A 55,909-nucleotide genomic window follows, 5' to 3' on the forward strand; every position below is an offset into this window, starting at 1 on the left:
GACGTCAACGCCCGAGGATGCGAGTCCCGCGGCCACGGCGGCCGAGATGAAATGCCCGGAGACACGCGGGTCTCGGGCGATGACGGCGGTGAGCCGCTTGCCCTCGGCCTTGCGCGCCTCGGCAGTACGGCCCTGGCCCAGGACGACAGCAGTCGCCTGGGCCAGGGTGAGCGCGAGGTCGGCGGTGAGGATGCCATTGGCAAGCCCTCGCACACCGTCCGTGCCAAAGATCGGCATCGGAGCAGTGGACCTTAACGCTTCGAGTACTGAGGCGCCTTGCGGGCCTTCTTGAGTCCAGCCTTCTTGCGCTCCTTGACGCGAGCGTCGCGCGACAGGAAGCCGGCCTTCTTCAGGGTCGGACGGTTGTTCTCCTCGTCGACGCCGTTCAGCGAACGAGCGATGCCGAGACGCAGCGCGCCGGCCTGACCCGAGGGGCCACCACCGGAGATGCGGGCGATCACGTCGTACGCACCGGTGAGGTTCAGCACCGTGAACGGGTCGTTGATCAGCTGCTGGTGCAGCTTGTTCGGGAAGTAGTCCTCGATCGTGCGGCCGTTGACCGTGATCGTGCCCGAGCCGGGAACGATGCGCACGCGGGCGATGGCCTGCTTGCGACGGCCGACAGCGGCACCCGGAACGCTCAGCACGGGGCGGGGAGCCGCCTCGACTGCTTCGGTCTCGGGAGTCGACGTCGAGAAGTTCTGGGGGGTTTCGTTGGTGTCCTGAATGTCAGCCACGAGTATGTCCTTAAGTCTTTACGGCGCTTACTGGGCGACCTGGTCGAGGGTGTACGGCTGGGGCTGCTGCGCGGAGTGCGGGTGCTCGGCACCGACGTACACCTTGAGCTTCGTCAGCTGCTGACGGCCCAGGCTGTTCTTCGGGAGCATGCCACGGATGGCCTTCTCCACAGCGCGAACCGGGTTCTTCTCGAGGAGCTCGGCGTAGGTGACCGACTTCAGGCCGCCCGGGTAACCGGAGTGGCGGTAGGCCAGCTTCTTCTGGAGCTTCTGACCGGTGAGCGCGACCTTGTCTGCGTTCACGATGATGACGAAGTCACCCGAGTCGATGTGGTTGGCGAAGGTGGGCTTGTGCTTGCCACGCAGGAGCGTTGCGGCGTGCGAGGCGAGACGGCCGAGAACGACGTCAGTGGCGTCGATGACGACCCAGTCACGCTGGACCTCGCCGGCCTTCGGGGTGTAAGTGCGCGTCACGATAGTGCTGCTTTCTTGTTCGAACGGAGGAGTTCGTGAATCCCACTCCGGGGTGGTTCTTCCCGAGAGGGAGGAACACGCCAGTGGAGGGCTCACGTTCGGATGATGTCCCGATCCGGTTGCTCCGAAGAGCGCACCGAGAAGGGCACCAAAGAGTCAGCATACGCCATCCGGTGCCCCACTCTCAAACTGTGCGCGGCTCAGCCGATCGTGACGCGCTCCCCCGGCGGGAGCAGGCGCAGCCGATCGCCACGGTCGGCGAGCTCGAACATCAGCCGCAGACGGTCACGCGTCTCCGAGAAGTGGAACCAGCCTTCGGCGTGGATGGGCACGATCACCGCATCCGCCAGCACCTCGGCAGCCTCCAGCGCAGTGCGGGCGTTCAGGGTCAGGTCGGAATCGCCGAAGCGACCGACGTTCGCCGCTCCCGCGAACAGGACGGCGACGTCGATACGCGGGAATCGCTCAGCGATCTCGCGGACGACATCAACCGAAGCGTTGTCACCGGAGACGTACACGGTCGGCTCTCCGTCGCTCTGGAGGATGAAGCCGATGACGGGGCCGCTCAGCGCCTCGGCACCCTCCGGACCGTGCAGCGCCGGAACCGCCGTCACCGTGACATCGCCGACACGATGCTCCTGCCACGGCGCGAGACCGGTGACGTGCGGGATACGGGTTGCGGACCCCTCGGTGCCGAGCACGAGCGGCACCCCCGGGAGCAGAGCACGACCCGCGTCGTCGAGGTTGTCGGCGTGCTCATCGTGCGACAGCAGGACGACATCGATCGCACCGAGGGCGGATGCCGGAACGGCCGGCCCGGTGAGCTTGTGCAGCGTGATGCCGCCGGGGTAGGAACCGGGCTCGTCGAAGGTCGGGTCGGTGAGGAATCCGAGTCCGCCGTAGGTGAAGTGAAGGGTCGGGCCGCCGACGAGGAGAGCGTTGATCTTTGTCATGAGTCAAGTCTTCGGCATCCGGTCTCGGTAATCCAGTGGCCTGAATGCCATTGTTCGATAAGATCAGGCCATGCCTGATTCCCGCCCACGTCTGCGCGTCGCCGTCCTCGCCTTCGCGCACATCAGTCCGTTCCACCTCTCGGTGCCGACGTTGGTGTTCGGCGGCGCCGGACTCGACAGCGTGGAGGGGCTGTACGACGTCGTCGTCTGTGCGGAGACTCCGGGGTCGCTCCCCACCGGCGCCGGGTACAGCATCACGGTCGACACGGGGCTCGACGCGATGACGGATGCGGATCTCGTCGTCATCCCGAGCTGGCGGCCCGACACGGATCCGAGCGAAGAGCTGCTCGACGCCGTCCGTGCGGCGCACGCGCGCGGCGCACGGATCGTCGGCCTGTGCCTGGGCACGTTCGTCGTGGCGGCATCCGGAGTCGCCGACGGCCGCGAAGTGTCGACTCATTGGGCCGCGGCGCCTCGTCTGGCTGCACGCGAGGCGAATGTCCGCGTGCGGGAGGACGTGCTGTGGAGCGATCTCGGCGACGTCATCACCTCGGCCGGCGCCGCAGCCGCCCTGGACTGCTGCCTGCACATCGTCCGCTCCGACCACGGCAGCCTCGCGGCGGCAGCTCTCGCCCGGAGTCTGGTGCTCGCTCCGCACCGCACGGGATCCCAGGCCCAGTACATCCCCGCGCCCGTCGTCGCCGCGACCGCCGACGATCCGATCGGGCGGGCGATGCTCTGGGCCCGCGAGCGGCTCGCCACCACGATCGACGTCGACAGCTGGGCGGGATCCGTGCACCTGTCGCGCCGCACCTTCACCCGACGATTCCGGGATCGCACCGCCACGAGCCCTCAGCAGTGGCTGCTGGACCAGCGCATCGAATGCGCGCGGACCCTGCTCGAAGGCGGCGTCGATTCCGTCGACCGCGTCGCCGAGCTGGCCGGCTTCGGCAGCGCCGTGTCGCTGCGCCTGCATTTTCGCAAACGGCTCGGCGTGAGCCCGGCAGCGCACCGCACGGCGTTCCGCACGAGCGCTGCCTGAAGTCAGCCTCACTCACCCTCCCCTTCCCCCCTTCCCCTTCCTCCCTCACCCCCCCCCACCTCCCTCAGCAGGGGTCACAGATGGCCGCCTCAGGGCATCTGTTGCGGCAAACTGCGTCCCCTCGTCCTGGGCAGGGGGCGCAGTTTGTCGCCTCCGACGCCCGGACGCGACAATGTGCGTCCCCTCGTGCGGCTGCGACAGGTTGGAGACGACGACAGGAGCCGCGCACGACGGTTCCTGCACCACTGAGAACTTCGAGCGAGTCTCCACAGGTCGTGGATACCGGCAGCGGATGCTGCGCATCCATCGAAGAGAGTGGAGGAGTGCCGCACCCACCCTGCCCGCTCCCCGATGACCTCGGCCGCCAGTTCTCGGCCGCGCGTGCAGTCGGACAGGGGATCACCAGGCGACGACTGCGCGCGAAGGATCTCGCCTCGCCGTTCTACGGCGTGCGCCGCTGCGTCGACAACGAATCGGGCGAGGGCGACGACGCAGAGTACGGACCGCTGTCGATCGACCGGCAGCAGCGGGCGCGAGTCCTGCGTGACGCACATGCCTACGCCGAAGTCATGCCGGCGGGCAGCTTCTTCTGCGGCCGCACAGCGGCCGTGCTTCATGGCGCTGCGATCGACCACCCGGGCGACCTCGAGGTCGGAGTGGTCTCCCCTGGCCGAGCGCCGCGCGCCCGCGGTATCCGAGGGCGAAGGATCGCCGAGCATCTGGTTTCGGTACGCACTCACGAGGGACTGCGCGTGGCTAGTCCAGCTTCGACGTGGGCGATGCTCTGCACCGAACTGTCCGTGCGCGAACTCGTCACCCTTGGCGATGCGATGGCGCGAATCCCGCGCGATGACTTCGGTCGTCAGCATCCCGAGCTTGCTCTCGCCACGCTGACGCAACTGCACGCCGCCGCCGATGCTGGTCCCCGTCCACCAGGAACCGGTCGTCTGCGCGCGGCAATAGAGAAGGTGCGAGTCGGGAGCTCGTCGCCGCTGGAGACCGAATACCGGCTCGATGCCGCAACGGGCGGGCTACCGGAACCGGAGCTCGATGTCGAGATTCGCAGCTCGAATGGCCGCCTGCTCGGCATCTCCGAGGTCGTTTATCGAGAATCTCGATTGATCGTCGAGATCGAGGGCGACCACCACCGCACTTCCCGAGCGCAATGGAATCGCGATATCGAGAAGTACCAGGCCTACGCCGAAGCGGGTTGGGAGGTGGTGCGCTTGACGTCGACCCATATCCGAGGCTCTCGTCCGACGGGGATCTCGATCGTGCGCAAGGCGCTCCTCCGTCGCGGATGGGATGGCGCTCCCCGCTGACCAGGCTGCGCGCGCCAGGGCGCGGGGCAGGGGACGCACCTGGTCGCATCCCGCAGCCTCATGCGACCACCTTCGTCCTCTCTTCCTGGGCAGGAGACGCAGATTGTCGGGTCCCGGCGCTCCAGACGACCATCTGCGTCCTCTGCCGGTGGCATCACTCCGCGGGGGATGCCCGGGGAGGGAGAGACGTCAGTGCGGCTGCGCTGTCACCAGGATCGGCCGGTGATCACTCGATGCCTGCGGCAGCGTGGTGATGCGCTCGATGTCGAAGCCGACGGAGGTGGCGAAGTCGTAGTGCCCGCGGAAGACGCGGTAGCGCGTGTACGTGTGGTCGTCGCTGAGGCTCAACGTGTACCCGTGGTCGCGCACGGTCTGGCTGAGGTTCTCCTTGAACACGGGGTAGTTGTAGTCGCCGACCATCAGCACAGGCAACCCCTCGCCGAGGGTTGCCAGCTCGGTGAGTGCGGCACGGATCTGATGACGACGCAGCCTGTTCAATGCCGTCAGCGGCGCCGCGTGGAACGAGGCGACGATGATGTCACGCCCGTTGTCGATGTCGTGCAGGCGCACACCGAGCACTCTCTCGTGCGCGGGCTTCAGCAGCATGTCGTGCAGCGACTTCTTCAGCCCGATCGTGCGGATCTCCTGCACCTGAAAGGTGTTCGCCCGGTAGTAGACGGCGAGTCCCAGCCGGTTGTCCTGCGTGGCCTGCGCCATCACGAGATCGCCGACGCTCTCGGGCAGATCCTGCACATCGCACTCCTGCAGACACAGGATGTCGGGGGCGTGCGCCTCTTCGAGCGCGACGAGCTCGCTCGCGGCCCGATGCTTGCGGAGGTTGTAGGAGATGACCTTCATCGAACTCCACGCTACCCCGCCTCAGCCAGACGCGGGGTGACGACCTCGCGCGGTTCCCCGGTGTCAAGAGTCGGCGTCGAACCCCCAGCGGATGCCGACGATGCCAGGACCGAACCCGAACCGGGCGACGTGGATGGCACCACTCGCGATCGTACGCATCCGCACCGTCTCCTGCTCGTCCACCACGGTGTACTCCTCACACCAGTCCGGGACGGCATCAGGATGGAATCGCACCCAGAGCAGGATCTGCCGGTTCGGACGATCCACCCCGTGCCAGAGCGCGCGTCGATCCGGATAGGCGACCGGGAAGCTCTCGGTGAACTCGATGAGCCCCGTACCGCCGACCGGGATCGGATCATCGAAGGCGATGACGTCGCAGACGACCCGCCCGAGCGGATGCCGAAGACTGCGATCGACGCGTCCGCCGATCACTTCCGTGACGGACTTGGTCTCCGGGGCGTCGAATGGCGCCAGGTCGTAGAGCGGCACTTCCGCGATGGTTCCCTCCATCGACTGCACCAGCGCACGAGTGACGACCCGATCGAGATCCCCGTGGGCGTCCACGTACCCGACGAGCGACACGGAGAGATCGCGTATTCCGCTCTGTGCCACGGTCCCCAGCGCCTGCGCCGTCTCCTCGATCTCCTGGTCGATGTTCAGAGCGAACGTCTGTTTGAGCTCCGGTTCCGGCTTTCGACCGATCCGTGGCACCGGCCGGATCAGCCCGGTCAAGTGACCTCGGTGCAGCCCGAAGATGTCCTCGATGTCCTCGATCGCGCTCAACGACAGCACCCCTTCGGGCTGTCGGTCTCCGGAACGCCAATAGCTCAACGTCGCCATGGACACCGGGTTGCCCCGATCGGTGAGTCGACGTTGCAGGCTGGTGAGCGTGATGCCGCGCTCCTCGACCAGGGCGCGGAACTCGTCGGCGAAGCCCCCCGCCGAACTGTCCATCTCATTCATCACAGTTCCCCAATCCCTGTGAAGCATTGACCTGGAGTCAGCATACGGTTCCGCGCGGTGATCCCAGGAGAAACGGTCAGTGCCAGGCCGTTCACGGTGGATCCATCACACTTCCCCAGGTGTTCAGTGAACACGTCTGCCATAGCTTGACCGTAGGATCCGCGAAATCTCACTCTCCGGTGGCACCCGCGGATCCGCCACCATCGGGGTGTCGAGCCGACTCCCCGATGGTCCAGCTCTGTGGCCGCCGCTCTGGGGAGGAAGGCGGCCACAGAGCTTCCCGGATCAGAGAGTCCGACGATGCGTTCCCGACCTCGGGGCCGGTCAGTCGCTCGACGACTCGCCATCGCGGCGAGCGCGAGTCTGGGTGGCGCGGGTGGCGAGCAGTTCGTCTGCCGGGTAGCCGACCTCGGTGAGCGTGAGTCCGCGGGCGGCGAGCACCTTGAACTCGCTGGTGCGCTCCAGCGCATCGCGCAGCACCACGGGATCGGTGACGTCGAGCCGCCCCGCGCCGACAGCCGCGCACGCGCCGACCAGCGACCGCACCATGCTGTGGCAGAAGGCATCGGCTTTCACCTCGGCCACGAGCACCCCCTCGGCGTCGCGCTCCCAGCGGTAGTCGAGCAGCGTGCGGATGGTCGTGGCCCGTTCACGGGGGATGCAGTAGGCCGCGAAATCGTGCAGTCCGATGAGAGTTCGGGCGGCGGCATCCATCGCCCGTTCATCCAGATCCCCACGGATGTCGGTGGTGTCGTGCCGACGCAGCGGATCGTATCCGGCACCCTCGTCGGCGAGGCGATAGCGGTATCGGCGCCAGACGGCGGAGAAGCGGGCATCGAAGCCCTCCGGCGCGATCGTCGATCGCAGCACCGTCACGTCGGGATAGGCGCCGAGGACGCCGCGCATGCGCCCCGCGATCGACCCCGCCGGGTCGTGCGCTGCTTTGCCGTGGCGTCGCTCGATGCGCGCCCACTGCTCGTCGTCGAGATCGACATGGACGACCTGCCCCGCGGCGTGGACTCCGGCATCCGTGCGTCCGGCGACGACGAACTGCACGTCCGAGCCCACGATTCTGGCCAGCGCCGCCTCGAGAGTGCCCTGCACCGTGCGCAGCGTCGGCTGCTTCGCCCAGCCGCGGAAGTGGGTACCGTCGTAGGCGATGTCGAGCCGGATGCGCACGGATCCAGCCTAAGTCACGGTCCCCGGGTTCACCGCTCGACGAGGATGCCGTCCTCGTCGCTGTACAGACGCGCACCGACCCGGAAGACGACGCCTCCGAATTCGAGGGCGATATCGACCTCGCCCGCGCCGTCCTTGGCGCTCTTGCGCGGGTTCGTGCCCAGCGCCTTCACGCCGAGGTCGAGTGAGCCGATCGCCACGCTGTCGCGGATCGCGCCGTGGATGACAACACCGGCCCAGCCGTTGGCGACGGCGGATGCCGCGATCAGGTCGCCCATCAGCGCCGTGTTCAGGGAACCGCCGCCGTCGACGACCAGCACTGAGCCTGCACCGGGCGACGCGAGGATCGCCTTTACCAGGGCGTTGTCCTCGAAGCAGCGCACCGTGCGGATCGGTCCGTCGAACGCGGACCGTCCGCCGAACGACCGCAGCTGCGTCGGCAGCGACTGGACACTCTCGCCGAGCTCGTCGTAGAGGTCTGCCGTGGCAGTCGGCATCGTCAGATGCCTCCGTCGATGGACCGAGTGAACTCTCCCGGCTCGTCCGGAACCATGACCTGGGTGTCGCGGTTCAGGCTCTCACCGCGGAAGAACCGCTTCGACCGCGGGAAGAGGAACCAGACGAACATCAGCACGATGCCGACGGCGAGCGACCCGATGCCCACGACGAACGTGCCGCCGATGCCGAACAGCACGGTGTAGCCGTAGTCGACGTCCCACATGTCGATCGCCGACTGCACGAACGCCCCCGTGAGCATGAGTGCGCCGAGCAGCGGGAACAGTCCCTTGAAGAAGAACGCGTGCGCCGAGCGGAACAGGTCCGCGCGGAAGTACCAGACGCAGGCGAAGCCGGTGATGGCGTAGTAGAACGCGATTGCGAGCCCCAGCGAGAGGATCGAGTCCTGCAGGATGTTGTCGCTGATGAGCGTCATGCCCACGTAGTACGCGATGGCGACAACGCCCATCACCAGAGTCGAGAACGACGGTGTCTTGTACTCGGGGTGGACGTCCTTGAACTTCGCGGGCAGAGCGCGGTACACACCCATCGCGAGCGTGCCGCGGGCCGTCGGCAGGATCGTCGTCTGCGTCGACGAGATCGCGGAGAGGATGACGGCGACCACGAGCGCCCAGCCGAACGGGCCGAGCAGCCCGTCTTTGATCGCGAGGAAGAAGTCGTCAGCGTTCGCCTCGTTGCCGAGCCCGGTGGCGTCATCGCCGAGTCCGGCGTACATCATCGCCGCGATCGTGACCGAGACGTACGTGACGAGGAGGATGACGGTGGTCAGGAGCGCGGCTCGACCGGGGATGCGCTTCGGATCCTTGGTCTCTTCGTTGAGGGCGAGGCAGGTGTCCCAGCCCCAGTAGATGAAGAGCGCGAGCAGGATGGCTTCGGTGAAGCCGGACCAGTCGGTGAACGCGAACGGGTTCATCCACTCCCAGTCGAAGGGGGTGGGGTTCGGCGCGGTACCCGCGGCGAACTGCCAGAAGGCGGCGACGACGAACACTGCCAGCGCCAGGTACTGGATGCCCAGCAGCACGTTCTGGATGCGCTCGCCGATCTCGACACCGCGCCAGCTGACCCAGGTCATCGCGGCGATGAACACCACCGCGACGATCACGACCCGCAGGTCGTTGTTCTCGAGGTCCTGGCCGATCAGCGCCCAGAAATACACCGACGCGATCTGCGCGAGGTTGGCGAGGACGACCATGCCCGCCACGGCAACACCCCAGCCGCCCATCCAGCCCACCCAGGGGCCGAAGGCCTTGGTCCCCCATGTGAACGTGGTGCCGCAATCGGGCACGGCGTTGTTGAGCTCGCGATACGCGAAGGCGATGAGCAGCATCGGGATGAACGCGATGATGAACGCGATGGGCGCTTGCGCGCCGACGGCGAGCACCACCCAGCCGAGAGTCGCGACCAATGAGTACACGGGCGCGGTGGAGGCCAGACCGATGACGGTGGATCCCCAGAGCCCCAGTGTGCCGGCCGCCAGTCCCTTGCCCTCAGGGTGTTCCAGATGAATGGGCGTCGTTGCAACCATGCTGTGAACAGTACGACCACTGCTGTTCTCGGGTCAAGTCAGCAATATTGACAACGAAATTCATACATCTAGTAGGGGTCGAACAACGGAATCCGCGTTTGATCATCATGACGAGCGATCGAGCATCCCGTCGGAGTTGTCCGCCACCCATTCGACGAGCGGCAGCATCCGCGCCATGAGATCGCGTCCGAGCGGGGTCAGGCTGTACTCGACGTGCGGGGGCACCGACGGGAACGACTCCCGATGCACGAGGCCGTCGTCGGCAAGAGTGCGCAACGTCGACGCGAGCATCTTCTCGCTGATGCCGCCGACCTCTCGTCGAAGCTCGCCCCAGCGCCGCGTGCCATCCGACAGCGACGAGAGGATGAGCACGCCCCACTTGCTCATGATGTGGTCGAGGATGACGCGCGTGCTGCATCCCGGATCGAACACCATCGGGGACGATTCCTTTATCTGCGCGAAACTAACGGCCATGTAGGTACCTTACTTCAAAGTGGGTACCCACAGACTGGAAGGTTTGTAGCGAGATGCCGGTTGTCATGGACGATCCACCCACGAAAGGACTTCCCCATGACCACTCTCATCACCGGCGCGACCGGTCAGCTCGGCCGCCTCGTCATCGACAGCCTCCTCGAGCGCGGCGCTGAGCCGCAGTCGATCGTCGCCGGAGCCCGAGACACGGCGAAAGCGGCGGACCTGGCCGCACGCGGCATCCGGGTCGTCGAACTCGACTACAACGCCCCCGCCACGGTGAAGGCCGCCGTCGATGGCGTCGACACCGTTCTCCTGGTCTCCGGCTCCGAGGTCGGCAGCCGGGTCGCCCAGCACCGGGCGGTCATCGACGCGGCCGCCGCGGCGGACGTCACGAAGCTGGTGTACACGAGCGCCCCGAAGGCCACCACGAGCGATCTCGTTCTCGCGCCAGAGCACAAGGCCACCGAAGAGCTCATCGCGGCCTCCGGAATCCCTGCGGTGATCCTGCGCAACAACTGGTACACCGAGAACTACGCTGGCGCCCTCGCTCAGGCGACCGAGTCCGGCGTCCTCGCCGCGAGTGTCGGCGAGGGGCGCGTGGCATCGGCGAGCCGCCGCGACTTCGCCGACGCCGCAGCGGTGGTCCTCCTCGAAGACGGTCACGTCGGCGAGGTGTACGAGCTCGGCGGCGACGTCGCCTGGAACTACGACGAGCTCGCCGGCGCGATCGCCGAGGTCTCCGGTCGGCCGGTCGACTACCAGGCGCTGTCGACGGAGGAACACGCCGCCGTCCTGACAGGGGCGGGGCTGGATGCGGGAACGGTCGGGTTCGTGACGGCGCTGGACGCGGGGATCCGCGACGGTGCGCTCGCCGACACCGACGGCACACTCGCCCGTCTCATCGGGCGCCCCACGACGCCGCTCGTCGAGGGACTCCGCACGGTCGCCTGATCCGAATGACGTCTCCCCGGCCATGCAGCCTGCGTGGCCGGGGACGGCCTGTGTTCTCCGACGCTGTCGAGAGAGTCAGAGAGCGCCGTCGATCGGAAACGTGCTCTCGTGGACGTGCACGACGGTGATGCGAACGCCTGCCCGCTGTGCTCCAGCCGCCTCGAGCTCAGCGTCAACGACCTGGTGCACGGCCCGCACGGTGTCGACGGCGTTCATCGACGCGTCGACACCGACAGACATCTCGACGGTGATGCCGTCTTCGCCGCCCGTGACCGACACGAGCGGCACCTCGGCGGCTCGCAGGCCCAGCGCCTCTATTGCCGTATCGACGAGGTTGGACACCAGAGACCCCGAGCGGTAGAGATTCTTCACTCCCGGAGTGGCCCGGACCGCCGCCTCGATCGACGATGCCAGCTCAGCGTCTTCATGCTCGGTCATCGCCGGCTCCTTCTGCCCAGAGTGAGATGTCGTGGATCGTGATGTCGATCGCGGTGACGTTCAGCTCGGTGTTCGCATTCAGCCGGTCAGCGACTTCAGCGCGCAGCCGATCGGCCAAGCGCGGGATCACCTGCCCGTAGGGCACGCTCACGTCGATGTCGATGCGGATCGGAGCGCCGATCTGGGTCACGTCGCCGTCGAGTCTGCACCGACCGACGAGGACTCCGGGAACAGCGTTCTCGGCTGCCCTGATCAACCCGCGCACAGCCCCCTCGGTCACGCCGAAGTCGACCGAGGGATCCGGTGAGGCGAGCGGGATCCGACGACCGGAGCGAGCATCCAAAGCGATGCCGCTGAGGATTCGGTCGACCCAGCGCGCATCGGCCGCCGGCTCCGCCGCGGTATCCGCAGCGACCAACGCAGGGGTGAGCCCGCGAAGCCGTTCGAGTGCATCGAGCGCCAGTTGGCACCCCGGAGATCCGTCGATCGATGGATCAGCGGGCGCCCGTCCGGCATCGAGATAGTCAGTGAGGTCCTCGATGGCGTGGCCGTCGAGATCATCCGGCTCGAAACCGAGCAAACGCTGCTCGGGGGCGTTGTCTTCGTCGTTCATCGCCACTCCTCCATCCGCACGATGATGTACTTCCGTGCACGGGCGATCAGCCCGCGCACTGTCGTGACGGGAATGCCCAGCTGCTCGGCGATCTCGTCGTAGCTGTGCCCGCCGATCTCACGCAGCACCCAGCATTCGCGCTGGCCATCCGGCAGCTCCCGCAGTGCGTTGCTGAGCGCCTCGACCTCCGCCCGCGCCTCCGCCACCTGCGGTGGGCCTGCATGCTGCGGCGCTGGATGGTCGACCTCGTCGATGTCGATCTGCGGGCGCAGGGCGCGGATCCGGTCCACGGTCTTGCGACTGACGACTCTCATCAGCCAGCTCTTCACCTTCGCCGGGTCTTCGAGCTCCGGCAGTCGCTGCCATGCCGTCACGAATGCCTCCTGCACGATGTCATCGACGTCGGCTGACGCGTTCAGCATCCGCTGCGCGTACGCGCGCATCATCGGCGTGTAGCGCCGCACCAGCACGGCGAAGGCGGCGACGTCACCGTCGATGGCCCGCCCTGCGACGATGCGGTCGTCAGCGAGCTCGAGCGAGCCCGATGGTCTCGTGCTGTCCATGTTCTCCCTCCGCTCCTTCGATCGTTCTCGCACCGACGGGGTCGGAGCAGCCCCCGCTGCTCCGACCCCAGCTTGCACCGGCACCGAGCGATCGGTGCCGGGTTCTATCCGCTTCCTCACGCCTTGGAGCGGCGTCCGGCGATCAGTCCGTAGATCAGCAACACGATGAGGGAGCCGCCGACGGCGAGCACCCAGGTCGAGAGCGAGAAGAACGAGTCGAGACTCGCGTTGAACAGGAGGCCTCCGAGCCAGCCGCCGAGCATCGCTCCGACGACTCCCAGGAGCAGAGTGACGAACCAGCCACCACGTTGCTTGCCGGGAAGGATGAGTTTCGCGATAGCGCCCGCGATCAGGCCGAGAATCAGAAATGCGAAGAAGCCCATGAGCTCTTTCCTTTCGATGAGAGGTGGAGGGTGAGGTCGACCCATGCGACCCCACCCGAGCCGCTACTTCTTGAACGCGTCCTTCACGTTCTCTGCTGCGTCTCTGACGTTGCCCTTGACCTGCTCAGCCTTGCCCTCAGCAACGAGCTCGTCGTTGTGGGTGACGTGGCCAACGGCCTCCTTGGCCTTTCCTGCCACCTTTTCGGCAGCGGCCTTGATCTTGTCCTCGGCGCTCATGGCGTCTCCTTTTCTCATTCAGGTCGCTGTTCGGCGACCGGTCATCGTGCAGGCACAGCCTGCGGTCAGTGTGTTCTCGGGGCTCAGGTTCGGGTGCTCGATGCCCCGATGCATTCAGCGCACCCTGGTTCGGGAGCGCAAGCCGTCGCGCCAGCTCCGATCGGCCAGGTGCAGCATGACGGGCACCGACGTACCGATCAGCGCGTCCCAGTCGTCGACCGCCGATTCGGCAGCATCCAGAACTCGACCGAGTGACGCGCCCCGCTGGACGGTCACGGTCAACTCGATCGCTCGTTCGCGCTTCACCAGGTAGACGCCTGTTCGCGCCGAAATTACATCCGGCCGATCAGCGATGCTTCCCCCGAGCACGGCCTCAGCCACATTCCGATCCACGGAGGTCCGGCCGCTCCCGGCGTCTACGCTCAGCACGGTGGGCGTCTTCCCCTTTCCTCTGGTGAAGACGAAAACCAACAGCACGACAGCCAGAACCAATGCGACTCCGATCAGCACGATTGCTGCGCCGGAGACGCTCCCCGCCCCCGGGACATCAACGACCCACGTTCCGACCTGCGCCAGGAGATCACTCGTCGCCTTCGTCGACCGTTCCACCCCGGGCTCGGCCCAGGCCGGGCGCACCCCCAGTACGACGGCCGCTGCCCCGCCGGCCAGCAGGATCAGCCCGCAGATCAACAACAGACCACGGTTGAGCACCCGGTTCGTCGAGTTCATGCCACCACTCCCCTCGGCGCCACGATGAGACGCGGAGTGGCCGCGAATCCGATCTCAGCGAGGGTTTCTGTCACGGCGGCTTCGGCTCCTGCCCGGTCAAGCGGCAAGCCGCTCGTCGGCGTGATCCGTACCGTGACGACACGTCTTCCGACCGTCACAGAGACCTGTCGCCGGCTGATACCCCCACGCACCGCCACGGCATCGGCGACCGCGTCGGCGAGAACGCCGTCATCCACCAGCAACGCCATCCTCTCCGTCGTGCGGGTTCGACGCGCGCGTCGCCCAGGACTCAGCGCGAGTACCAGGAGAAGCAGGGAGACGAGCACCGAGATCGCTCCAGTCGCAGTCAGCGTCGTCTGCCCCCCGCCGTTCTCGGACTGAGCCGAGATCCACGCTGTCGCCTGGTCCCTGAACCCGGCATCCATGAGCCACCACACCGCACCCGTGATTGCCGCGATCAGCACGATGAAGAGGAGCGACGCGACCATGACAGCCGACACGGTCCGCGGCGAGTGCGTCTCTCGGCGCAGCACGCGGCGATACACGGCTTGCTGGGTTGTCATGTCACCCTCCTCGCAGCGCTTCGACGTACTCCGGAATAGCGAACGTCAACCACGCTGACGGTTCGCCCTGACAGTTCTCGCATGCCATCGACCAGGCTTCGGCGGATGACCTCGCCCCGTTCGACGAGGGTCTCGCCTCGACCGGAAGCCAACGCCACCGGCACGGACACCGACACCCGGAGCGCTCCCTGCTCATCGGAGAGGTCGACGGAGACGTCGCGTGGGGAAACCCTCGCTGCGTCCCGCACCAGACCGACTGCGAGATGCTGCAGGGCGCGAGCGGTTACCGTCGTCCTCCCCGGTGCGGCGCCCTGTGCCGTCTCGGTTCGGCCGGGAATCATGAGGACGAGCGCCTGCCCCGGAAGGCATCCGCAAGAGCCCGCACATCGAGTCGCCCGTCGATGATGCGCCCCACAGCAGCACCGATGAACATCGCCACGGCGACCAGGACGAACGCCCAGAAACCGAGCGCGACCCATGTGAGCGCGAGCACGGTCCCCACCGCCGCGCCGGTCACCGAGGTGGTCACAGGACTCGTGCCTCCTGCTGACGCTCACCCTCGTCGTCGTCCGACGGAATGTGAACGTCGTTCACGGTGACGTTGACCTCGGCGACCTCCATGCCGACGAGCTCCACCATTGCGCGGTGGATCGCGGCCCGAACCTCGTCAGACACCTTCTGCAGCGAGACGGGGTACTCCGCGACGATCGTGACATCGACGGCCACCTGGGTCTCGCCGACCTCGACGCTGATCCCTTGGGACAGGTCAGTCGTGTTGAGCGCATCGCGGATGGCCCCCACCATGCGTGCGGCGCCGCCGCCGAGCGCATAGACGCCACTCACTTCACGTGCGGCGATACCGGCGATCTTCGCAACGACGCCGTCCTCGATCGTTGTCTTGCCTGCTGCAACCGCTCCCTGCGGTGCAACGACCTGAGCCTTGGGCTGGGTGCCACCAGTCACATTCGCCATCCTGAGCTCCTTCATCCATAGGTGTCCGCTGCCGGTGAAGACCGCGGGCCGCAATGCTGCGACACCACTAAGACGGATGGGAGGAGCAAAACGTCACAGATTCGTCAGAATTCTCCTCACTCCATCGGATGGCACACCGCTCGCCGCGTGAGAATCGCCCCCATCTCGTTCGCCGACGCGAGTATCGTCGGCACCGGAGGCATCATGCCCAGTGTTCGCGATCTCGTGGCCGTGGCAGAGGCCAGCGCCGAACTCGGGCCCGGCGCCGAGGAGCGAGTCTCGGGCTACGGATTGATGAGTCTTCCATTCACGTCGGGCTACGTCCTCGCCCTCCGTCGGTTTCCCCTCACGTCGCTCGGCCCGGGATACACATCCGTTTGGCTGCGCACCCCGACTGGAGCCTGGACGATCTACACGTCCATCGACGCGCTGCTCTCCTGCCCGCGCTACTTCGGGAGCGCCCTGGAATCGACGTCCGTCCATGAGATCACGGTCGACTGGATCGGCGAGCGCTCGTTCGTGGTGAGCATCGGCGACGAAGTCGGGCTGCGCTGGAAGGTCGTCCTCGCCGCCACACCGATCACTCGGATGATGTCCGGCGTCGCCAGCGCTCTGCCGGCCGGCTTCTGGCAGAACCAACGGTTCCTGTCGATGCTCGGCGCGGTCGCTGGACTCTCGCTGCGTGCCGGACGCATCGGAATGACCGGACGCACTCCGAATCGGCAGCTCTTCAAAGCCAGCCCGAAACGAATGTGGATCGTCGAGAGTTCCACGGCTTCGCTCCACGGCGAAGATCTCGGCGCCATCGGGCCGCTGCAGGAGCAGACGAAGCTCGGTGACTTCTGGATGCCGCAGCGCGGGATCTTCATGATAGGCGGTGCCGTTTTCGACCCCCTCGATGCTGGGGCTCATCCGCCGACGACAAAGGCTGGCGCGCGCGAAGGGTGAGCGGGATCGGGAGCTGCTCGCCCTCCACCGGACATCGATGAGGTCCCGATCGGCGGTTGTCCTCACAGAGTTGTATGGTGTGGGCGTGAAGTATCGGCCAGGGTTGAGGCTCGGAGACCTGACAGATCTCGGTTCCAGGAAGCGAATCAAGGCGATCAACCGATGGATCAGCGACGCCGAAGAGGTGGAGCAGGTCGACGTTGAATACGCGATAGCGGTGCTTGAGCTCGAATCTGGGATCGACCACTCAATGATGGCGATGACGATCTCACTGGCCGCCTTTGTGGCGGCGATCGGTGCTTTGCTCGTGGGAGATGGGATCGCGGTGGGGATTGTGATGGCGCTCGCTCTGTTCGCAGTGTTCGGTGTGCTCGTCATCCTCCTTCTCGGCGCCAAACGAAACGAAACACTGATCGCGTTGTACGGCCTGCGACGGCAGCGGCGCCGGTCGGCGTGGTGGCACGTTTGGGACCGTTGATCGCTGCGAGGCCCGTCCACCTTGCGCCGCCGCTGAGCACGACGTCGTGGCCGCGACGCCTCTGTCAGTCCGTACGCATCCGGTCGACCGAGTACTCCGCCGTGGCGTACACCCCACCTTGCGGGCCACTGGGGAAGGGCGGCTGATCGCTCCCGAGCTCGGCGGCATCGTCGATCGGCACGAATCCCGCTGCCCGCCCTGCCTCGAGACTCCACCAGCGTTCGGTGTTGTTCGAGACCGCGTAGAAGACTGCTTGCCTCTGGTCGGTGGTCATCGCGGCATCGAATGCGCGGAGGGCATCGCGGGGGCTGAGCCAGGTGTGCATCTCCCGCGCGGACCCGGGCATCGGCTCATAGCTGCCGATGCGGAGGGCGATGGTGCGGAGATGGAACTTGTCCGAATAGAGGCGGCACAGGGCTTCACCGGCGACCTTGGAGACGCCGTAGAACCCGTCGGGCCGCGGGGGCATCGCCTCCTCCACCGGAGTGTCAGCGTCGTAGAACCCGGTCACGCGGTTGCTGCTGGCGTAGACGACGCGGCCCACCTCGGCGCGGCGCGCCGCTTCGAGCACGTGGTAAGTGCCGACGATGTTGATCTCCGCAAGATCGTGGAAGTCCGCCTCATCGGCGATTCCGGCGAGGTGAATGACACCGACGCATCCCTCGAATGCCGCTTCCAGACCCGCAAGATCGCCGACGTCGCAGCGGAGGAGACGCTCTGAAGGGGTCACCCGCGTGATCTCCGCGACATCGATCGACACGAGTTCGACGGACGTGTCGGCGAGGTGCTCCCGGAGAGCGGTGCCGATGGTGCCGGCGGCTCCCGTGATGGCCCAGCGCTGTGCGCGTGTCTCGTTCATTCAGTCGACGCTAGCGGAAGGCGTGAGCGCCTCGGTTGCGCGCGCCCCCGTCGTCAGGGAACGGTTCAGAATCCTGCGCCGTGGGCTTGAAAAGGGGCCACGATCCCCGTCTCTTCGGCCGCGCGCGCAAGCGACTCGGCTGGCACCATGCCGGCGGCGAGCCGCTCGTGCATCGCGGCGAGCAGATCGCATGCGACGTCATCGGCGACCACAACGGGAGACGCGATGACGCAGCGCGTACCGGCGTGCAGCCATGCTCGAGTCATCCCGATGGCTTCTTCGCCCCATCGGACGGACGAACGGCCGAGCTCACATGCCGAGAGCACCACCGTGTCGGGGACCTTCGGAATGAGGTCGATGTCATAGCCGAAGAGCGCGCCGTCGGTGAGTTCGAGGCCGGAGAACAGCGGGTTCTCGGCCGAGTGCCTGCCGTGCGCCGCGATATGGAGGGTGCCGACCGTCGAAGCGAGCTTCTCGGTCTCGTCGACGGTCGCCGCCTCCGGAGGAAGAACGGTTGCCCCGTTCCAGGCTGACGCCGCTCGCGCGATCTCCTCCGGGCCACGCGAGATACGGGGGCCGACGACGAAGCCCACCCCCGGCGCGGCCCCTCCCCGCCGGTCGGCGACCCATTGGCTCGCCGATGTCGCGATCGTGAACGCTCTGCGGCGCATTCCCGGCAGCATCCCCCACGGGATCCCGCCCAGGACGCCGGGCACGGTGATCGCGACGCGCCTCTCGCCGATGGTTTCCACGATCGGCTCGACGAGCACCGACGACAGCGCTGCCAACCGCTGTTCGAGCGACTCCCGCACGACCGGCACCATCGGTCCCGAGCGAACCGATGCGCTGACGTCGAGGTCTGCGCGCAGCCCCGCATAGGCAGTACTGATGCGCGCCCAGGGACCGATCTCGATCACCCTGGCCAGATCGTCGGTCACAGCGAGCGCCGTGATGCTCGTGCCGTCGAAGACGTAGGTGACGAGCGCCGTGTCCACCGCGAGGGTCGAGCGAAGGTCTTCGAGTGCGATGCGATCCCGTGACCCCGCCGCACCGGTCGAAGACCACTGCCGACGGCGGACCCGCTCGCTCAGCTCGGCGGCACGAGGCGATGCGAGCCAGTCGCCCGCTCCGGACTCGGAGCGCAGCATCCGAAGCTCGGCGAGATCCGCGGCCAGCGCCTCATCCCGCGGCGGACGCACCGGAATCGTCTGTTGACTGAGGTGCCGAGCGCGCTCCGACCAGTCGAATACGACGTCGGGCCGCCGCGAACGCACGGCGGATCTGAGCCCGGCGAAGATCAACCCGCCGCCGTGCATCACGAGCGACGTCGCGAGGTCGAGGCTGCCGAACGACCGCTGCCATTCGGCGAGCGCGTCCAGGCCCGTGGCAGCATGCCGTCTCGCGCCGGACTCGTTTCCGCGCGCCGCAGCGCGAGCGGATCGCACTTCGTGTGCAAGCAGGCGCACCTGCAGCGGAGCATCGGCCGGCGTGCGGATGGCTGCCGGCGGTGCCGCCGGATGCGGGTGGTCCGCGAGCCGGAGCTCTCGAGTCAACCGCAGCGCCTCTGCGTCGGCACGCAGGTCTCTCGCCTGGAGCGCCGCGATGACGGCGTCCGCCTCGGCGACCGCGGCTGCCGGCACGCGCCGCCGCTCGCCGGAGTGCTCGGCCACGGGCGCGAGCTGCGCGCGCAGACGCAGGGCGTCGGCGCGCAGCGCCCACCACTCACTGCTGATCCCCCGGAACGTGCGGGCGGCGACGGTCGCGGTCGCCGCCGCTCGCACGGGCGTGTGCGTGAGAAGAGACCGCGCCAGGTGGAACTGCGCCTCACCCTTCGCCTGCCGCATGCGGTTCGCGGCGAAGACGCCGACCACCCGTTCGAGGCTCTGCTCCGCTTCGCGAGCGAGTCCGGCATCCCGGAGCACTTCTGCGCGGTCGAGGTCGCAGATGGCGGCGTTGACAGCGGAGGCCGCGGCGAGCGCACCCCTGGCCTCCCCCATCGTCTCGAGCGCCACGATGAGGTCGCCCTCGAGCAGCGCGATATAACCGGCATTGTGCATGGCCATCGCCCGCTCGACCTCACCCCCGACCGTCTGGTAGTCGCTGGCCGCCGCTTCGACGTCGGCACGCGCCGCCGCCAGATGTCCGGCCTGGCTGTGCGCGACACTGCGATTGACCAGCATCGGCGCCCGATACTCCACCTCGTCGCGGATCCCCGCGATCCCCCGGTCCAGGAGGGCGACCGCCTCATCGAGCGCGCCTCTCTCCAGCGCGAGGAGACCGAGCTGGCCGTAGACGATCGCCGCGGTGCCATCCGACACCCCGGGAAGCGCGAGCGCCTGCTGGCACAGCTGCGCAGCGGCATCCGGATCACCCTGGCGGATCGTCAGCGCGGCGAGCGAACCCGCAATGCGAGCACGCAGATCCGGGTCGTCGGTGCGCTGGCCCGCGAGGAGCAGCACCCGCCGCGCAGCAGCGTTCTGCCCCGCGTTCAGGTGGGCGCGACCCCGACGGTGCAGCTCTGCGGCGGATAGCCTCATGCATTCAGGATGGCGGGTGGTCAGTCCATCCGCGAGTGGTCCTGTGCGGTGAGTTCCTTCACCACGCTCTTCTTCGCCGCATCAGGACTCTCGCCGGCCACGATTCGCGCCGCGATCCGCCCGGCGACCACGGGAGCCGCGAACGACGTGCCGCTCCACACCCCGAACCCTCCCCGGAAGTCGTCGACGTCGAGCGTCTCCCGACGATGCCCGTGGCCGTCATCCCTCGTGCCCGCCTGGATGCCGCCCTCGAAGGTGATCGGCACCGTGGAGAGCAGCGAGACACCGGGGGCGTACACCTCGACCCAGTCCCCGATGTTGGAGAACAACGCGATGGAGCGGTCGGATGGGTTGAGCGCGCCGACCGACACATGACGGCCGGGATCGTTCGAGGGGATCGCGGCCGGGTACGTCGGCCTCGACGTTGCTTCATTCCCCGCGGAGCATACGACGACGCAGTCCCGCATGCGGATCTCGTCGAGGAGCCTCTTGAGCTCGGACACGGTGTCCGGGTCATCGGGTGTCTCGTGGTGAAAGCTGAACGACAGATTCAGCACCGCGACCTTCGAGCCACCTCGCTTCGATTCGAGGGCGCTGTCGTCCATGAACTCGACGAGCCGGCCCAGCGCTCCGATCAGGTCGCTCTCGAGGATGACCCCCTCGCCGTCGGCGACACGTACCGGAAGGATCAACGCGTCGGGGCATTCCTGGTGGATGATTCCGGCGATGAAGGTGCCATGCCCGGCGGCATCGTCGAAGATGCCGTCGAGCGGCTCGGCGAGCGACGGTGTGCGCTCCGGATTCGTCGGCGATTCCGGCTCGATGCCGATCGGTTCGCCGGCGCCGAGGCGCGGCTCGATGACGGCATCCTTCAGCCACGGGTGTTCTCCCCAGCCGGTGTCGAAGACCGCGACGATGGGACGGATCGCATCAGGATGGCGGCGGGTCGGCTTCGCCCCGAGGTAGGTCACCGGCTGCAGGCCGCCGGAGCCGAGCTCGCCGTAGCTCCCGATGCCGACTGTCCCCGCGTTCGCCTTGAACGGATTCGCTTTGAACGGATTCGCTTTGAACGGGTTGGCTTTGAACGGGTTCAGACCGATGGGGTCGGTCGTGAGGACGTGGTTCAGACTGATCCCGCGTTTCCCCCAGCCGGTGCGTCGCGCCTGCCGCAGCAGCGCCCACGCGTCGGGTGTCGCGACGACGTGCTCCGCCTCCTTGGCCATACCCAGGCGGAGACGCACGGACCTGCTCACGCCACGAGATCGCGGAATCGGCATGCCTCTCTGGGGGTCGATGCGGGGGTCTTCGATGTTTCCGCCGCTCTCGCCGGCGTCCACCGTCCATCCCGACTTCTCCGCAAGCGCCCGCAGCCTCTCGACCGCGCGGGCGTCCGCCTCGCCGGTATCGACCAGAAGCTCGTCGGAGACGTACAACGCCGGGAAGACGGTGCCCGGCACCTCACCAGAGGGGTCCAGCAGCGTGAACCGCCTGACCTTCCGCCAGTCATCGGGATTCCGCCTGGTCTCCACGCCCTGATCGCTCACGTCGGCTCCTCACTCACACTTCGAATTGGGGGGTCTGGAATTCGTGCAGCTCGCCGTCAGCGGCCCGCACCACGATGCGCATCCTGGAGACGCCTGCGGGTATCGAGTCGAACTCGAAGCGCCCGTTGTCGCCGGCGCCGGCCGACCAGTCGCGCTCCCCCTGCGTGAGGCGGATGGCGAGAGCCTCGGCGTCCACCCACCCGTCGATACGCCTTGAGCCGTCTTCGGTCGCTGTCACGTGCAGCAGCACGCTGGTCTTCCCGTCGCTGAACTGCAGCGTCGCGGTGTCGGCTTCACCGCGGATCACCGCGAGCGGTGATCCCTCGACGAGCGTCAGCAGTTCATACGCGCGAGACACGTCCTCGACAGCGACGGCCGCGACCATCCGGTCGACGAGGTCGTCCGGTTCGGGATCCGCCTCCCGCCACATCTCACGAAGCCGCGCGAACAGCGCGACCTCGGGGCCTTGGCCCTCTTCGTTCATGCTCATGATCTTCCTCCCCAGCCGTCGCCCTCGAGCAGGGCGCGGAGCTTACCCAGACAGCGCTGGCGCGTCGGTCCGATGGACCCGATCGGCATTCTGAGATCTGCAGCGATGTGGGCGTAGTCGGGTCGTTCCTCGAACGCGATGACCCGCAGCAGTCGCTGGCATCGTGCGTCGAGCGTTCCGACGCTGATCCACAGGCGACGACGGTCGTCCTGCACCTCAGCGCTCTGCTCGGCCGACTCCTGCGGAGGCAGGTGATACTCGAGCGTTTCCACTTCGGTCGCGTCATCGCGCCGGTGCCCTTTGCCCACTCGCCACGCCTCGCGGCGCGCGCACATCGTCAACCACCCCGAGATCGCCAGCGGCTCGATGATCGACTCGTGCCTGCGGACGAGCGTCAGCCACGTCGTCTGCACGACGTCCTGCGCGAGGGCGGCGTCGAGCCCGTAGGCGCGCACGACATGCCACAGCGAAGGAGTCATGAGCCGCACGAGCTCGTCCATCGCGCTGCCGTCGCCGTCACGCCAGCGTACGAAGAGGGAGCCCGCGCGTTCCCAGCGCGCGGGCTCGGTGGAATCGACCGCGTCAACGGTGCCCTCCTGCGTCATACGGTCAATTGTGTCCACAGCGAGGAGAGAGCGATAGGGCGGTGCCTGATACATGGCCAAACGTCCAATTCTCCGGTGACACCGATTCAGTTGGACGGCGCGGCTCCGACATCGATGGCGAGCCATCGCCGGATGACGTCGCCGTTCTCGTCATCCCAGTCGGGTTCGGTGAGCGCCCATCGATGCATGAAACGTGCCGCCACATCGCGGTGCAGCCCGGCCTCGAGAACTTCGGCGAGCGCCTCCGCCTCCGCGAACTGCAGACTGCAGATGACTTCCTGGGCTCCCTGGGATCCGCTGAGGAGTTCTCGGAAGGTGCGGGCCAGTCGGTTGACGGCCTGCTCGAGACTCTCCGCGGCGACGGTGGTGTTCATGATTCGACCTCCTGGACGTTGATGGGGTGGAGCATCCTGTGCGCCTCCACATAAGAGAAGAGGGCGCAGGGCGCCTCGCGATACAACATCGGGAGGCATCCCTGTTCAGATCACCCGGACGCTCCGCCTGACCACGCGCACGAAGGGCGAACCGCCGGGGAGGCGACCTTCGATGCGGATGCTCACGCTCGAGAAGCCCGGTGGTAGCACAGCGGCCGTCCCGCCCCAGGTCAGGTGGCGCGGCCGCAGACGGGCGTGCTTCGCGAGGATGCCCTGGAGCTTCTCGGACTCGCGGTCAGGGTCGAGATTCTCCGGAAGCAGGAGGCGCGGGTGCGCGACCGATGCGACGCTGACTCGGGGTGCGGTGAGCGGATGCTTCTCGAATCGCGCCCGCACCTCCAGTGTCGACGGCTGTCCCTCCTTGAGCACGTCCGGCAGCCGGAGCTTCAGACGCAGCGGCGACCGGACGAAGGCGGCGACCGCACTCGCCACGGGTCGCGCGAACCGCTGGCCGCGATCGCCGCGGTCACCCCGCGCGCCGCGCAGGAGCCGCCAGATTCCGACGGCGGGGCGGAGGACGGTGACGTTGACGTATCCGTCGCCTCCGCTCATCCGCACGCCCCAGTCGTCCACCCGAACTGCCCGTCCGGAGGGCGAGATCAGCACCACCCGCCCGAGCGTGCCCGACGGCGTCGAGACGCTCACCGTGAGCTCATCGGCATCCGGCTCGACCGGAATGTCGATCATCGGCGCACTGTCGATCCGGTTGACCACGAGACCCTGATCGGTGAGACCCGCGCGCATATCGTTGTAGGCGAGGTGCAGGTCGAGTGCAGTGGGACTGTTGAGGAACAGCCCGCCGGTGGACGTCGCGATCGACTGCAGGAGCGGGGCGTCTGCGGCGGGGCCGAGCGCGACGGTGTAGACGCGGAGGCCCGCGGGAAGCGCGGCGAGCGCCGTCGCGACCGTCGGGTCGACGTTCTGGAACCCGTCGGAGACGAGCAGCACCGCGCGCGGCGGCGCTGCCCCGGTCAGCTCGCCGGCCGAGGCGATCATTCCGGCGCCGATCGGGGTCCAGCCGCCGAAGGCGATGCCGTCGACCGCGGCCCTCATCGTCGCCGCGTCACCCGGATCGTCGAGCTGCGTGAGCGGCGCCTCCACCCGTGCGCGGTCGGCCGGCGGGGTCACCCCGGGAGCGGGGTCGGCGAAGCTGACCACGGCGGTCCTGTCGCCGAGGGACAGCAGATCGATGAACCGCTTGGCATTCTGCCGCGCCGCGGACTCGTAGCCGAAGGCGACCATGCTGCCGGTCCGGTCGATGCACTGGACGACGCTCAGCGGGGCGGGTGTCGTGACGGTGAGGGTCCTGGTCGCTTCGGCGAGCGCGCGCAGCCCGGTCGTCACCTCGGCGATGACGGGGGTCGCCTGCGCCCACGGCGGCTGAAAGTCGAGCCCGCACTCGGTGTTGAAGCCGAACACGCGATGCGCGAAGAACATGTACTCGTCCGACGGACCCGCATGGTTCGATGTCGTGCCGAGCGAGTAGGCGTTGCCGTTCACCGATTGGATCGCGGTGCGCAGCGTCGTCTCGAGCCCCGCATAGATCGCCTCATCGGCGGCTGACACCGGCTCGGATGCCACGAAACTGCCGCCGGCCGGGTTCGGACGCAGGATCTGCTCGCCGTACGAGTGCGCATCCACTCCCACGAGCACGTTCGGAAACTGCTCGAGCACCCACCGGATGTTGCGGTTCTCCGCTTCCGAGAAGGCGAATGCTCCGCGGAACGTGTCATTGCAGGAGGCGCCGGAGGAGCCTGCTCCCCCGAAGTAGACCTCATAGTTGCGGTTGTTGTCGACGCCGAAGCATCCGCCGCCGTTGTTCCGCCGGTTCTTGCGCCAGCCTGCGTCGTCATGCACCGAGAACGTCAGCCCATCCGGATTGAGCACCGGCACGATCAGGATGTCGAGGCCGTCGACGAGCGCGGTGATCGCCTGCACTTCCGGATCGACGCTCGCCGGGTCGTAGTTGTTCAGCAGCTGCGCCGCGAACTCGATCGCGATGAGCGGATTCATCCACTCGCGCGCGTGCGTGCCACCGATCAGCAGGATCCCCGGTTTGCTCTTGGATGCCGGGGTCGTCGTGATCCGCAGGAGCTGAACGGGTGCCGGCCCCGCAGCGGATGCGAGGGAACCGTCGTATCCGAGGGTGGCCTCGGGAAGCGTGGTGAGTGCGCACAGAGTCGGATGCGCCGCCGCGAGTGCGGTGATCGCCGCCGCCACGCCGGGACCGTCGAGATACCCCGAGACGAATCCGGTCGCGATATCGGCCAGACCACCGCCGACGTCGTCGCGGAGATCGCGGACCTGCAGTTCCGAGACCCGGGTGACCGGCAGCCCGAGCGTCTCGACGATGCCGATCTCGGCATCCGTCAGCACCAGGTGGAGCTCGCCGCCGACCACCATGCGGTGGTCGGCGGCGATGCTGCCATCGGTGTCGAGCTGGGCGACGACGAGCAGGTTCGCCGGCGTCGCCGGCACTGTGCACCGAAAAGCAGCCATGGCCGTCAGCGCTTGCCGACTCGGATGACGAAGCCCACAGAGCCGTCGACGTGTCCGCGGTCGTCGCGCTGGAGCACGACCACCTCGTACTCGCCTTCCGGTGTGTCCGGCTCGATGATGCCCCCGAGCACGAGCAGCGTCGGGTGGTCTCCGGGTGCCGGCACGGGAACGCGCACGCTCTTCACCGGGGAGAGGAGCACCACTTCGCGGCCGCCCTCGAATCCGAGCGACCACGTCGGTCGCGCCGGGAGCCGGATGCCGAGCAGCCGGGGCTCGAGAACGAGGGTTGCGAGGTTGCGCGTCGGCTTGATCCTGGTCGGCGTTTCAACGGGCTCCCTCTGCCCCTTGGGCGTCCGCTCCGCCAGCACCCGGATCCGGCGCCGCAGCACCGGGTCGATCAGGTCGAGGTAGAGCCGCACGGACTTGGGCAGCTCGCCGCGGAGGATCTCGAGCGACATCGACTTGCCACCGTTGAGGTCGTGGCCGATGACGAAGCCGGCGGCGAAGTCGCCCCCGCTGGAGTCGGCATCCACGATCGAGATGTTCTTCTGGGCGAGGTTGTTGTCGTCCCAGACGTGGTTGCCCGTCGGAAGCGGGCCGTCATGCGGGGTCACCTCGGCCAGCAGGCACGGATGCCATTTCACCGGGGTCCCGCCGATCATGATCGTGTCGGGCGGAATGAGCCCGGCCGGCCATTCGACGCTCACGATCTGCTCGGCGCCCGCTGCCAGCGGGCCGACCTTGGCTTCGCCGATGAAGTAGGTGCCGTGCGCCATCGGCGACGGGATCGGGTCTCCCGGTCCGTTCGTCGGGATGAAGGACGCAGGCCACGTGAACTCCGTCCCGGGCCAGTGGGTGATCGACAGCCGCACCCAGGCCTCGTTGGATGCGACCGCGCTGCGGTTGCGCACACGGGCGTGGATCCAGTTCGCCTGGCCGCGGATCGGCGGCTGATGGGGTCCCGCAGCGCTGTACGACGCGGGAACCGCGCCGGGGTCGGATGCCGGGTTCGTCGTGCGGCACCACAGGTCCGGCGTGTTCCAGAAGCCGCCGGCCGTCGGAACGTTCCCGGTGTCGCCGAGGTTGTCGCGCATCACGATGTCCGGGAGTGCGCCGAAACTGATCGCTCCCTGCACAGCCGCCTCGGCATCGACACGGCCGTAGCCGTACCAACCGCTGCGGACCGCCGGTTGGCCCGACGTCACGGACGGGTTTCCCGCGGCATCCAGCCATTGACCGACCGGGTCGGTGTTCGCGAGATCGAACCTCACGGCGGTGTCGCGAAGCACCTGCCGTGCCTGTACCCAGGTGAGCACCGGCTTCGCGGAGAGCACCAGGGCCGCAACCCCCGCAGCCAGCGGCGTCGCCGACGACGTGCCGCCGAACGCGTTGGTGTGGTTCGCGGGACCCTGCACGACGGCGGAACCGTTCGCGTGGGCGTTGAGCAGACCGCCGGACCAGCCGGGAGCCCAGCCGTTCAGCGTGATCGTCTTCGTCATCGCGTTGATCGACACGATCCGCGCCGGCTCGCTGCCGTTCACGCCGACCGCACCGAGGTGGAGCACCTGTCCTGCGGCGAGGCCCGCGACGCTCGCGACCGTGATGCTGGTCGCACCGGCGGCGCTGGCGGCCGTCATCGTCGTCGAGATCGCCGGGAAGCTGGGCAGGTTGCCGTCGCCGACGTGGGCGGCGCCCCATGTCTGGTAGTTGGCGGGCGGGTTGTGCAGCCCCGAGTAGTCCTCGGTCGGCGCCGAGAGGGCGATGCTCCCCCAGCCGGACATCGTGGCGCGCACTTCGGTGACTCCGTCGTTCGCGAGAGTCGTACCCGCGATCCCGAAGGCCTTCTCGTACGCTCCCCATGGCCGCGCCGTCACGTTGTTCTGGTTCGCGTTGCCGGTGGAGAAGAAGCAGAGCGTGCCCTTGCCGCCTCGCCCGAACGTGGTGAGGAAGTCGAGCGTCGCCCGTGCGGTGCCGGACAGCGGCGAACCCGCGCCGGGTGTGAGACTGCACGTGATGACGTCTGCGCCGCGGCTGAGCGGGGCGGGGAATCCCACGATCGGGCTCTGCGGGTTGAACCCCGCCATCCAGACGTACTGGTCGGACACCTCGATGTCGACGTATGGCGTACGACCCGCAACACTCATCATCTGCACGTTCGGCGCCGCACCGGCGACGCCGAATCCCCCGCCGCCGGGTGCGGGATTGTTCGCCATCGCAACCGAGACGCCCGCGACACCGGAGCCGTGATCACTCCACGGGCTGTTGTTGTTCGCGACCATGTTGTCGAAATCGAAGGACGCGAACACCTTGGGCTGACCGTTGGTGAGGGTGCCGTTGAAGTCGCCGTTGGTCGGCGTCCCGCCCGACTCCTGGACACCGGAGTCCCACACCGCGAGGAGGATGTTCGGGTCGCCGAATGTCTGCAGGCCGTTGTCCTGAAGGATCTGCCACGCATCGGGCGCACCGACCAGGATGCGGTCCCAGGCGCCGGGGAAGAGGAAGTCGTTCGGGGTGACGGTGTCGACCTGCGGCGAGACCGCAAGGCTCGGCTCTGCCCAGGCGACGTCGTCGCGGGCGGCGAGCTTCTCGATCACCTCGAGCGCGTCGAGGGAGGCGCCGCGGTGCAGCCGGAACACGAACGTGGTCGTCGCGTACGGCAGTTCGCGCGTCAGCTCGCAACCGAGCTCCTTCGCGATCGCGGCCGCCTCTTCGCGGCGCGGACCGCGGAACTGCACGACGATGTCACGGGTGAGGTGGCTGAAGCCCTCCTCGCCCTGGATCACGACGGCGCCGGCGTGCTCGACATCGTCGAGGGCATCGAGGCGCTTGAGGATCTCTTCGACGGATCCGCCGGCGCGGTACAGCCGCATGCCGGCCTGGTGAGCGAGGTCTGGGAGCTTCTGTTCTTCGAGACCGAGGTCGCCGGCGATCGCGTCCAGGTTGTTCTGACGCCGTGCCTGGCGCGCCAGGGTGACCCCGATGAGCCCAGGCTCGGCGTTGACCGGCACGCGCACGTTCTCGCGGAAGAAGGTCGGGGTGCCGGGCTTGGCGAGCAGCACGAGTTCGGTGTTCTGTGACTCTTGCAGCGTGATGCGGCGGGTCTGTTCTGCGAAATCCGGATGCCGGACGGTGAGCACGGCGGTGCCGGGAGGCAGCTTGTCACCGAGGTAGGCCACGACGTCTTCATGGAAGTCGAGGCGACGGGGCGAGCCGGGCTCGCGGGCCGATTCCACTTCGACGTGGGCATCGGGGGCGGGTTTCTCATCGAAGAGCACATCGACGCGAAGCATGGCAGTCATGGCAGAACCTCCTGGTCGAGACGGATTGTCAGCAGGGAAGAGTCATGCTCCTGGCTCGTTGATACGCCGCGCCGAGGATGCGGAGCGGCGGTCGCCATCGCGTATCAGCGCGGGGACGACCGTCCTCTTCATCTGCGACCCGTGTGGTGAAGGGTCGCCGAGGCCCGCCAGGGCCGTGAGGGTCCGCTGCGGCGGGCCGGAAGGAGGGAGCCGCCATGGCACCCAAGAAGTCACTGCGCGAGACAGCACTGTGGGCGATACTCGCGAATCGCCATCCCATCTTGTGGGAAGAGATCATCGGCCCACTCGGACCGCTCGGCAAGGTCGCGGTGAACAGGGCCGCACTGAACCCGCAGCCGCTGCCGCCCGTCGAGAGCGCGATCGGCGTCCGCTACGGTCTCAGGACCGCATTCGCCGTGGTTCAGGCGGCTGGCACCGCGCGACTGCTCGGCATCGCGTTCGACGATATCCCGGACATCTGCCCGCCGGAGCCGGAGCCCTTCCCGCCGCTTCCGGAGGGCCCGGATCCGATCCCGTGGCGGACGGCGCTCAAGACCGTGCCGAACTTCTACGAGGACTATGCGCTGGGGCTCGCGATCGGGCTGGAGACCACCGCCGGCGACTGGGAACACCTGCCGGTGGCCGGGGCGCTGGGAAAGCTGCGCGAACGCGCGATCGGCATCGCGCCCGTGCGGGACTGACGATTGCCGGTCTCAGTTCTGAAGCGCGCCGGAAGGGGCGCCTGCTTCACGCGCAGGCGCCCCTTTTCCGTGGGCTGCACCAGGCGTAGAGTGTGCGCACATGCGATAGCCACCGCCCGCTGATGCGTCTCCCGCCGTTCGGCGGACGAGGATACCGGCCACCGGTCGCGCGAGCAGCTCAGGTGAACGGTAGTCCCACCCGTTTCATCTCCCTTTCACGCGCTCCAAAGGAGGAGCCACAATGCTTAAGGAACTCCACACCGTCCTCCCTGCTGCAGACCTGCAACGCGCACGGACCTTCTATCACGACAAACTCGAACTCGACCCCGATGAGATCCGTGACGGCATGCTCATGTATCACGCATCCGAAGGATCAGCCTTTGAGATCTACGAGACGAGCAACGCCGGCACCGCGAAGAACACCCAGATGGTCTGGTTGACAGACGACCTCGACGCGGAGATGGCTCGCCTGCGCGAACGCGGCGTCGTCTTCGAGGACTATGACATCCCTGGCATGAAGACCGAGAACGGTGTCGCCACGATGGACGATTCCAAGGCGGCCTGGTTCCGGGACACGGAGGGCAACTTCCTCTGCATCGCGCAGCAGCTATAAGTTCAGCGGATCAACCACGGAGCGCAGTGGCGAGGTCGGCGATGTCGGCCGGGGTCGTGCGGCAGCAGCCGCCGATGAGACGTGCACCGCGTGCGCGCCAGTCCGGAGCCATGTCAGCCAGAGTCGCTGTGCTCTTCTCGCCGGGGCCCCACGTCTTCGTGATCGGGTCATAGGCCTCGCCCGAGTTCGGATACGCGACAAGAGGCGCGCTGGTGTGCGCCGCCAACTCGTCGAGCGCCGGCGAGACGAGATCGATCGGAACGCAGTTCACCCCGATTGCGATCACACCCGCCCGGCCTTCGAGCGCCCGGGCGGCATCGGCCAGCGGAGTGCCGTCGCTGATGTGCCGGGCGTCGCGCAATGAGAAGGCGTACCACGCGGGCGTGCCCAACTCATCGGAAAGCTCGGCGAGAGCGAGCGCCTCCGTGAGTTTGGGCAGGGTCTCGAAGGCCAGGATGTCGGCGCCGGCTGCCACGAGCGCAGCCACGCGAGGCCGGTGGAAGGCGAGGAGCTCCTCGCGCGACAGGTCGTATTCACCGGTGTACTCGGAACCGTCGGAGAGGAACGCCCCATACGGGCCGACAGCGCCGGCGATGACGTGCAGGGCGGATGCTGAATCGGAGGCGGATTCCGCGGCACGAGCGGATGCCGCGAGCCGGACGCTGCGGGCGACGAGGTCGAGCGCAGCATCCTCATCGATCCCGCGGGCGGAGAACCCTGCGGGAGTCGCCTGGTAGCTCGCCGTCGTGGCGATATGAGCGCCGGCAGCGAAATAGTCCCGGTGCACGGCCTCGATGATCTCGGGCTGTTCGAGGAGCGCCTTCGCTGACCAGAGCGAGTCGTTGAGATCGCACCCGCGACGCTCGAGTTCCGTCGCGAGGGCACCATCGAGCACGACCGGGCGATCGGCTTCGAGGTGCTGGACCAGTCGGCGGCTGGCGGTCATCGCGTTCCTTCGGGTGTGGCTATCCAGGGTGTTCGAGGAAGACCCGGATATGACGAAAACCCCCGGAATCCGCGGGGAGTCTTGAGCTGTAGCGGGAGCGCGGCTTGAACCGGCGACCTCACGATCATGAGTCAGGTGTTGCAGTCTAGCGGCCAACCTTTCTGCCAGTCGGTGCATCTATTGCACTGACGGTGCAATAGATGTATGGTCGTTCGATCGGGCATCAACGCTCGACCACGCATCGACACTGCGCCAAGGGAGTCTCATGTCGACCATCACGTCCACACCACCGACCGCTCTTCAGAGCGCCATCCGCAAAGCCCGCTGGCGGATCCTTCCGCTCATCTGCGTGCTGTACTTCATCGCATATCTCGACCGCAACAACGTCGGCTTCGCTCGCGAGTCGATGAGCGCCGAGCTCGACCTGACGGCTTCAGCGTTCGGCCTGGGCGCCGGGCTCTTCTTCATCGGGTACACCCTCTTCGAGATCCCGAGCAACGCCGGCATGCACCGCTTCGGCGCACGCCGTTGGATCGCCCGCATCCTCATCCCCTGGGGCCTGCTCGCCATGGGCACGGCATTCGTCGTCGACGACACGTCCTTCGCGGTGATCCGATTCCTGCTCGGCATCGCCGAGGCCGGGTTCTTCCCGGCCGTCGTCTTCTACTTCACGCTCTGGTTCCCGGTGCGCGAACGTGCGGCTGTGCTCGGCGTGTTCGTGCTCGCGCAGCCCATCGCCAACATGATCGGCGCGCCGCTGAGCGGTGCGCTGCTCGAACTCGATGGCGTGGCCGGACTGCATGGCTGGCAGTGGATGTACCTGATCGAGGGAGCACCCGCGGTGCTGTTCGGCCTCGTCGTGCCGTTCCTGCTCACCGACCGCCCCTCGGCCGCACGCTGGCTCGCCCCCGACGAGCGGGTCGCGCTCGAAACAGCGATCGCCGACGACAACACGAGGATCACATCGAAGAACCACAACTTCCTCGCCGCGTTGAAAGACGGCCGCGCCTGGGCCTATGCGTTCCTCAACCTGGGAATGGTCCTCGGTATCTACGGCCTCGCGTTCTGGTTGCCCTCGATCGTCGGCGAGATGGGCGACTTCGAGCCTTTCCAGCGCAGTCTCGTCGTCGCGATTCCCTACGCGGTAGGAGCATGTTTCGTACTGTGGTGGAGCCGCCGCGCTGACCGCACCGGCAAGCGCGCGTGGCACGTCGCTGTCAGCCTCAGCGTGGCAGCGATCGGTCTGCTCGGTGCAGGGTTCACCCTCACCGTCTCCCCAGTGATCGCGATGGCCTCGCTCTCGCTCGCCGCCATCGGCATCTATACGGCCATCGCTCCGATGCTCTCGATGTCGGCCAGCCTCTTCTCCGGCGCCGCGGCGGCCGCGGGCATCGGACTCGTGGGTGCGGTGGGGAACGTCGGCGGATTCATCTCGCCTGTCGCCGTCGGTTGGCTCACCGACCTGACCGGCTCCACCCAGGCAGGGATCCTGCTGCTGGCCAGCGCCCTGGCCATCACCGCTTTCGCCACATGGCGCTTCGCCGGCCGTCGCCCTGAGGGAGACACGAGCCTGGCACTGAACAAGACCGAAATCGATCCGATCCGCACTGACACGGAGGCATGACAATGACTGACGCCCTGACCCACAACGACGACCGAATGGATGCACTGGACCTGCGCGGCCGAACGGCACTGATCACCGGAGGGGGTGTCGGCATCGGTGCCGGCATCGCCGAGGAACTCGCCGGTCGCGGCGCCCAGGTCATCGTCACCTACCAGTCGCATGAGCCGGACGAGGCCGCGCTCGCACGGTTGCGTACGCCGGATGGCCAGGAAGCGACCGCCGTCCGCGTCGATCTGACCTCCGAGGACGAGGTCCAGCAGCTTGGCGACACGATCGCCGAGCTGGGCAGGCTCGACATCCTTGTCCACAATGCCGGCGGGCTCCTTCAGCGATCCACGATCGCGGAGATGTCTTACTCCCTCTTCCGCAGTGTGCAGGCGCTGAACGTCGACTCAGTCTTCCTCGTGACGCGCCGCATGCTCCCGCTCATGGGGCGAGGAGGCCGCATCGTGACGGTCGCCTCGTTGGCCGGTCGTACCGGGGGCCACGCAGGAGCGACGGCCTACGCGACGGCGAAAGCCGCGTTGTTCGGCTTCACTCGCGGACTCGCGGCCGAGATCGCCGCATCCGGGATCACGGTGAACGCCGTGGCCCCTGGATTCATCGAGGCGACCCCGTTTCACGACACGTTCACCGCTGCGGACTCGAAGGCCAAGACGATCAGCGGGATTCCTGTCGGCCGAGCCGGAAGACCTGCTGACATCGCGTCCGCGGTGGCGTGGCTCGTCTCTCCTGGCGCATCCTTCACCACAGGCGTGGTGCTCGATGTCAACGGCGGACAGTACTTCAGTTGATGCTGCGCGCACCGATCACGCACCCGGACGTACTGCACGCCCTCGCCCGCGCAGGGCACGGCTCGCTCGTGCTCGTCGCCGACGCGCACTTCGCGGCGTCGACGGCAGTGAGCCAGAAGGCGGTGGTCGTGCACCTGGCGCTTGCACCTGGCGCTCCGCTCGTACCCGATGTCGCGGCCCTGATCTCAGCGACGATTCAGCTCGAGGCGGTGACGACGATGACGGCGCCCGACGAGGAACTGGGCAGGGTCGCGCGCCAGGCAGCTGCCGCAGCCGGATCACCGGTTCACGATTCGGTCTCGCGCGAGGAGTTCAAAGCCCTCACCCGATCTGAAGACATGGCGCTCTGCATCGTCACCGGCGACACGCGGCGCTTCGCGAATGCGCTCCTGCGTGTCGGAGTGACAACGCCGGCTCATCTGCCGCACGGAAGCGGCATGATCGATACATGAGCTCCACCGTCTCGCGCGCGATCACCATTCTCGAGCTGTGCAGTGCCGAGCCCAGGAGCGCGAGCGAGATCGCTGACGTTCTGGGAGTGCATCGAACCACCGTGTTGCGCACGTTGCTCACTTTGCAGGATGCAGGTCTGGTACGACAGACCGTGCCGGGAGTCTTCGGTACCGGCTTCCGACTCGCCGCACTCGCGAAGTCAGCCATGATGCACTTCGATCTGCGCGGCATCGCGCATCCTCATCTGAAGGCGCTCAGCGACGAACTCCATCTCACCGTGCAGTTCGCCGTACTCGACGGCGACCGCATCCGCTATGTCGACAAGATCGAGCCGCGCGACTCGATCGTGCTGAACACCGAGATCGGCGGAGAGGTCGTGATCAGCACGGCCGGAGTGGCGAAGGCCATCCTGGCCCACCTGCCGAGCGAGCTCCGACGCACAGTACTCAACCGTGCGACCTTCCCCGCCTACACCGAGCGGTCGTTCACAGATCGAGAAAGCTATGAACGCGAGCTGACTCGGGTCCAGGAGCGCGGCTGGGCGTTCGACGACGGGGAATACGACGATCTGTCGAACTGCATCGCGTCTCCGGTGCGCGACCACGCCGGCGACGTGGCGGGGGCCGTGTCGGTGACCGCGTTCCGGAGCCGCACCAACCTCGATGAACTGCGCGAGCACCTGCCGACGCTGCTCACGACCACCGAGATGATCAGCCACCAGTTGGGTTTCCGCAACGAGGCCATGAACGACGACTGACCCAGCGCTTCGGATCGTCGCACAGCCGATCCGGTCGACAGTCAAGACGCCTGGAAACGACGAAAACCCCCGGAATCCCGGGGGTTTTGATCTGTAGCAGGAGCGGGGCTTGAACCCGCGACCTCACGATTATGAGTCGTGCGCTCTAACCAGCTGAGCTACCCTGCCGCGAGGCATCCATCACATGAGACGATGCTTTGCGAGCCCCGAGTCAGGATTGAACTGACGACCTCTTCCTTACCAAGGAAGTGCTCTACCACTGAGCTATCGGAGCGTGCTGCCCTCGCGGGGCAACCACACGAGACTACCATCACTGCGGCGTTCTCATGAAACCGAGGCGGTCAATACGAGGATCGACCCGCGTTCTCCTTCATCCATGGCATCGGGTCGATGGTGGACCCGTTGACGATGAGTTCGAAGTGCAAGTGCGCGCCGTAGGAGTTGCCGGTATCGCCGGTGAGACCGACGATGTCGCCGACCTTCACGGTGTCGCCGGCCTTCACGCGCAGCGAGCCGTACTGCATGTGCGCGTAGTGGCTGGTGATGACGGCGCCGTCGATGATGTGGTCGATGTAGACGGTGACTCCATAGCCGCCGCCCTGCTCGGTCGCGGTGCGCACCGTGCCGTCGGCGATCGCCTGGATCGGGGCACCGTTGCCGGGCACGAAGTCGATACCGGCGTGCAGTCGGCCGTCGCGCATGCCGTAGCCGTAGGTCATGCCGACGCCGACGAGGAAGGGCCACTGGATCGCGGCATCCGGATCGTTCGTGTAGACCTCACCGGAGTACCGGATGCCCTGCTCGGCAGCGATGTCGAGATACGACACCGTCGAGAAGTCCTCTGCGCGCTCGAGCGATTCGTTCTGCACGTCGGACGAAGCGACGTACGCCTGGATCTCCCCCTCGGGGGCGTCGTCCTTAGCCGTCTTGGAGGCGGTGACGAGCGACGTCACGGCTGCGGCCTGCGGAGCCTGAGCGGCGGCGACGGCCTCGGTCGGAAGTGTCATCGAGACGGCGAGGAGACCGGCGAGGCTCATCACGCCGACGGTCGCGCCGATCGTCACGAAACGGCGGACCGAGTACGAACGGCGGGGCGCGACGTGGGGGATCGCCGGCTCTGCGAGCTTGTCTTCGGTGGCACGAGGGCCGGATGCCGCGGCATCCGCCGTCTGCTCACCGATACGGAAAGCGCGAGTCGCCTGCTCGAAGACGTCGACGTCTTCGTCGGACATCGTCTCGGCGGATTCGGCGGTGGGCGACTCGGCTGTGGGCGTCTCGGCGGCGGGCGACTCGACCGGAGCAGCGGGTGCGAGAAGCGGGGTGCTGGACGCGTCGACGCTCGGAACGCTCACCTGCTGCCGCGCTGCGCGACGCGAGGTCAGAACGGGTGCCGACGGCGCTGTCATGGCGGGAAGACTGTTCGGCGCGGCGAAGGCGGCTGCCGTCGTTCCCACCGCGGGGGCCTCGACGGCCTCGTTGCGGAGTCGGCTGGAACGGCGCGTGGGCGCAGGGGCAGCCTGGGGAGTTTCGAAGGGCAAAGCGGATTCTCTCGGGTCGTGCATCAAGCTCGGGGGCGCTTACTCAACTCTCACCCGTTCGGGCGGATGAAAGTAACGATCGCATAAACACTATCCTGCTCCGCCTGAGAATGCCATGAGTTCGTCACCTTTTCGCCTGCGACGACGGGTCGCTGATCAGGGCCAGCAGGCGGTCGTGCACATCAACGCCGCCGGCGATCACCATCGGCCGCGACGAGTCGGCGTCGATCCGGGAGAACTTCCCGCCCGCCTCGGTGACGAGCAGGGCGCCTGCGGCGATGTCCCAGGGCGCCAGCCCTCGCTCGAAGTATCCGTCGAGTCGACCGGCGGCCACGTAGGCGAGATCGAGCGCGGCAGCCCCCATGCGCCGGAGGTCGCGCGCCATGGGCATGACGCCGCGTACCGTCGCCAGATCTCCTTCGTGCGTCGCCGGGTCGTAGCCGAACCCGGTGCCGAGCAGTGCGCCGGCTGCTGCCGAATCGGTCGTGACCGCGAGACGTGTCGAGCCCAACCAGGCGCCGTGTCCGCGCGCGGCGGTGAAGAGCTCATCGTGCACCGGCGCGAACACCGCGCCGGCGAGCGCCTCCCACGCGTCAGGATCCGCGCTGCCGCGGACGGCAGCGATACTCACGTTGTACGCGGGGATGCCGTACGCGTAGTTCACCGTTCCGTCGATCGGATCGACGACCCACGTGATGTCCGTGTCGCCGGCCTCGGCACCCGATTCTTCGCCGAGGAAGCCATCGCCCGGACGCTCGGCGCGCAGTCGGGCTCGGATCAGCGCTTCGACCTCACGATCGGCGTCGGTGACGATGTCGGCCAGCGTCGACTTCGTCGCCGCGAGATGCACGCCCTCCTGGCGACGGCGCCGCGCGAGACCGCCGGCCTCGCGGGCGATGTCGGCGGCGAGCTCGCCGAGGTCGCGTTCCAGGCTCACTGCGGAGCCTGGGGAACCTGCGGAGCCGAGGGCGGAGGAGGCGGAAACGCCATGTGATCGCCGGGAGCCGCCGGAGCCGGGGGCACTGGCGGAGTGGGAGGCACCGGCGGTACTGGCGGAACCTCGGGAGCTGCCGCCACCTCGGGGGCTGCCGGCACCTCGGGCACCGACGGGGCCGGGACACTCGGCGCCGCTGACGGCACGACGGGGAACTGCTCGGCCGACGCGAGGGCGAACGGCTGCTGCTGCTGCGGCTGCTGAGCGGTCGGGTAGCCGGTGTAGTACGCGTTCCAGTCGGGCTGGCCGTCAGCGAGAACGGGAAGCGGGGTGATGCCGTCTGCATAGGTCGGCCACGCCGGTGCCTGAGCAGGAGCGGCCGCAGCGAACGCCTGGCGCTTCTTCGGCGCGAACAGTGCATTGAGCAGCGGAATGAGCGTGGTGCCCACGGCCGCCAGGATCGTGAGCGCGACGACGATGCGCCAGTACAGCTCGACGTAGTCGAACGAGTGCGGGAAGGTGAGGAAGAAGACGAGCATGCCGACCAGAGCCGTGAGGAAGACGACCGTCAGGATGTAGATCACGCGGGTGAAAGTCGTCACGTGGCGCTGCGCGGCAGGCGTGAAGATGCGCACGTGCAGCAGTGCCAGCTGCAGGATGCCGACCACCAGCAGCAACTGGAAGAACCGCTCCGCTCCCCCGAAGTCGTCGCCGTCTTCGGGGAGCCAGATCTTCACGGCGCCGACGAGAAGCGCGACGATCCACGTGACCATGCTGGACAGCGCCAGCCAGTCCGGACGGTTCGGCGCGAGTCCTGCCTCGAGAATCGCGATCCCGGCGAAGCCGGCGAGCAGGAGGATCGTCAGGAATGCGCGGCCGATCAGACCGTCCTGATCTCCGATCAGCACCCAGATGACGCAGACGATGGCCGCAGCGATCAACGCGCCGATCGCGATCCAGATGGCGCCCCTGATGAGCAGGGACGTGTTCTTCTTCTCGGCCTTCGCGGTATCCGACTGGGACATGGCGATCCTCTCGTTGAGCGGCGGTGCCTTCATCCTCGCACGCACGGGCCGCGGAACCGAGGTCGCCGTCCCGCCTGTGGAAAGTTCTCCTGCGGCCGGATCAGCCCTGCCGGCTCAGCGGGCCTTGGCCGACGCTGCCGCGAAGGCGGTGATCCGCGCCTGCGCGTCGGCGGTCTCCATGAAGGCCCCGATCGATCGGGCTTCCTCGCTCAACTGCTCGGCGAAGGACCGCTGCGGCTGCGAGCGCACGAGCCACTTCGCCTGCCCGTAGGCGTCGGCCGCGCCGGCCAGCCAGAATCGGGCGATCTCCTCAGCGCGCGCACGCACCTGCTCGGCCTCTGCCGCGGCATCCATACCCGTGATGACCTCGGCGATCAGACCCCACTGCTGCGCCTCGTCGGCGGTGAGGAGCCGGTCCTGCAGCACGAGCTGGAGTGCACGGCGCTCGCCAACGGCCCTCGCGAGCTGCGCGGAGACCGAGAGGTCGGGCGTCAGGCCGATGTTCGCGTACAGACTGCCGAGGCGGGAGCGCGAGCCGACAACGGCGTAGTCGCTGCAGAGCAGGATCCCGAGTCCGCCACCCGCGGTCGTGCCGTGTGCCGCCGCGACGACCGGGATCGTCGATTCGGTGAGCGAACGGATTCCGGCGTTGATCACCTCCGCGAGCGCGGTGATGTCGGCGCCGGAGCCCATCGAGGTCGCCATGTCGATGACGTCGCCACCCGCGCAGAACGCGGGACCGGCGGCGTCGAGCAGGATCGCCTTGACGTCCGTTCTCGATGTCGCCTCGGCGGTGACGTCGCGCCAGGCATGTGCGAGATCCGCGTTGAACGCGTTGAGCCGGGACGGACGGTTCAGCGTCAGTCGCGCCATCCCATCGGTCACCGAGAACAGGATGGCATCGCTCATGGCGTCTCCTTCGAGCACAGGACGGATGCCTCCAGCGTAACCGCGCTCACTCCTGCTCCAGCACGCGGGAGATGAACGCCTCCATCCGGCGTCGGGTGCCGTCGAGGCGGATGTCGACCTGACCCGCCGCCCTGATCTCGTTCGGAGCGAGCGGATGCGCAAGCCGAACACTCTCGTGGCAGGACAGGTCGGCGCAGAGATAGGTGCCGACGGAGTCGCCGCGTGCGCCCGCATCGCCGGCGCGGCCGGCGGAGAACAGCGCCACCTGGTTGCCCGGCTGCATCGTGTGACAGATATTGCACATGCCGGAGCGCCCGCGCCCGGGATCGGAGGCGCGCAGCACCACACCGACGACACGCCCCTCGTGCTCGATCAGCACGTAGCCGCGGCGGCCGGCGGCCGGATCACGCCACGCGAAGAAGTCGAGATAGTCCCAGTCGACGAGCATGAAGTCGTGCGGCATCGCCATGACGCGCAATTCATCGGCATCCGCATTGACGAACGACGCACGGACGTCGGCTTCGGTGAGCGCTCGCATCGCTCCAGTCTAGGAACCCGGTCACCTCGACGTCGCCGCGGCGTCAACGGCGGCAGTCGAGCGATCGCGGATGAGGAAGCCGAACCCGAAGGCGATGAAGAACATGAGCACGCCGTAGACCGCGGCGGGAAGACTCAGCTCGACCGACCCGAGCACGGATTGGGCGATGACGATCGCGAGCGTGGCGTTGTGGATGCCGATCTCGAACGATGTGGCCACGGCCTGGCGTCTGCCGACCTTCAGCCAACGCGGGACGAAGAACCCGATCGACAGGCTGATCAGGCAGAAGAGCACCGTGATGAGCGCCAGCTGCGTGAAATTCGCGACGAGCAGCGCCCAGTTCGATGCCACGGCACCGGCGATCACGACGATGAGGATGACCACGGAGGCGATCCGCACCGGTTTGTCCATGCCGTCCGCGAAGGAGGGCCACAGGCGACGGATCAGCATTCCGACCGCAACCGGGAGCAGGACGATGGCGAAGACCTCGAGCGCCTTCGCCCACTGCAGCCCGAGCTGGTTGTCGAACGGCTGGAAGTACGCGATCGCGAAGTTCGTGATCAGCGGCAGGGTGATCACCGCGATCACCGAGTTCACCGCGGTCAGGGAGATGTTCAGCGCGATGTCACCGCGGAACAGGTGGCTGTAGAGGTTCGCCGTCGTGCCGCCAGGCGAGGCCGCGAGCATCATCATGCCCACCGCCAGAACCGGCGGCAGTTGGAACAGCAGCACGAGTCCGAAGCAGATGCCCGGCAGCAGGATGAGCTGGCAGATCAGCGCGACGATCACCGCTTTCGGCTGCTTCAGCACCCGCGCGAAGTCGGCGAGGGTGAGGCTGAGCCCGAGGCCCAGCATGATGATGCCCAGTGCCACAGGCAGTCCGATGGTGGTCAACGCTGATCCCATGGCACTCAGTGTGGCGGATGCAGGGTCTCGGTGTCACGCACCGTCGGTCGACACGCCGGATCGGAGCCGCCGCGGCGGCTACGCTCGATCCATGTCGATGGATCGCCGCACCGAGACGCGCCTGAGCAGCATGGGACGAGGCTTCGAGATCGTCCGCGCAGTGGGCGCGCTGTCGGACCGCGGCGACACCGCAACCGTGCAGAGCATCTCTCGAGAACTGGACCGCGACCGCTCACAGGTCTCCCGGACTCTGTCCGCCCTCTTGAACCTCGGATTCGTCGTCCGCGATGCCGACCTCGCGTACTCGCTGTCCTGGAACTGGTACGCGACCGCCCAGGAACTCACCGATCAGCGTCTGCAGACCGTCGGGATGACGACGCTGGATGCGCTCGCAGCCGACCTCGGTCAGGCGTGCTTCCTGAGTGTCCTGCAGGGCGACAGCACCGTGACGATTCTGGAGAGCATCCCGGCGGACTCCCGCATGATCGGTTCGTGGCGGGGGCGCGCCTACCCGGCGTTCTGCAGCGACGCCGGGCGCGCGGTCCTCTGGGATGCCACCGATCACGAGATCCGCGCCGTGTTCTCGGCCACAGAGTTCGTCAGCCCAGGACCGAACGCTCCCGGCTCCGTCGACGACTTCATCGACCGCCTGCGTCAGGACCAGGAGCGCGGATACACGATCGTCGATCAGGAAGCAGAGCCGGGACTGTACTCCGTGGCCGCGCCCGTCTGGGACTTCCGCGGCGAAGTCATCGCGGCGATTCAGGTCGTCGGCGAGCAGGAAGCACTGCGCGTGAGAACACCGGAATACGGTGCTTCCGTGCGGAGCGCAGCCGATGCCCTCTCGCAACGTCTCGGCGCAGCACTGCTGTGACGCGCGCGGCCGTCAGCGGCCGTCGGCCGCGGCGCTCAGCTGCTGCGCGGCTTCGCCGAGGCGCGCTCGCACCTCACGGGACGCGCCTTTGTCTCGATGCGCACCGGCAAGGGCGAGTGAGGCGATGACCGCCCCGCCCCGCCGAATGGGGAGAGCGAACTCGTCCACCCCATCGACGTACTCCTGGCTCGCGGCGATGAATCCGTTGGCGCGGTCGCGTTCGAGTCGCGATTGCACCTCGGCGACCGAGCGGGCGGATGCCGGCCCGCCGACGCCGACGAACTGCATATCGTCGAGCAGCTCCTGCAGGCCTCCTCGAGAGTGATCCCACAGCAGCGCCCGGCCGGCACCCGTGCACCAGATGGGTGCGACGAGTCCGGGCCGGAGCGAGCGGTCGGCCGCTGCGATCGCCTGCTCATACCGAAGAAGCACCGCTCGGGGACCGTCGGCGACCGCGATCACGGCCGTCATCCGCAGGTGCGACGCAAGAAACCTCAGAACCTCGCGGGAGCCCTTCAGCCACGTGGCGTTCAGCGTCGCTGCCGTGCGGAAGTACTCCGGCCCCGCGGCGAGCAACGCGGATTCACTGCGTTCCAGGTACTCCAGTTCCCGCAGCTCTTGGGTCAGTCGCGAGACGCGACTCCGCTCGATGCCCGTCGCATCCGCGAGCCGGGATGCATTGTGCCCCAGGCGGCGCAATCGTTCCTGCCTGATGGCGGCATCCAGCAACGCCAGACCTTGCGTGAGAGAGGATGCACTCATCTGCTGCGCACTCCCCTCTCCCCTACGAGCTCGTCCGGTCGGCTCATCCTATCCAGCGGCCGGCGCGGGACTCTCGGCAGGAGTCGCCCCCAGGCCGTGTAGAGGTCGGCGGCGATCTGACCAGTGAACCGCTCGATGTCGGCAGCCGTGATGGTGTCACGACCCTGCGCACCGTAGGCGACGACCTCGTCGCCGACACGCACCTCGGGGATGTGCGACACGTCGGCGAGAAATGTGTTCATCGCGAGCTGGTCGACCACCGGTGCTCGCCGCCCGTGCACGAGGACCTCGGCCCGGCCGCCGAGACTCCGGTGGTATCCGTCGGCGTATCCCAGGGGCACGACGGCGAGTGTCGCCTCCTCATGCAGGCGGTGGCGGCGTTCGTATCCTGCGGTGCTCCCGCCCGGATAGGTATTGAGGGCGGCGATCGAGGAGACGAGGCGCATGGCCGGGCGCAGCTCGCCGCCGAGCGCATCGGTATCGCCGTAGAGCGCGGCTCCGATGCGCACCAGATCGAACCGCGTGCCCGGCTCGTAGAGCGCAGCGTACGTGGTGGCGCAGTGACGCTGCGGCGAGGATGCGGGATCGAGGAGGCCTAGGAGCTCACGAGACTCCCGGTCGAACCTCGCTGCTCCTTGCCGAACGTCTGCACGATCCTCGCAGGGGAAGTGCGAGCAGACTCCGACGACATCGAAGGCCGGATGCCGCAGGACGCTCTGCACGACTTCATCGGAGAGTCCACCGCCCGCCTCGATGCCGTCACGGCTCAGACCGGTGGAGTTGAGGGAGATATGAACTCGGATCCGCCGCGCTCGTTCTCGGGCCACGTTCGCGATCACGCGCGCGTGCTCGACGCCGCCGACCCACTCTTCGATCCCGTACCCCACGCCTTCGTCGATCTCCTCGCGAACCCCGGTTCGGAGACGCAGCAGACGGCCGGTGAATCCGAACGAACGGGTGAGCCGCGCCTCGTCATTCGATGTCACGCCGATCATGGTGACGCGATTCGCGATCAAGAGGGGCACGACGAGATCGACACCGTGCCCGTACGCGTCTGCTTTCACCACCGCGCAGAACTCGACGTGGTCGCCGAGTTCTGCGCGGATCGTGCGAATGTTGTGGTCGATCGCCTCGGTGTCGACTTCGACCCATCCCGCTGACGCGGGTCGCGTCACTCAGCCGCTCCGGCGCCGACCGGCGCCGCCGAGGCGTCATCCGCCTGGCGCTTGCGGCCATGGCGCCACCAGAAGTACAGGTAGCAGGCTCCGACGAACGGCACCCCGAAGTACAGCGCCGCGACCTGATTCGGGTCGAACGCGATCGCCACGATCGAGATGAACAGAAGCGCGAAGGCCACGATCGGCAGAGCGGGGTAGAGCGGCGTCCGGTACGCCAGCGTCTTGATATCGCCGCCGTCTCGCACGAAAGCGCGCCGGTGGAAGAACTGCGACGCCACGATCGACATCCACACGGCCACGACCGCGAACCCCGCGATCGAGACGAGCACCAGATACACCGTTCCCGGCGCGATGACGCTCGTGAGCAGGGAGACGAGTCCGATGAGGATGCTCACGGTGAGCGCGACGATCGGAACTCCGCGCTTGGTGAGGTACGCGAGACGCTGGGGCGCATGCCCCTCCTCCGCCAGCGAGAACAGCATGCGCGCGCAGGAGAAGAGTCCGCTGTTGCCGGCGGAGAGAAGTGCGGTGATGATGACGAAGTTCATGATGTCGGCCGCGAACGGCACGCCCACGTACTCGAAGACGTCTACGAACGGGCTGCTGGTCACGCTGGCCTGCTCGTAAGGAAGGATCGCGGCGACGACGGCGATCGCACCGACGAACAGGACCACGAGGCGCAGGACCGTCGAGCGGAGGGCCTTCGGAATGTTCTTGGCAGGGTCCTTCGTCTCACCGGCCGCGACGCCGATGAGCTCCGAGCCGCTGAAGGCGTAGAAGACGGCGAGCGCGGTGACGATCACGCCGCTGAAGCCGCCGGGGAACAGACCGTCGGGTGTCTCGAAGTTGCTGAACAGGATCGCCGGCGGGTGTTCTGCGGACAGCGGCGTGATTCCGAAGATCGCGGCGCCGCCCAGCACGATGAGACCGACGATGGCGACGACCTTGATGAGTGAGAACCAGAACTCGGCCTCGCCGAAGACGCGCGCCGAGATGGCGTTGAGCAGGAACAGCACCGCTGCGAAGATCAGGCACCACAGCCACACCGGAACTCCGGGGAACCAGCGCTGCATCAGGATTCCCGATGCGGTGAATTCCGAGCCGAGCGCGACGACCCAGCACAGCCAGTACAGCCAGGCCGTGGTGAATCCGGTCGCGGGGCCGATCGAGCGGGCCGCGTAGATGTGGAAGGCACCGGAGACGGGATACGCGATCGCCAGTTCACCGAGACAGGCCATCACCAGGTAGACGACGAGCGCGCCGATCAGATAGGCGATGATCGCGCCGAGGGGGCCGGCCTGCGAGATCGTGTATCCGGAGCTGAGGAACAGCCCCGACCCGATCACACCGCCGAGGGCGATCATGATCAGGTGCCGCGCGTCCATCGACCGTTGCAAGCGGCGCAACGGTACCTGTGTCGCGGTCGTGTGAGGCAGGGCGTTGGGGAGTTCTTTCTCCCCGGCTACAGGAGCCATGCAGTCTCTCAATCCAAGCGTTGGTGTGCGTTATCGACACGCTGTTGTGTCGATCTTGCACGGATTCGGGTATGGCGGGACGCTACATGCCGTCAGCTTCCACCGCAACCCCGGTCACCGAAAACGACAGCCGCAGCCGTCGGGATTGCGATTCTGACACCGCGACGGCCGTTCTGGCAGGTCGGTGTGCCGTTCTGGAAGGCGCGGACTGACAGGGCTCCATTCGACGATGGGTGCCTACCCGTTTTGACGAAGGAGCACCCGTGAACCACCATGATCTCGCCCTCATCGGCTTCGGAGGCGTCAATCGCGCTCTCGCCGAGATCATCCGCGATCGAGGCGAGGCGCTCGCCGATGAACTCGGATTCACACTTCGCGTCGTCGCCATCACCGATCTCCGATTCGGTTCGCTCATGCAGTCCGACGGCATCGATCTGGACCACGTACTGAACCTGCCCTCGAACGCGAGCTTCGAGGGGATGCCGGGAGGCGCGGCGATGCCGAACAACGATCACGTCATCCGGCAGTCATCCGCCGACATCATCGTCGAGGCCACCTTCACGAACCCGGTCGACGGGGAGCCGGCGATCTCCCACGTCCGCGCGGCCCTCGAAAGCGGCAAGAGCGTCACGACGACCAACAAGGGACCGGTCGCCATCGCGCGCGCCGCGCTCAACCGCCTCGCCGACGAGAACGGCGTCCGGTTCGAGTACGAAGGATCGGTGATGAGCGGCACGCCCGTGCTGCGGTTCGGGCGCGAGACCATGAGCGGCCTGAGGATCAACGCGATCCAGGGCATCCTGAACGGCACCAGCAACTACGTCCTGGGCAAGATGGAGGGCGGGATGACTCTGCAGGCCGCGGTCGCCGAGGCGCAGGAACTCGGATACGCCGAGGCCGATCCGACTGCGGACATCGAAGGATCCGATGTGCAGCTGAAGGTCGTCATCCTCGCCAACGAGCTGCTCGGCGCCGACCTCACGACCGCAGACGTCGAGCGCCGCGGGATCAGCTCGCTCAGCGCCGCCGACATCGTGCAGGCGGCCGCCGAAGGGAAGCGCTGGAAGCTCGTCGGATCGGTGACGCGCGACGCGTCAGGCACGGTGACCGCAGCGGTGGAGCCGATGGCACTGTCGCCGGAGCATCCGCTGGCCGGAATCTCGGATGCCACCAACGCGATCGCGTTCAGCACCGACCTGCTCGGAACGGTCACCGTCTCCGGGCCCGGCGCGGGCCGCTGGGAGACCGCGTACGCCCTGCTCTCCGACATCATCGCCATCGACGCCCACCAGCGCGCGCTCGTCGGGGCCGGGCTGTGACCGCCGTGCTCGCACCCACCGAGCTCGCCGCCGATCGACTGTCGGTATTCGACCCGTTCACCGGCGAGCAGCTCGGACAGGTACCGCTGAGCACGCCGGCCGATGCGGACGCGATCATGGAGCGCGCGCGCATCGGTGCGTCGCTCTCGCGCGATCTGTCCAAGTTCGCACGTCACCGCATCCTCGATCGAGCCACGCGCCTCCTCGGCGAGCGCGCCGAGGAGGCCGCCTCGCTCGTCATGCGCGAGGCAGGGAAGACGATCACCCAGGCGAAGAAGGAAGTGCAGCGAGCCATCACGACGATGTCCCTCTCCGCAGAGGCTGCGCGTGCCGCCGATGGTGAGGTGATCCCGTTCGATGCCTACGAGGGATCGGAGAACCGGCGCGGGTGGTTCACGCGCGAGCCGCTCGGCGTCATCGTGGCGATCACGCCGTACAACGACGCGCTCAACCTCGTCGCCCACAAGATCGGTCCGGCCATCGCCGGGGGGAACTCCGTCATCCTCAAGCCGTCGCAGTTCACGCCGCTCACGGCCCAGCTGCTCGTCGACGTGCTCATCGACGCCGGGTTGCCGGACGAGATCGTCACTGTCGTCCATGGCGACCGACACCTCGCGCAGGCTCTGATCGGAATCCGGGACGTACGCATGGTGTCTTTCACCGGCGGATTCGCGACGGGCGAGGCCATCGCCCGAGGCGCAGGGCTCAAGAAGCTCGCGATGGAGCTCGGCGGCAACGCCCCGGTGCTGGTCTTCGCGGATGCCGACATCGACGCCGCCGTCGACGCCTGTGTCTCCGGTGCGTTCTGGGCCGCCGGGCAGAACTGCGTCGGCGCGCAGCGCATCCTCGTCGAGCGGAGTGTCTACGTGGAGTTCCGCGACCGATTCGTCGCCAGGACGTCGGCGCTGCGCGTCGGCGATCCCGCCGACCCCCGCACCGATGTCGGCGCGATGATCTCAACCGACTCGGCGATGCGCGTCGAGCGCATGGTCGACGATGCCGTGAGCGCCGGGGCCAACGTCCTCACCGGTCATCGCCGCGAGGGATCGGTGTACTGGCCGACCGTCGTGGAGAACGCGGCGTTGAGCTGCGAACTGTGGCGCGAGGAGGCTTTCGCGCCCGTCGTCGCTCTGACCGCATTCGATACCGAAGACGAGGCGATCGCGCAGGCGAACGACATCGAGTACGCACTGCATGCGGCAGCTTTCACGTCAGAACTCGGACGCGCGCTTCGCGTGGCAGAGCGTCTCGAGGCCGGCGGCGTCATGATCAACGACTCCTCCGACTACCGCATCGACAGCATGCCGTTCGGCGGCGCCAAGTACGGGAGCATGGGCCGCGAGGGCGTTCGGTTCGCCTACGACGAGATGACCCAGCCGAAGGTCATCTGCATCAACACCTGAGGACTTCCCTGGCGCGCGTCAACGTCGGTCGACGACGCGCGTCAGGGAGACCGAGGTCACGGTGTCGGCCACACCGGGCAATGCGGCGATGAACTCCCAGACCTCGCCGATCCGATCCATGGAATCCGCCTCGAGCGTCACCAGCAGATCGAAGTCCCCGCTGAGGATGTCGCACCGGCGCACTTCGGGGATCTGGGCGATCTCGGAGATCACGCCCCCACCGCGCATCCGATCGGCCCGATAGACCATCACGATCGCCGAGACTCCCGTTGCAGCACTTTTCCCGCGGACGACGGTGTAGCCGGCAATCGTGCCCTGACGCTCCATCCGCTCGATCCGCTGCTTCACGGCGTTGCGAGAAAGATGCACGCGCGCCGCGAGCGCAACGAGAGGCGTTCGCGCGTCGTCAGCCAGTTGCGACAGGATCTGCCGATCGACCTCGTCGAGAGGAAGTCGCTCCATCACGTCTCCAATGTGCGGTATCAGCAATTGCTTGTGTCTATTATGCACACTAAGCTGGACGGCATCCACTGTGCGGTGAACTGTTTTCGCCGCACGGACGCACCCGGAGGAGACTTCATGAGCACACGTCCAGACCGCACGGACCCGTCGACGCTGTCCGACATGAGCGCCGCGGTGCACCTCGGCAATCGACTCGACTCGACCAAGGCGCTCCGCACACCGCTCGTGATGGCCAATTCGTACGAGCTTCCTGACGACCCGAGCGAGATCAGTTGGTCGGCCACTGCGCCGGGCCTCTACACGCGGAACACGGGCGTGAACCAGGCAGCGCTCGAGCACAAGCTGGCCGCTCTCGACGGCGCTGAGGATGCGGTCGCTCTCGCCTCCGGTGTGGCCGCCCTTCATGCCGTCTTCTTCACGCACGTCCGCGTCGGAGACCACGTCGTCGTCAGCGATGTGACCTACGAAGCGACCTGGAGGTTGTGGACGGACCTCCTCCCCGGTCGCTACGGCATCGAGGCGACCTTCGTCGACATCGGCGACCTCGACGCCGTCCGCGCGGCGATGCGTCCGGAGACCAAGCTGGTCTGCATCGAGGCGATCGCGAACCCGACGACCAAGATCGCCGACGTGCGCGCGATCGCCGACATCGCGCATGCGGCCGGCGCGATCCTGATGGTCGACTCGACGTTCACCCCGCCGCCGTTCTACCGCCCCCTCGCCGACGGAGCCGATCTCGTCGTGCATTCGCTGACCAAGTACATCAACGGCCACGGCGATGCGATGGGCGGTTCCGTGGCGGGGCGTCACGAACTGATCCAGCCGATCAAGGCGGATGCGATGGTCGACGTCGGCGGGATCATCTCCCCGTTCAACGCGTGGCAGATCCAGCGAGGCTCAGTGACGCTCCCCCTGCGCCTGCAGCAGCACTTCCGCTCCGCCGAGCGGATCGCGCACTTCCTCGCCGCCGACCCGCGCGTGGAGTACATCTACTACCCCGGCCTTCCCTCGCATCCGGAGCATGAACTCGCCGAGCGCCAGTTCGGCGGCCGCGGCTTCGGAGGGATGATCGCGTTCGCGGTGAAGGGCGACGCCGATCGACAGAACCGGTTCGTCGCCAATCTGCGGCTGATCACCTCGGGGTTCTCGCTGGGGCACGACGACTCGCTCATCGTGCACACGGGCACCGAGGGCGGACGCGTGGCCACCTACCCCGAACCGTTCCGGGTGCACGGCCATCTTCGACTGTCTGTCGGCCTCGAGGATGCGGATGACCTCCTCGAGGATCTCCGCGCGGCGCTGGATGCGACGTTCGGCGGCGAAGACGCCTAGAGACTCGGCCCCGCCGAGACGGCAGGCGAATGCATCTCCCCGATGAAGTTCGAGGCAAGTGCGCTTCTCATCGTCGAGGCATCCAGATACTTGCCCGCGAGATAGCCGAGCTTGCCCAGCGCGGCTTCCACGGTCATATCGCCGCCGCTCAAGACTCCGACGCGGGCCAGCGCAGACCCGACCGCGTATCGCGAGAGGTCGACGGAGCCGGTCTGGCACTGCGTGACAGCGACCACGGTGGTTCCCCCATCGATCGCCGCACCCAAGTCGTCGAGGATGCCTGGGGTGCTGACCGGTGCAGTTCCCGCGCCATAGCATTCGAGGATCAGACCGTCGGGGTAGCACGCAAGAGCGGCCCGCACTTGTTCGGAGGCCATGCCCGGGAACACGCTCAGGACGCCGACTTTTCGAATGGCACTGACCTCGGCCTCTGTGAAGCGATCGGCGACCGCGTGCGCCAGCGACGAGTCGACCACCGGCGCGAGAGCCCGCGGGGAGGCGAATCCTGACCTGCTCTCGCTGGAGTACTTGCTCACACGGACGGCCGGATGCAGCTGGTGGTCGAATGCCACCCACGTACCGCCGGTGATGGTGCCGGAAAGCACATCCAGTGCGAACTCGAAGTTCGACGGCGCGTCGCTGCCCGGGAGATGAAGCGGGAGCTGAGATCCCGTGAAGACGATGGGTACCCGGAGGTCAGCCAGCTCGAATGCCATCCTGGCCGCCGTGTAGGCCAGGGTATCCGTGCCGTGGATGACGAGCACACCCGTGTATGTCTCCTCACAGTCCGCGGACTGGAGCTTCATCCGGATCTCGGCAGCCCAGTCGACCATCGTCTGCTGGGTCGCTTCTGCGCTGTCGATGACGCACTCCGACTTCACGAACGCCCAGCGAGATCTCGTGCGGCGCTGCGCGTCATACCCAGCGACAAGAGAGGCGATCTCCGCTCCGAGGTCATCTGTCGCCTCCAATCCGGACCCCAGGTCTCGCATGCCGAACGTGCCGCCGGTGTACACGACGAGCAGGCGCCTCTCATTCACGAGATTCCTCACCGGCGGGCAGGTCGCTCGCGTCTCCCAGCTCGATCATCGCATCGGGGTTGATCCGATCGCGGATGACGAACCAGCCGATGATCAGTGCCACGACGATGAGCGCGAAGACCGCCAGGGTCAGCCTTCCGACGCTCGCATCCATCGCCATCAGCACCACGACCATGACGAGGAAGACGAGGGTCACGATATTCGTCACAGGGGCCAGCGGCAGGCGGAACGTCGGGCGCTCCACTTCTCCCCGCTTGACCTTCCGCAGGAACAGCCAATGGCAGATCATGATCGACATCCAGGTGCCGACGATGCCGATTCCGGCGAGGTTGAGCACGATCTCGAATGCCCGTTCCGGTACGAAGAAGTTCAGAATCACCCCGGCGACGCCGATCGAGGCGGTGATGAGGATTCCTCCGTAGGGGACACCGGCCTTGTTCAATCGCCTCGCGAATTTCGGTCCCGTTCCCGCCATCGCCATGGAACGCAGCGTTCGTCCCGTCGCGTAGAGGCCGGCGTTGAGACTCGACATCGCAGCCGTCAGCACGACGACGTTCATGATGTCGCCCGCGCCAGGGATACCGATCGCGTTCATCACGGTGACGAACGGGCTCTCCCCCGCCGAGTAGGCCGTCCAGGGCATCAGCAGAGTGAACAGGACGACGGAGCCGGCGTAGAAGAGGATGATCCGCCACATGATGGAATTGACGGCTTTCGGGATCACGGCCCGAGGATTCTCCGACTCTCCGGCGGCCACTCCCACCAGCTCTGTCCCGCCGAATGCGAAGACGACCCCGAGCGCGATGATGAACATCGGCGCGATTCCCATCGGGAACAGCCCGCCGTTGTCCGCAATCAAGGCGATGCCGGGCGTGTGACCGTCGATCTCGGTTCCCGTGACGATCAGGAAGATGCCGATGATCCCGAACAGAACGATCGCGCCCACCTTGATGAGGGCGAACCAGTACTCCATCTCGCCGAAGACCTTCACGGAGATGACGTTCATGGCGACGACGATCGCCAGGGCGATCAACGCCAGCACCCACTGCGGGATCGCGACGAACATCGACCAGAAATGCACATACAGGGCGACGGCGGTGATGTCCGCGACCACGGTCGTCGACCAGTTCAGAAAGTACAACCACCCGACGGTGTAGGCGCCCTTCTCCCCCATGAACTCCCGGGCATACGAGACGAACGCGCCCGACGAGGGGCGGTACATGACGAGCTCCCCGAGAGCACGCACGACGAAGAACGCGAACGCGCCGCAGACGATGTACACGATTGCCAACGACGGCCCCGCCAGTTCCATCCGGCCGCTCGCACCCAGGAAGAGCCCCGTGCCGATGGAACCGCCGATGGCGATCATGTGCATGTGCCGACGCTTGAGTCCCTTGGTGTATCCGGCGTCACCGATGTCGACGTGCCGCGATGTCGGGCTCTTGAGTTGTAGAACGTCTTCGTTCTCGGCCATGACGTGCCTTTCGATTCATGAGCAGATCAATGCATCCACCTCATCGCGGATGCACTCGACCCACCGGTCGCATGCTGTCTGGCTGTCAGACAGGTTTGTTCGGATCAGTGTAGGCGGGCTCGATCGCGAGCACAAGCACGACGTACGGTCCACCGCTCCGTATCAGCAGCGAAGCCGCCCGCTCGGGGCAGCCATATAGTGGTGGGATGAGTGCGCCAGGTGAGCCGACGAAGCCGGGCCTTGAGAGGATCAGTGCGACTGAGGCGGCATTCAGAGCGCTCAACGCGATGATCCGAGGCGACGACTACGAGATCGGCGACCGCCTTCCGTCCGAGTTGACTCTCGCCGGCGAATTCGGAGTCAGTCGTTCGGTTGTGCGCGAAGCGCTGCACGCATGCGCGACGCTGGGGCTCACCGAGACCCGCACAGGAAGCGGCACCTTCGTCGTCAAGAAGAGTCCGGCGTCTCAGCTCGTCTTCGGCGAGTTCAGCGCCCAGGACCTCATCGAGGCCCGACAGCATGTCGAAGTGCCCACCGCCGGCTATGCGGCTGAACGGCACACTCCGGCCCAGCTCGAGAACCTGCATCGGATTCTCGCCGCACTCGACGCCGCAGAGGACCTCCGGGCCTGGGTGGCATTGGACGGTGAGCTGCATGTGGCGATCGCGGAAGCGAGCCGGAACCCCGTACTCATCTCGGTGGTCGCGTCGACTCGTCAGGCGCTCGATCTCCAGTCCGAGTTCTTGAACGTCACTCAAGCGCGGCAACGGGCGTCGAACATCGAACACGCCCAGATCGTGGACGCGATCGCATCAGGCTCCCCCGTGAAAGCCCGAGAAGCGATGGCAAACCATGTCGGCCAAGTCGCGCTGGCCGTGCAGAACGTCGCCACCGCCTCGTACTGACCCCGAGGTGTGAGCGCGGAGCATCCGCTCGTACACCGAGAATGCAAGAAGGGCCCCGCGATGCGGGGCCCTTCTTCTGTGCTGTGGCGAGTGAGGGATTCGAACCCCCGAAGGCTGAGCCGTCTGATTTACAGTCAGATCCCTTTGGCCGCTAGGGTAACTCGCCAATGCGCACCCGTCCGACTTGAACAGCCAACCGGGGGCACGAAGAATTATCATACCGGCGATCGGCCAGCGCATGAAATCGAAGCCTCAGCTTCCGTAGACGCCGCGTTCCGCCTCGGCCAGCGACTCCGGAGTGCGCAGCAAACCGCCCTCGGCACGGCAGGTCGCGGCGGCGATGTCCATGGCGCGGCGCAGCAGTGCGTCCCACTCGCCCGTCGTGCGCGGCGCCGATCCGACCAGCCCAGCCACCACCGCGGCGAGGGTCGAGTCCCCCGCCCCGACCGTGTCGACGACCGGTCCAGGGAGCGTCGAGATCGGAGCAGCCACGATGCCGGCATCCGCCTCGATGATCGCGCCATCCACCCCGGCGGTGGCGAGCACCGCACCGACGCCCAGCCCTCTCAGACGAGCGCGGAGCGCATCGAGATCCCCGCCGTAGAGGAGCGCGGCGTCGTCCGTTCCGACCTTCACGATCTCCGCCCGCGCAGCGAGGCTTTCGAAACCGCGAACGAACTCGTCCCGATCGCTCAGCATCCCCGCACGGGGGTTCGGATCGATCGCGAGGCGTGCGCCGTCCAGCGCCTCTGCAAAGGCATCCACTTCGGCAGGAACGTCGAACGGGAAGCAGCTGACCGCGACGAGCCCAGCCTCCGAGATCGCCTGCCGCGCCTCGGCGGAATAGCGGATGCTGCGCCGCTTCGCCGCCTCGTTGAAGACGTACTCCGGCTCACCGCTCGCCGAGCGCTGCACGATCGCCCGAGAAGATCCGTGCGGGCTCGGACTCGATACCAGCGCCACGTCGTGATCGCGAAGATACTCGCGAATGTGATCACCGGCCTCATCATCGCCGACCATCGCGATCAATGTCGTGGACACCCCGAGTCTGCGCAGACCGACGGCGACGTTCAACGCCGCTCCCCCCACGAGTTCTCGCACTCCGGCGTGGTCGTGGATCTCATCGATCAGTGCATCGCCGACGACGACGACCGATCCGGCGGAGGAAAAAGCTGTGCTCACTCGCCGACACTATCGCGGTGCGGTGTTTCCCCCTATCCCCGGGGTTCCGCGAGCGATACGGTGTGGCCATGAATGCACGACTCGTCGCCGGCGCCGCCGCACTGCTGCTCGCCACCGTTCTCGCAGGCTGCGCGTCCGAGTCGCCGGACGCGGGCTCGCCGAGCGCGTCAACGAGCCCCGGCACCAGCGAATCACCGACCCCTGACGAGACGAAGTCGCCGACTGCATCGCCAAGCCCGACACCGACGAAGGGGATCGCGTTGCCGACGGATTGCCGAGCGATCCTCTCCGATGACGTGCTCGCCCAACTCGAGGACGTGCCGCTGAACGACGCCGCCTTCGGACCCACAGGAGTACAGGATGACGGTTCGCTCATCTGCGCCTGGGCCGATCCGCGTGCGGACACCACCCGTCTCGTCACGACGATCTCGGCGATGAATCGCGGCCCCGCGCTCGACATGCTCAACGCCCTTGCGAACACCGAGGGCTTCACCTGCTTCACGCCCGACGGCGGCACACGCTGCGAGAAGACCTGGCCGAACACGCAGTACCCGGTGACCGACGGACGCACGCTGTTCTGGCGCGACGACATCCTCATCGACACCCGCTTCTCGAACCTGGCGCCGAGCGGCTACACCTCGAGCATCGTCGAGCACCTCTTCGGCTGAGCCGCCGGGCCGCGCCGGCAAGGGCGGCGGCCCGGGGTCAGCCGTCCGGGGTCAGCCGTACGGTGTCAGCCGTCCGGCGTCAGCCGCGAGGCGTGGCCTCATCGTCACCGCCGAGCACGAGCACGAGCTCGCCGTCGCCGTCGTCCGGCTCGTCGGTCCCGAGTCGCTTGCTTTCGCGCTGCATCCGTCGTTCCTCGCGCTTGGCGATCCGGCGATCACGTGCGCGTTCGAGGAGCAGATACAGGATCGGCACGAGCATCAGCGTCAGGAGCGTCGAGCTGATCAGCCCGCCGATGACGACGACGGCGAGCGGCCTCGAGATGAACACCCCGCCGCCGGTGATCCCCAGCGACATCGGCAACAGGGCGAAGATCGTCGCCGTCGCTGTCATCAGGATCGGCCGCAAGCGCAGGCGGGTTCCGTGATACACCGCCTCGTCGAGATCGGCGCCTCCGGCCCTCAGCTTGTTCACCAGGTCGAGCAGCACGATGGCATTCGTCACCACGATGCCGATCAGCATCAGGAGCCCGATGAGGGCAGGCAGGCCGAGGGGCGTCCCCGTGAACAGGAGGGCGAGTATCGCTCCGGTGGCCGCGAAGGGCACAGCGATCAGCAGGATCGTCGGCTGACGCAGGTTGCGGAAGGTCATCACCATGACCAGCAGCACGAGCGCGATCGCAGCGAGCATCGCAAGGCCGAGCTGCCCGAACGCGTCATCCTGCTCGGCGGCGACTCCGCCCACCTCGTAGCGCACGCCGGCCGGAAGCTCGACCTTCGCCGTCGCCGCATCGACGGCACTGGTCGCCGCATCGAGCTGGCCGCTCTTCGGCGTGACCGAGATCGAGACGACGCGTTCGCCGTCGATGCGTGAGATCGACGGAGCGGTCTTCGCTTCGGTCACGGTCGCGACGT

At 67.2% G+C, this 55,909-nt stretch carries 59 protein-coding genes and 3 tRNA genes (2 of these 62 only partly in view); 17 read left to right on the forward strand and 45 right to left on the reverse strand.

The genetic code is table 11. The features are described from left to right. The 4 genes from glmM to LTA6_RS01845 form a co-directional block, all read right to left on the reverse strand. Positions 1–237, reverse strand: the 5' end (the start) of a protein-coding gene (glmM, locus tag LTA6_RS01830; RefSeq protein ID WP_363544744.1) for a phosphoglucosamine mutase. Its footprint begins 1,122 nt before the window's first position; 237 of the gene's 1,359 nt are visible here — the first part of the coding sequence; the start codon lies at positions 235–237; its stop codon lies off the left edge, out of view. Positions 238–251: 14 nt separating this feature from the next. Then, positions 252–737, reverse strand: a complete 486-nt coding sequence (gene rpsI / locus LTA6_RS01835) for a 30S ribosomal protein S9 (protein ID WP_341975757.1) — start codon at positions 735–737, stop codon at positions 252–254. 27 nt (positions 738–764) lie between these two features. After that, on the reverse strand, positions 765–1,211 hold the full coding sequence (gene rplM, locus LTA6_RS01840; protein WP_407358510.1) for a 50S ribosomal protein L13: 447 nt from the start codon (positions 1,209–1,211) through the stop codon (positions 765–767). 200 nt (positions 1,212–1,411) lie between these two features. After that, positions 1,412–2,164 (reverse strand): MBL fold metallo-hydrolase, encoded by a 753-nt coding sequence (locus tag LTA6_RS01845; protein ID WP_407358511.1) that lies wholly within the window; start codon positions 2,162–2,164, stop codon positions 1,412–1,414. A gap of 70 nt (positions 2,165–2,234) precedes the next feature. On the opposite strand from LTA6_RS01845, the gene LTA6_RS01850 reads away from it, so the two are divergent. Next, entirely contained in the window at positions 2,235–3,206 is a 972-nt protein-coding gene (locus LTA6_RS01850) for a GlxA family transcriptional regulator (protein WP_407358512.1), read from the forward strand. 323 nt (positions 3,207–3,529) lie between these two features. Continuing rightward, positions 3,530–4,528 (forward strand): hypothetical protein, encoded by a 999-nt coding sequence (locus LTA6_RS01855; RefSeq protein WP_407358513.1) that lies wholly within the window; start codon positions 3,530–3,532, stop codon positions 4,526–4,528. 189 nt (positions 4,529–4,717) lie between these two features. On the opposite strand, the gene LTA6_RS01860 is transcribed toward LTA6_RS01855, so the two are convergent. From LTA6_RS01860 to LTA6_RS01885, 6 genes are all read right to left on the reverse strand, one after another. After that, positions 4,718–5,386 carry an endonuclease/exonuclease/phosphatase family protein gene (locus LTA6_RS01860; protein WP_341975762.1) on the reverse strand — a complete coding sequence of 223 codons (669 nt, stop codon included), beginning with the start codon at positions 5,384–5,386 and terminating at the stop codon, positions 4,718–4,720. A gap of 63 nt (positions 5,387–5,449) precedes the next feature. Beyond that, positions 5,450–6,349, reverse strand: a complete 900-nt coding sequence (locus LTA6_RS01865; protein ID WP_407358514.1) for a helix-turn-helix domain-containing protein — start codon at positions 6,347–6,349, stop codon at positions 5,450–5,452. A 324-nt stretch (positions 6,350–6,673) separates the two neighbouring features. Further along, on the reverse strand, positions 6,674–7,528 hold the full coding sequence (gene truA / locus LTA6_RS01870; protein WP_407358515.1) for a tRNA pseudouridine(38-40) synthase TruA: 855 nt from the start codon (positions 7,526–7,528) through the stop codon (positions 6,674–6,676). 29 nt (positions 7,529–7,557) lie between these two features. Continuing rightward, positions 7,558–8,025 carry a ribonuclease E activity regulator RraA gene (gene rraA, locus LTA6_RS01875; RefSeq protein WP_407358516.1) on the reverse strand — a complete coding sequence of 156 codons (468 nt, stop codon included), beginning with the start codon at positions 8,023–8,025 and terminating at the stop codon, positions 7,558–7,560. A 2-nt stretch (positions 8,026–8,027) separates the two neighbouring features. After that, positions 8,028–9,569, reverse strand: a complete 1,542-nt coding sequence (locus LTA6_RS01880; protein ID WP_407358517.1) for an APC family permease — start codon at positions 9,567–9,569, stop codon at positions 8,028–8,030. A 105-nt stretch (positions 9,570–9,674) separates the two neighbouring features. Continuing rightward, a complete protein-coding gene (locus tag LTA6_RS01885; RefSeq protein ID WP_341975767.1) occupies positions 9,675–10,043 on the reverse strand; it encodes a helix-turn-helix domain-containing protein in 369 nt (122 codons plus the stop codon). Positions 10,044–10,139: 96 nt separating this feature from the next. On the opposite strand from LTA6_RS01885, the gene LTA6_RS01890 reads away from it, so the two are divergent. Further along, entirely contained in the window at positions 10,140–10,994 is an 855-nt protein-coding gene (locus LTA6_RS01890; protein WP_407358518.1) for an SDR family oxidoreductase, read from the forward strand. Between the two features lie 75 nt (positions 10,995–11,069). On the opposite strand, the gene LTA6_RS01895 is transcribed toward LTA6_RS01890, so the two are convergent. From LTA6_RS01895 to LTA6_RS01935, 9 genes are all read right to left on the reverse strand, one after another. Then, positions 11,070–11,432, reverse strand: a complete 363-nt coding sequence (locus LTA6_RS01895) for a hypothetical protein (RefSeq protein WP_407358519.1) — start codon at positions 11,430–11,432, stop codon at positions 11,070–11,072. Further along, positions 11,419–12,045, reverse strand: coding sequence for an Asp23/Gls24 family envelope stress response protein (locus tag LTA6_RS01900; RefSeq protein ID WP_407358520.1), 627 nt, complete (start codon positions 12,043–12,045; stop codon positions 11,419–11,421). Before LTA6_RS01900 ends, LTA6_RS01895 begins: the two co-directional genes overlap by 14 nt. Then, positions 12,042–12,608 carry an RNA polymerase sigma factor gene (locus LTA6_RS01905; RefSeq protein ID WP_341975771.1) on the reverse strand — a complete coding sequence of 189 codons (567 nt, stop codon included), beginning with the start codon at positions 12,606–12,608 and terminating at the stop codon, positions 12,042–12,044. The genes LTA6_RS01900 and LTA6_RS01905 overlap by 4 nt, the downstream gene beginning before the upstream one ends. 116 nt (positions 12,609–12,724) lie before the next feature. Next, on the reverse strand, positions 12,725–12,991 hold the full coding sequence (locus tag LTA6_RS01910) for a GlsB/YeaQ/YmgE family stress response membrane protein (RefSeq protein ID WP_407358521.1): 267 nt from the start codon (positions 12,989–12,991) through the stop codon (positions 12,725–12,727). A gap of 63 nt (positions 12,992–13,054) precedes the next feature. Continuing rightward, a complete protein-coding gene (locus tag LTA6_RS01915; RefSeq protein WP_341975773.1) occupies positions 13,055–13,228 on the reverse strand; it encodes a CsbD family protein in 174 nt (57 codons plus the stop codon). A 114-nt stretch (positions 13,229–13,342) separates the two neighbouring features. Next, positions 13,343–13,957: a hypothetical protein gene (locus LTA6_RS01920; protein WP_407358522.1), complete on the reverse strand. Its 615-nt coding sequence runs from the start codon at positions 13,955–13,957 to the stop codon at positions 13,343–13,345. Next, positions 13,954–14,520 (reverse strand): hypothetical protein, encoded by a 567-nt coding sequence (locus LTA6_RS01925; RefSeq protein ID WP_407358523.1) that lies wholly within the window; start codon positions 14,518–14,520, stop codon positions 13,954–13,956. The genes LTA6_RS01920 and LTA6_RS01925 overlap by 4 nt, the downstream gene beginning before the upstream one ends. A 337-nt stretch (positions 14,521–14,857) precedes the next feature. Beyond that, complete coding sequence (locus LTA6_RS01930; protein ID WP_407358524.1) at positions 14,858–15,049, reverse strand: DUF2273 domain-containing protein; 192 nt, start codon at positions 15,047–15,049, stop codon at positions 14,858–14,860. Next, positions 15,046–15,492 (reverse strand): Asp23/Gls24 family envelope stress response protein, encoded by a 447-nt coding sequence (locus LTA6_RS01935; RefSeq protein ID WP_341975777.1) that lies wholly within the window; start codon positions 15,490–15,492, stop codon positions 15,046–15,048. Before LTA6_RS01935 ends, LTA6_RS01930 begins: the two co-directional genes overlap by 4 nt. Positions 15,493–15,639: 147 nt before the next feature. Here LTA6_RS01935 and LTA6_RS01940 point away from each other — a divergent pair, with 147 nt between their 5' ends. Together LTA6_RS01940 and LTA6_RS01945 are read left to right on the forward strand one after the other, a co-directional pair. Continuing rightward, positions 15,640–16,440: a hypothetical protein gene (locus LTA6_RS01940; RefSeq protein WP_407358525.1), complete on the forward strand. Its 801-nt coding sequence runs from the start codon at positions 15,640–15,642 to the stop codon at positions 16,438–16,440. A gap of 85 nt (positions 16,441–16,525) precedes the next feature. Further along, a complete protein-coding gene (locus LTA6_RS01945) occupies positions 16,526–16,918 on the forward strand; it encodes a hypothetical protein (protein ID WP_341975779.1) in 393 nt (130 codons plus the stop codon). 64 nt (positions 16,919–16,982) lie between these two features. Here LTA6_RS01945 and LTA6_RS01950 read toward each other — a convergent pair whose 3' ends face one another. The 8 genes from LTA6_RS01950 to LTA6_RS01985 form a co-directional block, all read right to left on the reverse strand. Further along, the gene (locus LTA6_RS01950) at positions 16,983–17,777 is read right to left on the reverse strand and encodes an NAD-dependent epimerase/dehydratase family protein (RefSeq protein WP_407358526.1); all 795 of its coding nucleotides are present in this window, start codon (positions 17,775–17,777) and stop codon (positions 16,983–16,985) included. Between the two features lie 65 nt (positions 17,778–17,842). Further along, on the reverse strand, positions 17,843–20,314 hold the full coding sequence (locus LTA6_RS01955; protein WP_341975781.1) for a CHAT domain-containing tetratricopeptide repeat protein: 2,472 nt from the start codon (positions 20,312–20,314) through the stop codon (positions 17,843–17,845). A 20-nt stretch (positions 20,315–20,334) separates the two neighbouring features. Further along, positions 20,335–21,858: a S8/S53 family peptidase gene (locus LTA6_RS01960; protein WP_341975782.1), complete on the reverse strand. Its 1,524-nt coding sequence runs from the start codon at positions 21,856–21,858 to the stop codon at positions 20,335–20,337. A gap of 13 nt (positions 21,859–21,871) precedes the next feature. After that, the gene (locus LTA6_RS01965) at positions 21,872–22,348 is read right to left on the reverse strand and encodes a hypothetical protein (RefSeq protein ID WP_407358527.1); all 477 of its coding nucleotides are present in this window, start codon (positions 22,346–22,348) and stop codon (positions 21,872–21,874) included. Then, positions 22,345–22,953 carry a sigma-70 family RNA polymerase sigma factor gene (locus LTA6_RS01970; RefSeq protein ID WP_363544707.1) on the reverse strand — a complete coding sequence of 203 codons (609 nt, stop codon included), beginning with the start codon at positions 22,951–22,953 and terminating at the stop codon, positions 22,345–22,347. The genes LTA6_RS01965 and LTA6_RS01970 overlap by 4 nt, the downstream gene beginning before the upstream one ends. A gap of 86 nt (positions 22,954–23,039) precedes the next feature. Beyond that, positions 23,040–23,327 (reverse strand): hypothetical protein, encoded by a 288-nt coding sequence (locus tag LTA6_RS01975; RefSeq protein ID WP_341975786.1) that lies wholly within the window; start codon positions 23,325–23,327, stop codon positions 23,040–23,042. Between the two features lie 105 nt (positions 23,328–23,432). Then, positions 23,433–25,886 carry a M14 family zinc carboxypeptidase gene (locus LTA6_RS01980; RefSeq protein ID WP_407358528.1) on the reverse strand — a complete coding sequence of 818 codons (2,454 nt, stop codon included), beginning with the start codon at positions 25,884–25,886 and terminating at the stop codon, positions 23,433–23,435. Between the two features lie 5 nt (positions 25,887–25,891). After that, positions 25,892–29,185 carry a S8 family serine peptidase gene (locus LTA6_RS01985; protein WP_407358529.1) on the reverse strand — a complete coding sequence of 1,098 codons (3,294 nt, stop codon included), beginning with the start codon at positions 29,183–29,185 and terminating at the stop codon, positions 25,892–25,894. 215 nt (positions 29,186–29,400) lie between these two features. Between LTA6_RS01985 and LTA6_RS01990 the strand changes: the two genes are divergently transcribed. Further along, positions 29,401–29,886 (forward strand): hypothetical protein, encoded by a 486-nt coding sequence (locus tag LTA6_RS01990; protein ID WP_407358530.1) that lies wholly within the window; start codon positions 29,401–29,403, stop codon positions 29,884–29,886. Between the two features lie 241 nt (positions 29,887–30,127). Continuing rightward, positions 30,128–30,499 (forward strand): VOC family protein, encoded by a 372-nt coding sequence (locus tag LTA6_RS01995; protein WP_341975791.1) that lies wholly within the window; start codon positions 30,128–30,130, stop codon positions 30,497–30,499. Between the two features lie 10 nt (positions 30,500–30,509). On the opposite strand, the gene mmuM is transcribed toward LTA6_RS01995, so the two are convergent. Next, positions 30,510–31,445, reverse strand: a complete 936-nt coding sequence (gene mmuM / locus LTA6_RS02000) for a homocysteine S-methyltransferase (protein WP_341975792.1) — start codon at positions 31,443–31,445, stop codon at positions 30,510–30,512. A 265-nt stretch (positions 31,446–31,710) separates the two neighbouring features. Between mmuM and LTA6_RS02005 the strand changes: the two genes are divergently transcribed. From LTA6_RS02005 to LTA6_RS02020, 4 genes are read left to right on the forward strand one after another with little or no spacing between them, the layout of a single operon-like run. Then, positions 31,711–33,069 (forward strand): MFS transporter, encoded by a 1,359-nt coding sequence (locus LTA6_RS02005; protein ID WP_407358531.1) that lies wholly within the window; start codon positions 31,711–31,713, stop codon positions 33,067–33,069. Positions 33,070–33,071: 2 nt separating this feature from the next. Beyond that, entirely contained in the window at positions 33,072–33,863 is a 792-nt protein-coding gene (locus tag LTA6_RS02010; RefSeq protein ID WP_407358532.1) for an SDR family NAD(P)-dependent oxidoreductase, read from the forward strand. Next, positions 33,863–34,315, forward strand: coding sequence for an RbsD/FucU domain-containing protein (locus LTA6_RS02015; RefSeq protein WP_341978516.1), 453 nt, complete (start codon positions 33,863–33,865; stop codon positions 34,313–34,315). Before LTA6_RS02010 ends, LTA6_RS02015 begins: the two co-directional genes overlap by 1 nt. After that, entirely contained in the window at positions 34,312–35,073 is a 762-nt protein-coding gene (locus tag LTA6_RS02020) for an IclR family transcriptional regulator (protein ID WP_407358533.1), read from the forward strand. The genes LTA6_RS02015 and LTA6_RS02020 overlap by 4 nt, the downstream gene beginning before the upstream one ends. Positions 35,074–35,167: 94 nt before the next feature. On the opposite strand, the gene LTA6_RS02025 is transcribed toward LTA6_RS02020, so the two are convergent. The 8 genes from LTA6_RS02025 to LTA6_RS02060 all read right to left on the reverse strand — a co-directional run bounded on the left by LTA6_RS02025 (position 35,168) and on the right by LTA6_RS02060 (position 40,923). Next, positions 35,168–35,241, reverse strand: a tRNA-Met gene (locus LTA6_RS02025). A 34-nt stretch (positions 35,242–35,275) separates the two neighbouring features. Beyond that, positions 35,276–35,347, reverse strand: a tRNA-Thr gene (locus LTA6_RS02030). 67 nt (positions 35,348–35,414) lie between these two features. After that, positions 35,415–36,611, reverse strand: a complete 1,197-nt coding sequence (locus tag LTA6_RS02035; RefSeq protein WP_407358534.1) for a peptidoglycan DD-metalloendopeptidase family protein — start codon at positions 36,609–36,611, stop codon at positions 35,415–35,417. Positions 36,612–36,735: 124 nt separating this feature from the next. After that, positions 36,736–37,548 carry an inositol monophosphatase family protein gene (locus tag LTA6_RS02040; protein WP_407358535.1) on the reverse strand — a complete coding sequence of 271 codons (813 nt, stop codon included), beginning with the start codon at positions 37,546–37,548 and terminating at the stop codon, positions 36,736–36,738. After that, positions 37,545–38,570, reverse strand: coding sequence for a hypothetical protein (locus tag LTA6_RS02045; protein WP_341975798.1), 1,026 nt, complete (start codon positions 38,568–38,570; stop codon positions 37,545–37,547). Before LTA6_RS02045 ends, LTA6_RS02040 begins: the two co-directional genes overlap by 4 nt. A 114-nt stretch (positions 38,571–38,684) precedes the next feature. Continuing rightward, the gene (locus LTA6_RS02050) at positions 38,685–39,479 is read right to left on the reverse strand and encodes an enoyl-CoA hydratase/isomerase family protein (RefSeq protein ID WP_341975799.1); all 795 of its coding nucleotides are present in this window, start codon (positions 39,477–39,479) and stop codon (positions 38,685–38,687) included. A gap of 46 nt (positions 39,480–39,525) precedes the next feature. Further along, a complete protein-coding gene (locus tag LTA6_RS02055; RefSeq protein ID WP_341975800.1) occupies positions 39,526–40,017 on the reverse strand; it encodes an FBP domain-containing protein in 492 nt (163 codons plus the stop codon). 21 nt (positions 40,018–40,038) lie between these two features. Further along, the gene (locus tag LTA6_RS02060; protein WP_341975801.1) at positions 40,039–40,923 is read right to left on the reverse strand and encodes a bile acid:sodium symporter family protein; all 885 of its coding nucleotides are present in this window, start codon (positions 40,921–40,923) and stop codon (positions 40,039–40,041) included. 91 nt (positions 40,924–41,014) lie between these two features. On the opposite strand from LTA6_RS02060, the gene LTA6_RS02065 reads away from it, so the two are divergent. Next, positions 41,015–41,797, forward strand: a complete 783-nt coding sequence (locus LTA6_RS02065; RefSeq protein ID WP_341975802.1) for an IclR family transcriptional regulator — start codon at positions 41,015–41,017, stop codon at positions 41,795–41,797. 12 nt (positions 41,798–41,809) lie between these two features. Here LTA6_RS02065 and LTA6_RS02070 read toward each other — a convergent pair whose 3' ends face one another. Genes LTA6_RS02070 through LTA6_RS02080 form a run of 3 tightly spaced genes read right to left on the reverse strand, consistent with a single transcriptional unit; the run spans position 41,810 to position 45,212 of the window. After that, the gene (locus LTA6_RS02070; RefSeq protein ID WP_341975803.1) at positions 41,810–42,559 is read right to left on the reverse strand and encodes an IclR family transcriptional regulator C-terminal domain-containing protein; all 750 of its coding nucleotides are present in this window, start codon (positions 42,557–42,559) and stop codon (positions 41,810–41,812) included. Next, positions 42,556–43,734 carry an alanine racemase gene (gene alr, locus LTA6_RS02075; protein ID WP_341975804.1) on the reverse strand — a complete coding sequence of 393 codons (1,179 nt, stop codon included), beginning with the start codon at positions 43,732–43,734 and terminating at the stop codon, positions 42,556–42,558. Before alr ends, LTA6_RS02070 begins: the two co-directional genes overlap by 4 nt. Further along, positions 43,731–45,212, reverse strand: coding sequence for an amino acid permease (locus LTA6_RS02080; protein ID WP_407358536.1), 1,482 nt, complete (start codon positions 45,210–45,212; stop codon positions 43,731–43,733). Before LTA6_RS02080 ends, alr begins: the two co-directional genes overlap by 4 nt. 263 nt (positions 45,213–45,475) lie before the next feature. On the opposite strand from LTA6_RS02080, the gene LTA6_RS02085 reads away from it, so the two are divergent. Together LTA6_RS02085 and LTA6_RS02090 are read left to right on the forward strand one after the other, a co-directional pair. After that, entirely contained in the window at positions 45,476–46,531 is a 1,056-nt protein-coding gene (locus LTA6_RS02085; protein ID WP_341975806.1) for a homoserine dehydrogenase, read from the forward strand. Next, the gene (locus tag LTA6_RS02090; protein ID WP_341975807.1) at positions 46,528–47,934 is read left to right on the forward strand and encodes an aldehyde dehydrogenase family protein; all 1,407 of its coding nucleotides are present in this window, start codon (positions 46,528–46,530) and stop codon (positions 47,932–47,934) included. The genes LTA6_RS02085 and LTA6_RS02090 overlap by 4 nt, the downstream gene beginning before the upstream one ends. An 18-nt stretch (positions 47,935–47,952) precedes the next feature. Here LTA6_RS02090 and LTA6_RS02095 read toward each other — a convergent pair whose 3' ends face one another. Further along, positions 47,953–48,465 carry an Lrp/AsnC family transcriptional regulator gene (locus LTA6_RS02095; RefSeq protein WP_341975809.1) on the reverse strand — a complete coding sequence of 171 codons (513 nt, stop codon included), beginning with the start codon at positions 48,463–48,465 and terminating at the stop codon, positions 47,953–47,955. Between the two features lie 48 nt (positions 48,466–48,513). Here LTA6_RS02095 and LTA6_RS02100 point away from each other — a divergent pair, with 48 nt between their 5' ends. Beyond that, positions 48,514–49,728 carry an aminotransferase class I/II-fold pyridoxal phosphate-dependent enzyme gene (locus LTA6_RS02100; RefSeq protein ID WP_341975810.1) on the forward strand — a complete coding sequence of 405 codons (1,215 nt, stop codon included), beginning with the start codon at positions 48,514–48,516 and terminating at the stop codon, positions 49,726–49,728. Here the strand turns inward: LTA6_RS02100 and LTA6_RS02105 are convergent. Then, the gene (locus LTA6_RS02105; protein WP_341975811.1) at positions 49,725–50,768 is read right to left on the reverse strand and encodes an asparaginase; all 1,044 of its coding nucleotides are present in this window, start codon (positions 50,766–50,768) and stop codon (positions 49,725–49,727) included. The genes LTA6_RS02100 and LTA6_RS02105 overlap by 4 nt on opposite strands. Then, a complete protein-coding gene (locus LTA6_RS02110) occupies positions 50,761–52,242 on the reverse strand; it encodes an amino acid permease (RefSeq protein WP_341975812.1) in 1,482 nt (493 codons plus the stop codon). The genes LTA6_RS02105 and LTA6_RS02110 overlap by 8 nt, the downstream gene beginning before the upstream one ends. Positions 52,243–52,448: 206 nt before the next feature. On the opposite strand from LTA6_RS02110, the gene LTA6_RS02115 reads away from it, so the two are divergent. After that, complete coding sequence (locus LTA6_RS02115; protein WP_341975813.1) at positions 52,449–53,147, forward strand: FadR/GntR family transcriptional regulator; 699 nt, start codon at positions 52,449–52,451, stop codon at positions 53,145–53,147. Between the two features lie 84 nt (positions 53,148–53,231). Here the strand turns inward: LTA6_RS02115 and LTA6_RS02120 are convergent. Beyond that, positions 53,232–53,313, reverse strand: a tRNA-Tyr gene (locus tag LTA6_RS02120). Positions 53,314–53,399: 86 nt separating this feature from the next. Beyond that, positions 53,400–54,329 (reverse strand): PfkB family carbohydrate kinase, encoded by a 930-nt coding sequence (locus LTA6_RS02125; protein ID WP_341975814.1) that lies wholly within the window; start codon positions 54,327–54,329, stop codon positions 53,400–53,402. A gap of 68 nt (positions 54,330–54,397) precedes the next feature. Between LTA6_RS02125 and LTA6_RS02130 the strand changes: the two genes are divergently transcribed. Beyond that, positions 54,398–54,997 (forward strand): hypothetical protein, encoded by a 600-nt coding sequence (locus tag LTA6_RS02130; RefSeq protein WP_341975815.1) that lies wholly within the window; start codon positions 54,398–54,400, stop codon positions 54,995–54,997. A gap of 79 nt (positions 54,998–55,076) precedes the next feature. Here LTA6_RS02130 and LTA6_RS02135 read toward each other — a convergent pair whose 3' ends face one another. Continuing rightward, positions 55,077–55,909: the final stretch of an efflux RND transporter permease subunit gene (locus LTA6_RS02135; protein ID WP_407358537.1), read on the reverse strand. The gene runs 2,800 nt beyond the window's last position; the window shows 833 of its 3,633 coding nt (coding positions 2,801–3,633); its start codon lies off the right edge, out of view; it ends in the stop codon at positions 55,077–55,079.

The sequence above is a fragment of the Microbacterium sp. LTA6 genome (assembly GCF_045690355.1).
Taxonomy (GTDB): domain Bacteria; phylum Actinomycetota; class Actinomycetes; order Actinomycetales; family Microbacteriaceae; genus Microbacterium.

Bases quoted from the DNA above. Each gene is read 5' to 3' on its own strand.
- LTA6_RS02010 (WP_407358532.1), top strand. From the start codon at position 33,072: ATGACTGACGCCCTGACCCACAACGACGACCGAATGGATGCACTGGAC.
- LTA6_RS02065 (WP_341975802.1), top strand. From the start codon at position 41,015: ATGTCGATGGATCGCCGCACCGAGACGCGCCTGAGCAGCATGGGACGA.
- LTA6_RS01915 (WP_341975773.1), bottom strand. From the start codon at position 13,228: ATGAGCGCCGAGGACAAGATCAAGGCCGCTGCCGAAAAGGTGGCAGGA.
- LTA6_RS01925 (WP_407358523.1), bottom strand. From the start codon at position 14,520: ATGACAACCCAGCAAGCCGTGTATCGCCGCGTGCTGCGCCGAGAGACG.
- LTA6_RS01950 (WP_407358526.1), bottom strand. From the start codon at position 17,777: ATGAACGAGACACGCGCACAGCGCTGGGCCATCACGGGAGCCGCCGGC.
- LTA6_RS02045 (WP_341975798.1), bottom strand. From the start codon at position 38,570: ATGTCCCAGTCGGATACCGCGAAGGCCGAGAAGAAGAACACGTCCCTG.
- LTA6_RS02055 (WP_341975800.1), bottom strand. From the start codon at position 40,017: ATGCGAGCGCTCACCGAAGCCGACGTCCGTGCGTCGTTCGTCAATGCG.
- LTA6_RS01910 (WP_407358521.1), bottom strand. From the start codon at position 12,991: ATGGGCTTCTTCGCATTTCTGATTCTCGGCCTGATCGCGGGCGCTATC.
- mmuM (WP_341975792.1), bottom strand. From the start codon at position 31,445: ATGACCGCCAGCCGCCGACTGGTCCAGCACCTCGAAGCCGATCGCCCG.
- LTA6_RS01860 (WP_341975762.1), bottom strand. From the start codon at position 5,386: ATGAAGGTCATCTCCTACAACCTCCGCAAGCATCGGGCCGCGAGCGAG.
- LTA6_RS01995 (WP_341975791.1), top strand. From the start codon at position 30,128: ATGCTTAAGGAACTCCACACCGTCCTCCCTGCTGCAGACCTGCAACGC.
- LTA6_RS01905 (WP_341975771.1), bottom strand. From the start codon at position 12,608: ATGGACAGCACGAGACCATCGGGCTCGCTCGAGCTCGCTGACGACCGC.
- LTA6_RS01850 (WP_407358512.1), top strand. From the start codon at position 2,235: ATGCCTGATTCCCGCCCACGTCTGCGCGTCGCCGTCCTCGCCTTCGCG.
- LTA6_RS02130 (WP_341975815.1), top strand. From the start codon at position 54,398: ATGAATGCACGACTCGTCGCCGGCGCCGCCGCACTGCTGCTCGCCACC.
- LTA6_RS01975 (WP_341975786.1), bottom strand. From the start codon at position 23,327: ATGAACACCACCGTCGCCGCGGAGAGTCTCGAGCAGGCCGTCAACCGA.
- LTA6_RS01970 (WP_363544707.1), bottom strand. From the start codon at position 22,953: ATGACGCAGGAGGGCACCGTTGACGCGGTCGATTCCACCGAGCCCGCG.
- LTA6_RS01935 (WP_341975777.1), bottom strand. From the start codon at position 15,492: ATGGCGAATGTGACTGGTGGCACCCAGCCCAAGGCTCAGGTCGTTGCA.
- LTA6_RS01985 (WP_407358529.1), bottom strand. From the start codon at position 29,185: ATGACTGCCATGCTTCGCGTCGATGTGCTCTTCGATGAGAAACCCGCC.
- rraA (WP_407358516.1), bottom strand. From the start codon at position 8,025: ATGCCGACTGCCACGGCAGACCTCTACGACGAGCTCGGCGAGAGTGTC.
- LTA6_RS01965 (WP_407358527.1), bottom strand. From the start codon at position 22,348: ATGAGCATGAACGAAGAGGGCCAAGGCCCCGAGGTCGCGCTGTTCGCG.
- LTA6_RS01890 (WP_407358518.1), top strand. From the start codon at position 10,140: ATGACCACTCTCATCACCGGCGCGACCGGTCAGCTCGGCCGCCTCGTC.
- LTA6_RS02005 (WP_407358531.1), top strand. From the start codon at position 31,711: ATGTCGACCATCACGTCCACACCACCGACCGCTCTTCAGAGCGCCATC.
- LTA6_RS02115 (WP_341975813.1), top strand. From the start codon at position 52,449: ATGAGTGCGCCAGGTGAGCCGACGAAGCCGGGCCTTGAGAGGATCAGT.
- LTA6_RS02070 (WP_341975803.1), bottom strand. From the start codon at position 42,559: ATGAGTGCATCCTCTCTCACGCAAGGTCTGGCGTTGCTGGATGCCGCC.
- LTA6_RS01845 (WP_407358511.1), bottom strand. From the start codon at position 2,164: ATGACAAAGATCAACGCTCTCCTCGTCGGCGGCCCGACCCTTCACTTC.
- LTA6_RS02100 (WP_341975810.1), top strand. From the start codon at position 48,514: ATGAGCACACGTCCAGACCGCACGGACCCGTCGACGCTGTCCGACATG.
- LTA6_RS02060 (WP_341975801.1), bottom strand. From the start codon at position 40,923: ATGGGATCAGCGTTGACCACCATCGGACTGCCTGTGGCACTGGGCATC.
- LTA6_RS01885 (WP_341975767.1), bottom strand. From the start codon at position 10,043: ATGGCCGTTAGTTTCGCGCAGATAAAGGAATCGTCCCCGATGGTGTTC.
- LTA6_RS01955 (WP_341975781.1), bottom strand. From the start codon at position 20,314: ATGAGGCTATCCGCCGCAGAGCTGCACCGTCGGGGTCGCGCCCACCTG.
- LTA6_RS02080 (WP_407358536.1), bottom strand. From the start codon at position 45,212: ATGGCTCCTGTAGCCGGGGAGAAAGAACTCCCCAACGCCCTGCCTCAC.
- LTA6_RS02050 (WP_341975799.1), bottom strand. From the start codon at position 39,479: ATGAGCGATGCCATCCTGTTCTCGGTGACCGATGGGATGGCGCGACTG.
- LTA6_RS01865 (WP_407358514.1), bottom strand. From the start codon at position 6,349: ATGAATGAGATGGACAGTTCGGCGGGGGGCTTCGCCGACGAGTTCCGC.
- LTA6_RS01895 (WP_407358519.1), bottom strand. From the start codon at position 11,432: ATGACCGAGCATGAAGACGCTGAGCTGGCATCGTCGATCGAGGCGGCG.
- LTA6_RS02020 (WP_407358533.1), top strand. From the start codon at position 34,312: ATGAGCTCCACCGTCTCGCGCGCGATCACCATTCTCGAGCTGTGCAGT.
- LTA6_RS02110 (WP_341975812.1), bottom strand. From the start codon at position 52,242: ATGGCCGAGAACGAAGACGTTCTACAACTCAAGAGCCCGACATCGCGG.
- LTA6_RS01880 (WP_407358517.1), bottom strand. From the start codon at position 9,569: ATGGTTGCAACGACGCCCATTCATCTGGAACACCCTGAGGGCAAGGGA.
- LTA6_RS01990 (WP_407358530.1), top strand. From the start codon at position 29,401: ATGGCACCCAAGAAGTCACTGCGCGAGACAGCACTGTGGGCGATACTC.
- LTA6_RS01900 (WP_407358520.1), bottom strand. From the start codon at position 12,045: ATGAACGACGAAGACAACGCCCCCGAGCAGCGTTTGCTCGGTTTCGAG.
- LTA6_RS02015 (WP_341978516.1), top strand. From the start codon at position 33,863: ATGCTGCGCGCACCGATCACGCACCCGGACGTACTGCACGCCCTCGCC.
- LTA6_RS01920 (WP_407358522.1), bottom strand. From the start codon at position 13,957: ATGAACTCGACGAACCGGGTGCTCAACCGTGGTCTGTTGTTGATCTGC.
- LTA6_RS01980 (WP_407358528.1), bottom strand. From the start codon at position 25,886: ATGGCTGCTTTTCGGTGCACAGTGCCGGCGACGCCGGCGAACCTGCTC.